The 56020-nt window shown below is 47.5% G+C and carries 59 protein-coding genes and 3 pseudogenes (2 of these 62 running past the window's edge); 33 read left to right on the forward strand and 29 right to left on the reverse strand.

What is annotated here, in order from left to right; translation table 11 throughout:
- Nucleotides 1–243, forward strand: partial view of a YceI family protein gene (locus tag SHEWMR4_RS06205; protein WP_011621966.1) — the 3' portion only. The gene continues 333 nt to the left of window position 1, outside the view; only the last 243 of its 576 coding nucleotides appear in the window; the start codon falls outside the window, past its left edge; its stop codon occupies nt 241–243.
- 83 nt (nt 244–326) lie between these two features.
- Here the strand turns inward: SHEWMR4_RS06205 and SHEWMR4_RS06210 are convergent, their stop codons facing one another.
- Both SHEWMR4_RS06210 and mutY read right to left on the reverse strand, forming a co-directional pair.
- Nucleotides 327–605, reverse strand: a complete 279-nt coding sequence (locus SHEWMR4_RS06210; RefSeq protein ID WP_011621967.1) for an oxidative damage protection protein — start codon at nt 603–605, stop codon at nt 327–329.
- Nucleotides 606–614: 9 nt separating this feature from the next.
- The gene (gene mutY, locus SHEWMR4_RS06215; RefSeq protein WP_011621968.1) at nt 615–1733 is read right to left on the reverse strand and encodes an A/G-specific adenine glycosylase; all 1119 of its coding nucleotides are present in this window, start codon (nt 1731–1733) and stop codon (nt 615–617) included.
- A gap of 179 nt (nt 1734–1912) precedes the next feature.
- Between mutY and trmB the strand changes: the two genes are divergently transcribed.
- From trmB to SHEWMR4_RS06240, 5 genes are all read left to right on the forward strand, one after another.
- A complete protein-coding gene (trmB, locus tag SHEWMR4_RS06220) occupies nt 1913–2629 on the forward strand; it encodes a tRNA (guanosine(46)-N7)-methyltransferase TrmB (protein ID WP_011621969.1) in 717 nt (238 codons plus the stop codon).
- Between the two features lie 45 nt (nt 2630–2674).
- Nucleotides 2675–3001: a YggL family protein gene (locus SHEWMR4_RS06225; RefSeq protein WP_011621970.1), complete on the forward strand. Its 327-nt coding sequence runs from the start codon at nt 2675–2677 to the stop codon at nt 2999–3001.
- Entirely contained in the window at nt 3001–3915 is a 915-nt protein-coding gene (glsB, locus tag SHEWMR4_RS06230) for a glutaminase B (protein WP_011621971.1), read from the forward strand. Before SHEWMR4_RS06225 ends, glsB begins: the two co-directional genes overlap by 1 nt.
- Nucleotides 3916–4093: 178 nt before the next feature.
- On the forward strand, nt 4094–4915 hold the full coding sequence (locus tag SHEWMR4_RS06235; protein ID WP_011621972.1) for a YggN family protein: 822 nt from the start codon (nt 4094–4096) through the stop codon (nt 4913–4915).
- 419 nt (nt 4916–5334) lie between these two features.
- The gene (locus SHEWMR4_RS06240) at nt 5335–6276 is read left to right on the forward strand and encodes a LysR family transcriptional regulator (protein ID WP_011621973.1); all 942 of its coding nucleotides are present in this window, start codon (nt 5335–5337) and stop codon (nt 6274–6276) included.
- A gap of 625 nt (nt 6277–6901) precedes the next feature.
- Here the strand turns inward: SHEWMR4_RS06240 and SHEWMR4_RS06245 are convergent.
- The 7 genes from SHEWMR4_RS06245 to proC all read right to left on the reverse strand — a co-directional run bounded on the left by SHEWMR4_RS06245 (nt 6902) and on the right by proC (nt 13337).
- A complete protein-coding gene (locus tag SHEWMR4_RS06245) occupies nt 6902–8749 on the reverse strand; it encodes a DUF885 domain-containing protein (protein ID WP_011621974.1) in 1848 nt (615 codons plus the stop codon).
- Between the two features lie 417 nt (nt 8750–9166).
- Nucleotides 9167–10324 carry a radical SAM family heme chaperone HemW gene (gene hemW, locus SHEWMR4_RS06250; protein ID WP_011621975.1) on the reverse strand — a complete coding sequence of 386 codons (1158 nt, stop codon included), beginning with the start codon at nt 10322–10324 and terminating at the stop codon, nt 9167–9169.
- Nucleotides 10324–10941, reverse strand: a complete 618-nt coding sequence (gene rdgB, locus SHEWMR4_RS06255) for an RdgB/HAM1 family non-canonical purine NTP pyrophosphatase (RefSeq protein WP_011621976.1) — start codon at nt 10939–10941, stop codon at nt 10324–10326. The genes hemW and rdgB overlap by 1 nt, the downstream gene beginning before the upstream one ends.
- Before the next feature lie 160 nt (nt 10942–11101).
- Nucleotides 11102–11536 carry a DUF4426 domain-containing protein gene (locus SHEWMR4_RS06260; protein ID WP_011621977.1) on the reverse strand — a complete coding sequence of 145 codons (435 nt, stop codon included), beginning with the start codon at nt 11534–11536 and terminating at the stop codon, nt 11102–11104.
- A 68-nt stretch (nt 11537–11604) separates the two neighbouring features.
- On the reverse strand, nt 11605–11895 hold the full coding sequence (gene yggU / locus SHEWMR4_RS06265) for a DUF167 family protein YggU (protein ID WP_011621978.1): 291 nt from the start codon (nt 11893–11895) through the stop codon (nt 11605–11607).
- The gene (locus SHEWMR4_RS06270) at nt 11895–12443 is read right to left on the reverse strand and encodes a YggT family protein (RefSeq protein WP_011621979.1); all 549 of its coding nucleotides are present in this window, start codon (nt 12441–12443) and stop codon (nt 11895–11897) included. Before SHEWMR4_RS06270 ends, yggU begins: the two co-directional genes overlap by 1 nt.
- Nucleotides 12444–12518: 75 nt before the next feature.
- On the reverse strand, nt 12519–13337 hold the full coding sequence (gene proC, locus SHEWMR4_RS06275) for a pyrroline-5-carboxylate reductase (protein ID WP_011621980.1): 819 nt from the start codon (nt 13335–13337) through the stop codon (nt 12519–12521).
- Nucleotides 13338–13433: 96 nt separating this feature from the next.
- Between proC and SHEWMR4_RS21180 the strand changes: the two genes are divergently transcribed.
- A complete protein-coding gene (locus tag SHEWMR4_RS21180) occupies nt 13434–13565 on the forward strand; it encodes a hypothetical protein (RefSeq protein WP_264622860.1) in 132 nt (43 codons plus the stop codon).
- Here the strand turns inward: SHEWMR4_RS21180 and SHEWMR4_RS06280 are convergent.
- The gene (locus SHEWMR4_RS06280) at nt 13562–14278 is read right to left on the reverse strand and encodes a YggS family pyridoxal phosphate-dependent enzyme (protein WP_011621981.1); all 717 of its coding nucleotides are present in this window, start codon (nt 14276–14278) and stop codon (nt 13562–13564) included. The two genes, SHEWMR4_RS21180 and SHEWMR4_RS06280, sit on opposite strands and share 4 nt — an antisense overlap.
- 35 nt (nt 14279–14313) lie before the next feature.
- On the opposite strand from SHEWMR4_RS06280, the gene SHEWMR4_RS06285 reads away from it, so the two are divergent.
- From SHEWMR4_RS06285 to hemH, 4 genes are all read left to right on the forward strand, one after another.
- Nucleotides 14314–15351: a type IV pilus twitching motility protein PilT gene (locus SHEWMR4_RS06285; RefSeq protein ID WP_011621982.1), complete on the forward strand. Its 1038-nt coding sequence runs from the start codon at nt 14314–14316 to the stop codon at nt 15349–15351.
- Between the two features lie 9 nt (nt 15352–15360).
- A complete protein-coding gene (locus tag SHEWMR4_RS06290; protein ID WP_011621983.1) occupies nt 15361–16473 on the forward strand; it encodes a PilT/PilU family type 4a pilus ATPase in 1113 nt (370 codons plus the stop codon).
- Nucleotides 16474–16649: 176 nt separating this feature from the next.
- Nucleotides 16650–17183, forward strand: coding sequence for a glutathione peroxidase (locus tag SHEWMR4_RS06295; RefSeq protein WP_041408729.1), 534 nt, complete (start codon nt 16650–16652; stop codon nt 17181–17183).
- 69 nt (nt 17184–17252) lie between these two features.
- The gene (gene hemH, locus SHEWMR4_RS06300) at nt 17253–18236 is read left to right on the forward strand and encodes a ferrochelatase (protein ID WP_011621985.1); all 984 of its coding nucleotides are present in this window, start codon (nt 17253–17255) and stop codon (nt 18234–18236) included.
- Nucleotides 18237–18297: 61 nt separating this feature from the next.
- On the opposite strand, the gene ruvX is transcribed toward hemH, so the two are convergent.
- The 4 genes from ruvX to SHEWMR4_RS06320 all read right to left on the reverse strand — a co-directional run bounded on the left by ruvX (nt 18298) and on the right by SHEWMR4_RS06320 (nt 20179).
- Nucleotides 18298–18723 (reverse strand): Holliday junction resolvase RuvX, encoded by a 426-nt coding sequence (gene ruvX / locus SHEWMR4_RS06305; RefSeq protein WP_011621986.1) that lies wholly within the window; start codon nt 18721–18723, stop codon nt 18298–18300.
- A 30-nt stretch (nt 18724–18753) separates the two neighbouring features.
- Complete coding sequence (locus tag SHEWMR4_RS06310; protein WP_011621987.1) at nt 18754–19317, reverse strand: YqgE/AlgH family protein; 564 nt, start codon at nt 19315–19317, stop codon at nt 18754–18756.
- A 68-nt stretch (nt 19318–19385) separates the two neighbouring features.
- Nucleotides 19386–19715, reverse strand: a complete 330-nt coding sequence (yciH, locus tag SHEWMR4_RS06315; RefSeq protein WP_011621988.1) for a stress response translation initiation inhibitor YciH — start codon at nt 19713–19715, stop codon at nt 19386–19388.
- Nucleotides 19716–19864: 149 nt separating this feature from the next.
- Nucleotides 19865–20179: a hypothetical protein gene (locus SHEWMR4_RS06320; RefSeq protein ID WP_011621989.1), complete on the reverse strand. Its 315-nt coding sequence runs from the start codon at nt 20177–20179 to the stop codon at nt 19865–19867.
- Nucleotides 20180–20358: 179 nt separating this feature from the next.
- Here SHEWMR4_RS06320 and SHEWMR4_RS06325 point away from each other — a divergent pair, with 179 nt between their 5' ends.
- Both SHEWMR4_RS06325 and SHEWMR4_RS06330 read left to right on the forward strand, forming a co-directional pair.
- Complete coding sequence (locus SHEWMR4_RS06325) at nt 20359–20919, forward strand: DUF4136 domain-containing protein (RefSeq protein WP_011621990.1); 561 nt, start codon at nt 20359–20361, stop codon at nt 20917–20919.
- 353 nt (nt 20920–21272) lie between these two features.
- Nucleotides 21273–21914 carry a trimeric intracellular cation channel family protein gene (locus SHEWMR4_RS06330; protein WP_011621991.1) on the forward strand — a complete coding sequence of 214 codons (642 nt, stop codon included), beginning with the start codon at nt 21273–21275 and terminating at the stop codon, nt 21912–21914.
- Nucleotides 21915–21948: 34 nt separating this feature from the next.
- On the opposite strand, the gene tpx is transcribed toward SHEWMR4_RS06330, so the two are convergent.
- The 3 genes from tpx to SHEWMR4_RS06345 all read right to left on the reverse strand — a co-directional run bounded on the left by tpx (nt 21949) and on the right by SHEWMR4_RS06345 (nt 24088).
- On the reverse strand, nt 21949–22542 hold the full coding sequence (gene tpx, locus SHEWMR4_RS06335; RefSeq protein WP_011621992.1) for a thiol peroxidase: 594 nt from the start codon (nt 22540–22542) through the stop codon (nt 21949–21951).
- Between the two features lie 111 nt (nt 22543–22653).
- Nucleotides 22654–23481, reverse strand: coding sequence for a mechanosensitive ion channel family protein (locus tag SHEWMR4_RS06340; protein WP_011621993.1), 828 nt, complete (start codon nt 23479–23481; stop codon nt 22654–22656).
- 31 nt (nt 23482–23512) lie between these two features.
- The gene (locus tag SHEWMR4_RS06345) at nt 23513–24088 is read right to left on the reverse strand and encodes an OmpA family protein (protein WP_011621994.1); all 576 of its coding nucleotides are present in this window, start codon (nt 24086–24088) and stop codon (nt 23513–23515) included.
- A gap of 299 nt (nt 24089–24387) precedes the next feature.
- Between SHEWMR4_RS06345 and ltaE the strand changes: the two genes are divergently transcribed.
- Entirely contained in the window at nt 24388–25401 is a 1014-nt protein-coding gene (gene ltaE, locus SHEWMR4_RS06350; RefSeq protein ID WP_011621995.1) for a low-specificity L-threonine aldolase, read from the forward strand.
- Between the two features lie 163 nt (nt 25402–25564).
- On the forward strand, nt 25565–27031 hold the full coding sequence (locus SHEWMR4_RS06355; RefSeq protein WP_011621996.1) for an HDOD domain-containing protein: 1467 nt from the start codon (nt 25565–25567) through the stop codon (nt 27029–27031).
- A 4-nt stretch (nt 27032–27035) separates the two neighbouring features.
- Here the strand turns inward: SHEWMR4_RS06355 and SHEWMR4_RS06360 are convergent, their stop codons facing one another.
- The 6 genes from SHEWMR4_RS06360 to SHEWMR4_RS06385 form a co-directional block, all read right to left on the reverse strand.
- Nucleotides 27036–27575: a nuclear transport factor 2 family protein gene (locus SHEWMR4_RS06360; RefSeq protein ID WP_011621997.1), complete on the reverse strand. Its 540-nt coding sequence runs from the start codon at nt 27573–27575 to the stop codon at nt 27036–27038.
- Between the two features lie 51 nt (nt 27576–27626).
- A complete protein-coding gene (locus SHEWMR4_RS06365) occupies nt 27627–28451 on the reverse strand; it encodes a zinc-dependent peptidase (protein WP_011621998.1) in 825 nt (274 codons plus the stop codon).
- Between the two features lie 97 nt (nt 28452–28548).
- Nucleotides 28549–30285, reverse strand: a complete 1737-nt coding sequence (locus tag SHEWMR4_RS06370; RefSeq protein WP_011621999.1) for a GGDEF domain-containing protein — start codon at nt 30283–30285, stop codon at nt 28549–28551.
- Entirely contained in the window at nt 30282–31775 is a 1494-nt protein-coding gene (locus SHEWMR4_RS06375; RefSeq protein ID WP_011622000.1) for an ABC transporter substrate-binding protein, read from the reverse strand. Before SHEWMR4_RS06375 ends, SHEWMR4_RS06370 begins: the two co-directional genes overlap by 4 nt.
- Before the next feature lie 134 nt (nt 31776–31909).
- Entirely contained in the window at nt 31910–32344 is a 435-nt protein-coding gene (locus SHEWMR4_RS06380; protein ID WP_011622001.1) for a hypothetical protein, read from the reverse strand.
- Nucleotides 32304–33086 carry an AAA family ATPase gene (locus SHEWMR4_RS06385; RefSeq protein WP_011622002.1) on the reverse strand — a complete coding sequence of 261 codons (783 nt, stop codon included), beginning with the start codon at nt 33084–33086 and terminating at the stop codon, nt 32304–32306. Before SHEWMR4_RS06385 ends, SHEWMR4_RS06380 begins: the two co-directional genes overlap by 41 nt.
- 531 nt (nt 33087–33617) lie before the next feature.
- Between SHEWMR4_RS06385 and SHEWMR4_RS06390 the strand changes: the two genes are divergently transcribed.
- The 5 genes from SHEWMR4_RS06390 to SHEWMR4_RS06410 all read left to right on the forward strand — a co-directional run bounded on the left by SHEWMR4_RS06390 (nt 33618) and on the right by SHEWMR4_RS06410 (nt 36243).
- Nucleotides 33618–34076 (forward strand): GNAT family N-acetyltransferase, encoded by a 459-nt coding sequence (locus SHEWMR4_RS06390; RefSeq protein WP_011622003.1) that lies wholly within the window; start codon nt 33618–33620, stop codon nt 34074–34076.
- Between the two features lie 235 nt (nt 34077–34311).
- Nucleotides 34312–34521: a DUF3820 family protein gene (locus tag SHEWMR4_RS06395; RefSeq protein ID WP_011622004.1), complete on the forward strand. Its 210-nt coding sequence runs from the start codon at nt 34312–34314 to the stop codon at nt 34519–34521.
- A 136-nt stretch (nt 34522–34657) separates the two neighbouring features.
- Nucleotides 34658–34960, forward strand: a complete 303-nt coding sequence (locus SHEWMR4_RS06400) for a hypothetical protein (RefSeq protein ID WP_011622005.1) — start codon at nt 34658–34660, stop codon at nt 34958–34960.
- A gap of 167 nt (nt 34961–35127) precedes the next feature.
- The gene (locus tag SHEWMR4_RS06405; protein ID WP_011622006.1) at nt 35128–35649 is read left to right on the forward strand and encodes a GNAT family N-acetyltransferase; all 522 of its coding nucleotides are present in this window, start codon (nt 35128–35130) and stop codon (nt 35647–35649) included.
- A gap of 63 nt (nt 35650–35712) precedes the next feature.
- On the forward strand, nt 35713–36243 hold the full coding sequence (locus tag SHEWMR4_RS06410; RefSeq protein ID WP_011622007.1) for a GNAT family N-acetyltransferase: 531 nt from the start codon (nt 35713–35715) through the stop codon (nt 36241–36243).
- A 97-nt stretch (nt 36244–36340) separates the two neighbouring features.
- On the opposite strand, the gene SHEWMR4_RS06415 is transcribed toward SHEWMR4_RS06410, so the two are convergent.
- Together SHEWMR4_RS06415 and SHEWMR4_RS06420 are read right to left on the reverse strand one after the other, a co-directional pair.
- Complete coding sequence (locus SHEWMR4_RS06415) at nt 36341–37036, reverse strand: pirin family protein (protein ID WP_011622008.1); 696 nt, start codon at nt 37034–37036, stop codon at nt 36341–36343.
- A gap of 10 nt (nt 37037–37046) precedes the next feature.
- Nucleotides 37047–37490, reverse strand: a complete 444-nt coding sequence (locus SHEWMR4_RS06420) for a DoxX family protein (RefSeq protein WP_011622009.1) — start codon at nt 37488–37490, stop codon at nt 37047–37049.
- A 164-nt stretch (nt 37491–37654) separates the two neighbouring features.
- Here SHEWMR4_RS06420 and SHEWMR4_RS06425 point away from each other — a divergent pair, with 164 nt between their 5' ends.
- Entirely contained in the window at nt 37655–38548 is an 894-nt protein-coding gene (locus SHEWMR4_RS06425) for a LysR substrate-binding domain-containing protein (RefSeq protein WP_011622010.1), read from the forward strand.
- A 396-nt stretch (nt 38549–38944) separates the two neighbouring features.
- On the opposite strand, the gene SHEWMR4_RS06430 is transcribed toward SHEWMR4_RS06425, so the two are convergent.
- Nucleotides 38945–40696, reverse strand: a complete 1752-nt coding sequence (locus SHEWMR4_RS06430) for a bifunctional metallophosphatase/5'-nucleotidase (protein WP_011622011.1) — start codon at nt 40694–40696, stop codon at nt 38945–38947.
- Nucleotides 40697–40793: 97 nt separating this feature from the next.
- The gene (locus tag SHEWMR4_RS06435; RefSeq protein ID WP_011622012.1) at nt 40794–41885 is read right to left on the reverse strand and encodes a CNNM domain-containing protein; all 1092 of its coding nucleotides are present in this window, start codon (nt 41883–41885) and stop codon (nt 40794–40796) included.
- Between the two features lie 144 nt (nt 41886–42029).
- Here SHEWMR4_RS06435 and SHEWMR4_RS06440 point away from each other — a divergent pair, with 144 nt between their 5' ends.
- The 10 genes and pseudogenes from SHEWMR4_RS06440 (at nt 42030) to der (ending at nt 51084) form a co-directional block, all read left to right on the forward strand.
- On the forward strand, nt 42030–43151 hold the full coding sequence (locus SHEWMR4_RS06440; RefSeq protein WP_011622013.1) for a bifunctional tRNA (adenosine(37)-C2)-methyltransferase TrmG/ribosomal RNA large subunit methyltransferase RlmN: 1122 nt from the start codon (nt 42030–42032) through the stop codon (nt 43149–43151).
- A 32-nt stretch (nt 43152–43183) separates the two neighbouring features.
- A complete protein-coding gene (pilW, locus tag SHEWMR4_RS06445; protein WP_011622014.1) occupies nt 43184–43972 on the forward strand; it encodes a type IV pilus biogenesis/stability protein PilW in 789 nt (262 codons plus the stop codon).
- A 104-nt stretch (nt 43973–44076) separates the two neighbouring features.
- A pseudogene (locus SHEWMR4_RS21225) lies at nt 44077–44172 on the forward strand (helix-turn-helix domain-containing protein); the annotation flags it as partial.
- 605 nt (nt 44173–44777) lie between these two features.
- Nucleotides 44778–44825 (forward strand): annotated as a pseudogene (locus SHEWMR4_RS21230) (hypothetical protein); the annotation flags it as partial.
- A 64-nt stretch (nt 44826–44889) separates the two neighbouring features.
- Nucleotides 44890–45111 (forward strand): annotated as a pseudogene (locus SHEWMR4_RS21235) (RodZ domain-containing protein); the annotation flags it as partial.
- A 42-nt stretch (nt 45112–45153) separates the two neighbouring features.
- Nucleotides 45154–46269, forward strand: coding sequence for a flavodoxin-dependent (E)-4-hydroxy-3-methylbut-2-enyl-diphosphate synthase (ispG, locus tag SHEWMR4_RS06455; RefSeq protein ID WP_011622016.1), 1116 nt, complete (start codon nt 45154–45156; stop codon nt 46267–46269).
- Nucleotides 46270–46428: 159 nt separating this feature from the next.
- The gene (gene hisS, locus SHEWMR4_RS06460; RefSeq protein ID WP_011622017.1) at nt 46429–47706 is read left to right on the forward strand and encodes a histidine--tRNA ligase; all 1278 of its coding nucleotides are present in this window, start codon (nt 46429–46431) and stop codon (nt 47704–47706) included.
- 12 nt (nt 47707–47718) lie between these two features.
- Nucleotides 47719–48339 carry a tetratricopeptide repeat protein gene (locus SHEWMR4_RS06465; RefSeq protein WP_011622018.1) on the forward strand — a complete coding sequence of 207 codons (621 nt, stop codon included), beginning with the start codon at nt 47719–47721 and terminating at the stop codon, nt 48337–48339.
- Between the two features lie 11 nt (nt 48340–48350).
- Nucleotides 48351–49538 carry an outer membrane protein assembly factor BamB gene (gene bamB / locus SHEWMR4_RS06470; protein WP_011622019.1) on the forward strand — a complete coding sequence of 396 codons (1188 nt, stop codon included), beginning with the start codon at nt 48351–48353 and terminating at the stop codon, nt 49536–49538.
- A 79-nt stretch (nt 49539–49617) separates the two neighbouring features.
- The gene (der, locus tag SHEWMR4_RS06475; RefSeq protein WP_011622020.1) at nt 49618–51084 is read left to right on the forward strand and encodes a ribosome biogenesis GTPase Der; all 1467 of its coding nucleotides are present in this window, start codon (nt 49618–49620) and stop codon (nt 51082–51084) included.
- A gap of 147 nt (nt 51085–51231) precedes the next feature.
- On the opposite strand, the gene xseA is transcribed toward der, so the two are convergent.
- A complete protein-coding gene (gene xseA, locus SHEWMR4_RS06480) occupies nt 51232–52578 on the reverse strand; it encodes an exodeoxyribonuclease VII large subunit (protein WP_011622021.1) in 1347 nt (448 codons plus the stop codon).
- A 122-nt stretch (nt 52579–52700) separates the two neighbouring features.
- Between xseA and guaB the strand changes: the two genes are divergently transcribed.
- Both guaB and guaA read left to right on the forward strand, forming a co-directional pair.
- Nucleotides 52701–54167 carry an IMP dehydrogenase gene (gene guaB, locus SHEWMR4_RS06485; RefSeq protein WP_011622022.1) on the forward strand — a complete coding sequence of 489 codons (1467 nt, stop codon included), beginning with the start codon at nt 52701–52703 and terminating at the stop codon, nt 54165–54167.
- A gap of 117 nt (nt 54168–54284) precedes the next feature.
- Nucleotides 54285–55862 (forward strand): glutamine-hydrolyzing GMP synthase, encoded by a 1578-nt coding sequence (gene guaA, locus SHEWMR4_RS06490; protein ID WP_011622023.1) that lies wholly within the window; start codon nt 54285–54287, stop codon nt 55860–55862.
- A 61-nt stretch (nt 55863–55923) separates the two neighbouring features.
- On the opposite strand, the gene SHEWMR4_RS21240 is transcribed toward guaA, so the two are convergent.
- Nucleotides 55924–56020, reverse strand: partial view of a pentapeptide repeat-containing protein gene (locus SHEWMR4_RS21240; RefSeq protein WP_157037037.1) — the 3' end only. 140 nt of this gene lie beyond the right edge of the window; 97 of the gene's 237 nt are visible here — the last part of the coding sequence; its start codon lies beyond the right edge, outside the window; it ends in the stop codon at nt 55924–55926.

A 56020-nucleotide genomic window follows, 5' to 3' on the forward strand; every position in this document is an offset into this window, starting at 1 on the left:
GTTGAAGACAAAGGCAATGGCGATATGGTTATCACAGGTAACTTCACGCTAAATGGTGTGACTAAACCGTTGGCAATCCAAGCGCATGCCGTGGGTGAGGGTCAAGATCCTTGGGGCGGATACCGTGCAGGTTTTATCGGTACTACCACGTTTGCGATGAAAGATTACGGTATCAAGATGGACTTAGGCCCAGCGTCTGCCAATGTTGAGTTAGATTTAGTGGTAGAAGGCGTGCGTAAGTAAGCTTAACGTTACTGAGCTGCATTTATCAACGAATAAAAAAGCGCCCTTGGGCGCTTTTTGCTTTTATGGATAGGCGCTTAGGCTTATTCCTGACCCTTTTCAGGCACAAAGCCTTCAATTTCCACGTCTTTACCTTCGAAGAGGAAAGAGGTCATTTGTTCTTCCAAAAATTTACGATCATCAACATTCATCATGTTGAGTTTCTTTTCGTTGATCAGCATGGTCTGCTTTTTCTGCCATAGGCCCCAAGCTTCTTTACTGACGTTATCGAAAATACGTTTACCTAAATCACCTGGATACAGTTGAAAGTCTAGGCCGTCGGCTTCTTTGTTTAAATATACGCAATTGACTGTACGCGCCATGATTATTCCTTACTGACTGTCGAGGTTGCTAGCAATAGCTACGAGTGATCCCAAGTTGGCCAACACGCGCTCTGTTGCGGCGGCGAGTCCCACTTTGGAAGGTTGATTGATGTTATACCAGAGAGACTGGTTTTGTTCCATGACTGCGCCCACGCTCTGCATAGCCGAGGTTTGCTTGTCGTAGCCATTCGCTTGGCTATCCAAATTCAGTAGCATGGGTTGAATATCTAAATGGAAATGGCTAAAGGTATGCCTAAAACCGATTAATGGTTCGAGTTGTGCGGCGTGATAACCTTGGGTTTCAAGCTCTGCATTGAGTGCGGCTTGAGTACTAAATTCGGGGAAGCACCAGAGTCCGCCCCAAATGCCGGCAGGAGGGCGCTTAGCCAAGAAGACTTGGTTATCTTTGAGTAAAACCAACATCCAAGCGGCTTTCTCTGGGATAGTTTTCTTAGGCTTTTTACCGGGGAACTCAGTTTGTCTTCCCATTAATTGAGCTTTGCAATCAATAGCCACAGGGCAAGCGGCACAATTGGGTTTGCTGCGAGTACAAATACTGGCACCAATATCCATCATGGCTTGGTTATATTTTTGAATATCCTGCCCTGGCGTTAACTGCTCGGTTAATTGCCAGAGTTGTTCTTCCACAGGTTTTTGACCGGGCCAGCCCGCAATCGCGCCATGTCTTGCTAATACGCGCTTAACATTGCCATCGAGGATCGGATGATGTTGCCCAAGTGATAGGGATAACACTGCACCTGCTGTCGAGCGGCCAATACCAGGCAGCGCTAACACTTGCTCAAAGTCTGTTGGAAATTGCCCTTGATACAAATCGCGAACCATCTTAGCGGCTTTATGTAGATTGCGAGCCCTGGCGTAATAACCAAGCCCAGTCCAATGATGCAGTACTTCATCATCCGGCGCGTTAGCGAGGGTTAACACATCGGGGAAACGTGCCATAAAACGCTGGTAATAGGGGATAACAGTCGCTACCTGAGTTTGTTGCAGCATAATCTCTGAAACCCATACGCGATATGGGGTTTTATCTTGCTGCCAAGGGAGGGTTTTACGACCGTGGTTGTCGTACCAATTAACGATACGTGTAGCAAAGGTGGCTGTAGATTTCATCGGCGCAGTGTAGCGGGAGATTGGTTGGCAAACAAGTAACACCCCATCGAAAAATCGGCCTAGATTCGCTCTCTAGGATAATCTTGTTATACTTCGCCTCCATTAGTGCTTGCACTGTAAGTTGAACTTTGGATAATGCCCTTCTTTTTAGATGGTGTTGTCCACGAGACGAGGCAAAAATGAGCGAAGTCACTACCGCTGAATTTAATGAAGAAGGCAAGTATCTGCGTAAGATCAGAAGCTTTGTCCTAAGAGAAGGTCGTTTGACTAAAGGTCAAGCGCAAGCCATTGAGACTCAGTGGCCAACAATGGGCTTAGATTACAGCCCAACACCATTAAACCTGACCGAAGTATTTGGTCGCGAAGCCGATACCGTACTGGAAATCGGTTTCGGCATGGGCGCCTCTTTAGTACAAATGGCACAAGAAGCTCCAGAACAGAACTTTATCGGTATTGAAGTCCATAAGCCTGGCGTGGGTTCATGCTTAAGTGACGCTGCCGCTGCTGGGGTGACTAATCTTCGCGTGTATCACCATGATGCAATGGAAGTGTTAGAACATGCTATCGCCGATGGCAGCCTTGCGCGCGTGCAATTGTTCTTCCCTGATCCGTGGCATAAAAAGCGCCACCACAAGCGCCGTATCGTGCAGGCGGAGTTTGCTGAGCTTATTCGCCGTAAACTGAAGATTGGCGGCGTGTTCCATATGGCGACCGACTGGGAAAACTACAGCGAACATATGCTGGAAGTGATGAATGCGGCCAATGGTTACAAAAACCAATCCGCCGATGGTACCGTGGTGCCGCGTCCAGATCATCGTCCACTGACTAAATTTGAAGCCCGCGGTCATCGCCTCGGCCATGGCGTGTGGGATCTGATGTTTGAGCGTATCGCTTAACATCTTTTATGGTTTTTATTTTTTAACACAACGGGGAAAATCACTATGGCAAAGAATCGTAGCCGTCGTTTACGTAAGAAAATGCGCGTTGATGAATTCCAAGAGTTAGGTTTTGACATTACTTGGACCTTCGATGCATCTGTCTCTGAAGCCGATATTGATGCAACAGTCGATAAGTTTATCGATGAAGTCATTGAAGCCCGTAAGTTAGGTTTCCACGGCGGTGGTCATATCGAGTGGGAAGGTATTATTGCGACCCAAACTATCGGTAAGTGCACCGAAGAAGATGTTGCTGCAGTGAAGGCTTTCTGGGCGGGTCAAAAAGTGACTCAACTTGAAGTTAGCGATCTGTACGATATCTGGTGGAGTTAATGCCAGAACAGGCGTTATTAGAGGAAGTGGTCGACAAAGTTCGGCCCTTGCTCGGCCAAGGAAAGGTTGCTAATTACATCCCTGCGCTCGCCAATGTTGATGCTGGTAAACTGGGCATTGCCGTAACCACGATTGACGGTGAAACCATAGGCGCAGGCGATTACCTTGAGCCATTTTCAATTCAAAGTATTTCTAAAGTTTTCAGCTTAACCTTAGCGCTAACTTTATATGAAGAAACCGAAATTTGGAGCCGCGTCGGCAAAGAACCCTCGGGACACTCCTTCAATTCATTAGTCCAAGTTGAACTCGAGCGGGGTAAACCTCGCAATCCCTTTATTAATGCTGGCGCGTTAGTTATCGCTGACTTATTACAGAGCCGTTTAGGGGCGCCTAAGCATCGGATGTTGGAATTGGTCAGGGCGCTGAGTCAAAACGATAAAGTCTGTTTCGACAAGCAAGTGGCTGATTCTGAATATCAGCATAGTGCTCGCAATGCGGCCATCGCTTATCTGATGAAATCCTTCGGTAATTTTCAAGGCGATGTCGATACAGTGCTGCGCACTTATTTTCATTATTGCGCCTTAAAAATGAATTGCGCCGACCTATCGCGGGCGATGTTGTATTTAGCCAACCGCGGTAAAACCTTAGATGGCACTGAGCTTATTTCGCAGGTACAGACTCGGCAATTAAATGCCCTGTTAGCAACTTCTGGCTTATATGACGGCGCAGGTGAGTTTGCCTATCGTGTTGGTATGCCTGGTAAAAGCGGTGTTGGCGGCGGCATTATTGCGGTGATCCCCGGGGAACTCTCGGTCTGCGTTTGGTCACCCGAATTAGATAATCAAGGTAACTCCCTCGCAGGGACGGCGATGCTTGAGCATCTCAGCCAGCGTCTCGGACGTTCAATCTTCTGATTTAACTCTTTTATTAGCACTGTTAGGCTAAATATTAGTGAAATTTACTAATCTGCTCTCGGTGCTAATTTTTATAACTTCATAATAATCATGTTGTTACAAAGTTGGCACATCTTCTGCTATTCATCTTTTAGCACGTTAGCTTAGTCGAATTCCTCAGATTAAAGGATGAACAACAATGAAGATAAATACACTATTAACCGGAGTGGCATTATCGGGTGTTATTTTAAGCGCTTCTGGCTTGCAATCAGCACAAGCGAAAACCGAGCCGCAAATCGATGAGCGTTGTGAGGTTTCTCTTAACTATGATGTGAGAGTCGAACCGAAAAAATTAGTGATGAGCGAGAAGGGCACCGAGAAGTATCGCATCGAGGTCGACAAGTTATACGTTGAAGGCAAGCAGGTAACCTTAACCGACAAACAGAAAAAGCTGGTTAGCCAGTATGCCGATGAGGTGTCGACTCAGGTTCCTGAGGTCATTGAATTAGTCAACGAAGCGGTTGCACTGGCCTCTCAAGCTGTAAGTATGGCATTAACACCACTGATGGGCGATGCGGCTGGCGCTAAGTTTGATGAGATGATGGCGGGCGTGCAGAAGCGTGTTGATACTGTAGCCTACAAGCAGGGCGATAGTTTTTACCTTGGTGCGACCGAAGAGTCGATGCAAAACACCTTTAACGACGAATTTGATAAGGAAATGGAGCAAATCGTACAAAACTCCATTGGCACCTTGATGATGAATATCGGCAGCCAAATCCTTGCGGGCGACGGTGAGTCCTTCGAAGCTAAGATGGACGCATTCTCACAAAAAATGGATAGATTAGGCGATGATATTGAGCAGCAAATTGAATCCCAATCTAAGGGGATTGAAGCGAAAGCCGACCGTTTATGTGACCGTTTTGAAAACCTGCTGGTGCTTGAGAATCAACTGCGTAAAGAAGTGCCAGAGTTAGCCCCCTATGTGTTGACTCAAAACACTCACCATGAATTACGTGAATAGTGATCTGCAGAGTAGTTTAAAACCTACACTAGTTGGAGTCAGGTAATGTCGACCTAACTGACACCATAAATACAGTGATATAAATGAAAAAGCCCCAGTACGTTAAGTGTCTGGGGCTTTTTCTTGATTCATTTTAGCCAAGCGGAATGATATTAATCTGATTGCTTGCGGCTATTTACTATGGAATATTACATTCTAAAGACTAATGTTTGGTATACTCTTAAAATATAATGAAAAGCTGGCAATTCAGTCAGATATAACACTCTACTTTAGCGGACTTTTTCGGTCTAAATCTCTACAACGAACCCAATTGCTGTGAGATATTAAGGCATTGAGGGATGCTTCAAGGCATTTGTGCTGCATTCCTATGCTATTCCGAAAGTTAATATCACTGTCGAAACTGCTTAAGGCGACTTTCCATGTTAGAACTGTTAGAACCTATTGCGATTTTTACTCATGTGGCCAGAGCTGGTAGTTTTAGTGCCGCCGCAAGAAGGCTTGGGATCTCTAAATCTAAGGTCAGTACGCAGGTAGCCGATCTCGAACATAGACTCGGTGTTCAACTGATCCAGCGTACCACTCGAAGCTTAAGTCTGACTGAAGCTGGACATTTGTTATATCTGCAAGGTGAAGAGTTGCTTCGCGATGCCGAACAGGCCATTGCTAGCGTGCATAACTTAAACGATGCCACCCGCGGCGTGTTAAAGGTGGGTATTTCCCAGTCCTTTGGTGCTATGCATATCATTCCCGCGCTGCCATCATTTATGGAAAAACATCCTGAGCTCGAGCTGCAAGTCAGCTTATTAGATCATAAGGTGGATGTAGTCAGCGAAGGTTTAGACCTATTGTTAACTATGTCTGAGCAGCTTCCCTTGGGTATGGTGGCGCGTCCTTTGATGAAGTGTCAGTTCCTACTCGTTGCCTCACCTGATTATATTGCTAAACATGGCGAACCGTCGCGTCCAGAGCAGTTGGTCGACCATAACTGCTTGGTGTATCAAGGTGAGTGGCATGAGCACAGCATGTGGCAGTTTAAAAAGGGCGATGATTACTGTGAGATAGGTGTCTCTGGTAACTTCAGAGTGGATAACGCTCCCGCTTTAAAATCAGCTGCGATCAGTGGCTTAGGGGTTGTCTATCTTGCTAGTTATTTGATGGAAGATGAAATCGCTAAGGGCACATTAGTGCCGCTGCTGAGGGACTGGCAACTGACTCATCATTTACCGCTACAGGCCGTTTATCCACGCCGTAAACACTTAGCTCCTAAGGTGAGTGCCTTCATTGAGTTTATTAAAGACCATATTGGTAATCCGCCTTATTGGGATATTCCCTATGCGGAACTCTTCAGTGAACGTCAGTAATTTTGGAAACATTGTTCTTAAAATGCGGTTAATGCGAATTAAGAGAGTTTGTTCTTGTTAAAATTTGAATAAAATCAGTATTTTGGCTTTATGCTGGTTTGTATTTTAGTTTGATTTTTTAGAGTTTGCTAAAGCTGATTTCCTGATAGTGTATTGAAGTCTGTTCTTAAATGAATACAATGGGTGCCAGATGATTCGGAATGACCTGAGTCCTACGCTCTTATTGGAAATGACCCCTTTCGATATCAGTGTACAGGTTGGCAGCAATGCAGTTTCGAATCACAGCCAGCAGAAGTTTGCGAACTAAAACAATGTTGGCTTTTAAACCATCATCCTAGTTTTTGGTTTACCTCAGCTCATTAGGCTGAGGTAATTTTTTTCTGATGGTTGAGTGCGCAAAACGAGTTTTGTCTCTCTGTACCCTAAAGTCACACCGAGTGTTAAGTGCTTATGCTTAATACATTAAATATAGTGACCCACAGTGAGATAGGGTTTTATGACCAAGCCGGTGATAAATCCAATAAAAAAGCCACTTGATAGTGGCTTTTTTATTGGCTGCGATTTAACGATGTTATTCGCAACGGCGTTCAAGGGAGGCTAGCGTTAGCCTCCCAAGGTTTTATGCTTAGGCTTTGTTAACGCTGGCAATCCATTGATCGACTTGCTCTTCTAGCACATCCAAGGGCAGTGCCCCGTTAGCCAAGACTAAAGTATGGAAATCCCGGATATCAAACTGATCACCCAGTTGTTTTTCCGCCTTGTGTCTCAGTTCGAGTAACTTAATCATCCCAACTTTATAGGCTGTGGCTTGAGATGGCATAACAATATGACGCTCTACCATTTTCTTCGCATCGGATTTTGCGTTAGGAGTATTATCGACGTAATAAGCTATCCCTTGTTCGCGGGTCCATTTCTTGGCGTGGATCCCTGTATCGACCACTAAACGACAAGCTCGCCATAACTCCATCGCCAGTCGACCAAAATCGGAGTAAGGGTCAGCATATAAGCCCATCTCCTTCGGGAAAGATTCACTGTAGAGTCCCCAACCTTCGATATAGGCGGTATAGCCACCGAACTTACGGAACTTAGGAATATCCTTTAGCTCCTGTGAGATAGCGATTTGCATATGGTGGCCAGGGATCCCTTCGTGGTAAGCCAGTGCTTCCATCTGGTATTTAGGCATGGCTTTCATATCGTAGAGGTTGGCATAGTAGCTGCCAGGGCGAGAGCCATCGGGCGCTGGTTGTTCATAGAAGGCTTTACCCGCGGATTTTTCCCTAAAGGCTTCAACCTGTTTGACTATCATGGCTGCCTTTGGCTTGACCTTAAAGACTTCATCCAAGCGTGAGCGCATATTATCGATAAGCTTGGTTGCATCGGCTAAGTATGCTGCCTTGCCTTCGGCGGTATTTGGATAATAGAACTGTGGATCATCGCGCATAAAGGTGAAGAACTCTTGCAAGGTGCCGTTAAAATTCACCTTTTTCATAATGGCGCGCATTTCATTATGGATGCGTTCCACTTCGGCAAGACCAAGTTGATGAATTTCATCCGCCGTCATGTGGGTAGTGGTCGTGCGTGCAAGAGCATTGTTATAAAACGCCTCGCCGTCGGGGAGTTTCCAAACACCATCGCGGGTATCGGCCTTGGCTTCTAAGGTTTTGATATAGGCGATAAGCGTCTTGTATGCAGGCTCAACTTGTGAGACGAGTGCTTTTTCAGCGTCGGCAATCAGTTGGGCTTTTTCTGCCTCGGAGATACTAAGTGCATTTACTTTTTTGCGAAAATCTGCCAACAGGGCACTGTCTTCGCCTTTATCGAAGGGGGCGCCTTTAATGATGTTTTGACTGTCAGAAATCACGTAACCGAACACAAATTTAGGGGCAATAATACCTTTATCTGCGCGGATCTCGAGCGCCTGTTGCAGTTGGCTTAAGCGTTTGGGCACGCCATTTAAGCGGCTGATATAGGCCTTAGCATCGCTGACATCGGTGATCTGGTGTTGATTAATCAGGAAGGAGGCTATCATCGAGTGGCCACCATGCATCTGATTCACTGGGTAGTTATGGTAACGCCACTGATAGTCTTTGATATCGTTATTCAGGTTTTGGGTGAGTAACGTCAGGCTTAGGCGAGTTTGTGGATCAAGCTTACTCGCATCCAGTTGATTCACTTCGGCTAGCTGTTTCTTGGTTCGCGCCAACTCACGGGCATCCGCTTCATCGCCAATGTCGTCCCACTTATCATAGTCCTGCTTAATGCCCATATAGGTTTGCGCAATGGGGCTTGCCATGATGTTTTCTATGAAGATGGTTTCAAACAAGGCGTTGGCTTTTTCTGACTCGCTTTGTGCGGCAACACTGGTACTGGCCACATTATGTGAGTCACTTAAGGTAGGCACCGCATAGGAGGGCAGTGCAAGCAGGGTAGAGAGAGTAAATGCGACTAAGCTGATGTTCGTTTTTATTGGCATGATCAGGCTTCCTTAACAATGTTCAGGCAATTCTAAAGAAGCAGGGGAAAAATGTATGAATATAAATGTTAGAAAATGTGTTAGCTATAAAAGATGCTTCATCGAGAAACCTAGGCTAACACATTATTTATATGGGAATTTAATTAGGGCGTGTTGACGTTTCAGGGTTATTTTTGCAGCAGTTTGGCTGGCTTTTATGTAAGGCAAAGTCCGTGCTGTGTAGTTATTCTACATAAACGGACGATAACGCAGCAGAAATGCCAGCCAAATGCTGCCCGAAGGGTTCGTCTAGCAAGCTCGTTCTCTTTGTCACTCGTCATTTGAGTAGAATAACTACACATCATTCCTCGTTTCGCGAGCACGTGCTTGCCAGAACGAACAAAATCTAATCTCGAAACGTCAACATGCCCTAGGAAATTAACAAAATTGTGTCAGTAAATCGTTCACAAACATGTGACCTTTACTGGTTAATTGCCAATGTTCAGCCGATTCGGTCAGTAAACCCCGTTGTTTGGCCTTTTCCATTCCCTCTTTCAAGGTATCTCGGTGTAAACCAGTTCTGTTTTCAAACTCTTGCTTAGGAATAGGCGTCATTAAGCGCAGACGATTCATCAAGTATTCGAGGGCGCGATCTTCTTCGGCGACCTCAGTCTGCTCGAAGTTATATTTGTCGGCAGCTAAATAACCCTTAGGGTGTTTGATTTTAACCGTGCGAATAATGCGGTTCTCTTCGGGCAAGGTCACTTTGCCATGGGCACCGCAGCCTATGCCTAAATAATCGCCAAACTGCCAATAGTTAAGGTTATGCCTGCATTGATAGCCGGGTTTGGCATAGGCCGAGATTTCATACTGCTCATAACCGAGTGCCGCTAACTTTTGTTGCCCTTGTTCGTAGATCTGCCAGAGATCTTCATCGTCGGGTAGTTGCGGTGGTTTTGAATGAAACAGGGTGTTAGGCTCAATCGTCAGTTGATACCAAGACAAATGCGGCGGATTGAGCGCCGCTGCGGTATCGATATCCGCCATGGCCTCTGCAAAACTTTGATTCGGAAGTCCGTGCATCAAATCCAAGTTAAAACTTAAATAACCCGCTTGGCTGGCTTTTTGGGCGGCGGTTTGGGCTTCGTTTTGATCGTGGATCCGCCCCAGCAGATTGAGCTTATCCTTAGAGAAACTCTGTACTCCAATGGATAACCGGGTGACCCCTGCGGCGCGGTAGGCACTAAAGTCATCGTGCTCTAGGGTGCCTGGGTTGGCCTCCATGGTGATTTCAATATCGTCACTGAAGGGAATTAGTGCATTGGCACCATCTAATATCCGTTTGATTTGATTGGCATCAAACAGAGACGGCGTTCCACCACCAATAAAAATAGTGTGCAGCTTACGGCCTTGTACTAAGTGCAAGTCTTGGCGTAGGTCCGCTAGCAGCGCATCCACATAGGCCTTTTGGGGTAATTCGCCATTTTGTCCATGGGAGTTAAAGTCGCAGTAAGGGCATTTTTGCACACACCAAGGGATATGGATGTACAAGCTCAACGGCGGCAGGGTTAACTGAGGTGACACATTCACTGACATTATTGGGCGTTCCCGTCGGTAAATACGCCTTTTTCCTGCATGGCAGCAATCAGTTGCACTAAAGCTTTACCACGGTGACTCAAGGCATTTTTCTCGTCACTGCTCAATTGGGCTGCGCTGCAATAATGGTGTTCTGGAATAAAAATCGGATCGTAACCATGGCCGTTGTCACCCCGTTGCACGAAATCGATTTGGCCTTCCCACGAGGCTTGGCAAATGATGGGCGTTGGGTCTTTCGCATGGCGCATATAGACTAAAACGCATTGGAATCTTGCCGTACGCGGCGCAGGATTATCCTTTAATGTGTCTAAGAGTTTTAACACATTGTCTTGATCTTTGGCATTTTCCCCCGCATAGCGTGCAGAGTAGATCCCCGGTGCGCCTTGGAGTAAATCGACTTCTAATCCCGAGTCATCGGCAATGGCGGCAAGTCCAGTAATTTGCGCCGCATGTCTGGCTTTGATAATGGCGTTTTCGACAAAGGTGGTGCCCGTTTCGGCCACTTCGCTAACGTTAAATTGGCTTTGTGGCAGCACTTTTACGCCGTAGGCGGCGAGCATTTGATCGAATTCGGCAAGTTTACCTTTATTGCCACTGGCGAGGACGATTTGTTGCATGGAATACCTATTGGATTGGGTGCTCTTGTCTGTGTGTCACTGAGTGTGAACATTGAGCGATGTCATTGGACTGTATGCGGCAATGATACCCAAGCTGAGCGGTAAAGGACAGAAAAAGGCAGGACGATACTTGGTATCGTCCTGCCTTATGAGGTTGAGATTATTCGACGTAGAACTTTTGCTTAAACTGCAGATTGGTGTTGAGTTGATTACCGTGTTTGATGGCGATGTTGAAATTGATTTCTTGATCGTCGCGGTAAGGGACTTCGGCGATGTAATAAATCGCCTTACCCTCACGGATCTCTCTAAATTTCAAATCGATACGAGCATCGAGTAGGTTATTGGCAACGCCAGTGATTTCAACGGGCACTGCGGGCGAGCCTTCTTCACTCATATCTAATACGGCAATGTTAATGATGCCTCTGTAGCTACTGCGTTCGATGCCATAGGATTTTGCAATGCTCGGGGTTAAAAAGGTGCTGCCCAGCGCCATGTAATGAATGTCGAAATTACCGACGGTTTCTTTTTGCTCGGCATTAGCGACGCCACACAGGCTTGCAGTCAAGGCGAGCATAATAAGGAGATTACGTAACATGATGTTGTACCTTCATATGAGGGATTACTTGAGTATAGGTCGCGGGAAGGAGACTTCCAACGGTGCGTTTATTCGAGCAATGTCGCGATTTCTGCCGGAACGTTTTTGGGCGCGCTAATCCGTACCTGCTTATGACGTCCTAATTCACCCTTAAGGATGTGAACATCGCTTTTAGGGACTTTAAAGGCCTTCGCTAAATACTTGCTTAAATGGGCATTGGCCTTGCCATCGATAGGCGGGGCGGTAATGGCGACTTTTAACTCATCACCGTGTAGCCCGACAATCTGATCGCGACTCGCTTTAGGTTGAATATACAAATTAAGCAGCAAGTCGCCTTGCTGCATAATGACTGCGCTCATTAAATCACGGCCCAGAATGGTACGTATTGCGCCAATAGCATGTTGATAAAGTTCATGCCGATAATCACCAACATCACCGACAAATCTAAACCTCCAATGGGCGGAATGATGCGGCGCACTGGAGCCAAAATGGGCTCTGTCAGTTGACCCATGATCATCACAATGGGGTTATAGCCTTGATTGAACCAACTTAAGATGGCGCGGATGATCAGCATCCAGAAGAGCAAAACGCCCGCCTGTTTGATAACAGTGACAAGCGCAAACACAAAGAACAGCACTATATCAATACCACCACCGGCGATAAGGCTTAACAGCAGCACTTTGACCATCACGACTAATAGGGCGAGTACAAATGAAGAAGTATCGAATCTTCCCATTGAAGGAATTAATCGACGCATAGGCGCGATCAACGGGTGAGTGGCTTTGACCACAAACTGACTGAAGGGATTATAAAAATCGGCACGGGCCAAGGGGAGCCAGATCCGTAATATCACCACCATCAAATACAAATCGAAGAGTGTGCTGATTAAAAAGGTTAATGCATTCATCGAGATTTCTGCCTATATGAGTCCGATTAAAAACGCCCGTGTTAAAAGTGAGTGAGTCATCCAGCTATTGCTGAATTAAAAAGTGTTAGCCATTTCCTCTGCACGTTTGATGCAGTTTTCCATCGCATTTTTGACCACACCACGAAGATCCGCCGCTTCGAATGTGGCGATGGCTTGCGCCGTTGTGCCACCCTTCGAGGTGACATTCTCCCGTAAATTACCTAACGTAAGCTCGGGATTTTGCTTTGCCATCATAGCAGCACCGAGGGCTGCTTGCTGTACTAAGCTTCTGGCTTTGGCTTCATCCATACCCATTTGCTTACCGGCATCAATCATAGATTCCATCAGCAGGAAGAAATAGGCAGGTGAACTACCCGCAAGGGCAATGACTTGATTAATCTCAGATTCCTCATTCACCCACACAATTTCACCACCGCTGGACATCAAGCGCTCGGTAATGGCTTGCTGGGCATCAGAGAGGGGCTGCGGGGCGTAGAGTCCCGTCATACCGACACCGATTTGCATTGGCGTGTTTGGCATAGTGCGAACTAGTGTGATGGGCTGTGCTAAATACTGGCTGTAGCGCTCTGCTTTAATCCCCGCAGCAATGGTTATGACCAGCTTGTTAGACATATCAATGCCTTGCAGTGCTTGGCAGACTTGTTCCATCAACTGTGGCTTAACGGATAATACGATGACATCGGCATCTTGGGCGGCGCTAACATTGTCTTGGGATACTCGCACACCAAAGTCGGCGGCGAGGGCATCGAGTTTACCTTGGCTAGGATTGGTGGCTTGCACTAGCGCAGCAGGATAACCGCTACGAATTAAGCCGCTGATAATACTGCGGGTCATATTGCCCGCACCAATAAAGCAGATTTTTTGTTGACTCATGTGTACCCCATAATGTCTGGCCTAGGCTGAATGGATAACATTCAGCATTAATATCATTGAATTAGCGTTATTAGGCCGGATAAAAATTTCTATTTAATGTTCTCTAACAGTATTTGGGCTTTAGCCTCTAAAAACAAGGCTAAAGCCGATATTGCTGACTCGCCTTTGGCTATCCCTGTGATTTCCCTTAGCATCAATCGTACAGATGCATTAACCCGTAACGACTAATTGCTGGTCGTCTCTTTTGCGCCATAATCCCGTTCACCAAAGATTGCGCTGCCGATACGCACCATGGTTGAGCCGCACTCAATAGCCACGTCTAAATCATTACTCATGCCCATAGAAAGCGTATCGACAGCGGGATAATGCTGCTTTAGCGTATCGAATAACTGCTTAAGCTCGCTGAGTTCGCGGCTTTGCTGCGCAATGTCATTGGTGGCGCTGGGAATCGCCATTAAACCCCGCAGTTGTAAATGGGGTAATTGGCTGATGCTATCGGCCAGTGGCAGCATTTGCTCGGCATCGATGCCGGATTTAGTGTCTTCATCACTGATATTGATTTGAATACACACATTGAGCGGCGCAAGGTGTGCTGGGCGCTGCTCATTGAGCCGTTGGGCAATTTTCTCCCGCGAGAGGGTGTGCATCCAGTCGAAGTGCTGGGCGACTAAGGCGGTTTTATTGGATTGCAGTGGTCCAATAAAATGCCATTCAATATCAGGGTGTGTGCCCTTTAGCGACTCAATTTTTGTCACACCTTCTTGAACATAGTTCTCGCCAAAGCAACGCTGGCCCGCGTCATAGGCTGCTATAATATCTTCGATGGGTTTAGTCTTACTGACGGCAAGTAAGCGAATACTGTGAGGTAGGCGTGCGCATTTTTGCGCCGCTTGCGCGATCCTGCTCTGGGCGACTGCGAGTCTGTCTGCTATTGTTGTCATGATGTAATTATCTGGTTGCAAGGATATCCCAAACTATGGAAATCACTGAGTTATTAGCCTTTAGTGTAAAACACAAAGCCTCGGATCTACACCTCTCTGCAGGGATATCTCCCATGATCCGTGTCGACGGTGAAGTGAGAAAAATAAACCTGCCCGCGCTCGATCATCAGGGTGTACACAGCCTTGTGTACGACATTATGAATGATAAACAGCGTAAGGACTTTGAAGAGCATTTAGAAATCGACTTTTCGTTCGAAGTCCCTAATTTAGCGCGTTTCCGTGTGAACGCCTTTAACCAATCCCGCGGCGCTGCGGCGGTGTTTCGTACCATTCCCAGCGAAATTTTGTCGCTCGAGCAGTTAGGGGCGCCTGAGATTTTTAAGAAAATTTCCAGCTTTCCCCGCGGCTTAGTGCTTGTTACTGGGCCTACAGGTTCGGGTAAGAGTACCACACTTGCGGCCATGGTGGATTACATCAATGAGAACCGCCACGACCATATCTTAACCATTGAAGATCCTATCGAATTCGTACATCAGAATAAGCAATGTTTGATTAACCAACGGGAAGTGCATCGTCATACCCACAGTTTTAACGCGGCGCTGCGTAGCGCACTGCGTGAAGACCCTGACGTAATCCTCGTCGGTGAGATGCGTGACCTTGAAACCATTCGTCTGGCGATGACGGCGGCCGAAACGGGTCACTTAGTCTTTGGTACCTTGCACACCACCTCGGCGGCTAAGACCATCGACCGTGTGGTTGACGTTTTCCCTGCCGGTGAAAAGGACATGGTGCGTACCATGTTATCTGAATCATTACAGGCGGTTATTTCGCAAACCCTGATTAAGAAAATCGGTGGTGGCCGTGTGGCTGCCCACGAAATCATGATGGGTACTCCCGCTATCCGTAACCTTATCCGTGAAGATAAAGTGGCACAGATGTACTCAGCCATTCAAACGGGGATGGCCCATGGCATGCAAACGCTCGAACAGTGTCTGCAAAACTTAGTGAACCGTGGCCTCATCACCCGTGAGGATGCCATGGCGAAGAGCTCAAACAAACAAGCGACGTTTTAAGGATTTATGATGGATGTCCGTCCGTTTTTAAAAGTCATGGTGGAGCGTAAAGCCTCGGACTTGTTTATTACCGCAGGTTTTCCGCCTAGCGCCAAAATCGATGGTGAGTTACGTCCGTTAGCCGAGAGTGCCTTCACGCCCGCGCAATCTTTGGATTTTGTCGAGTCCGTGATGACCGAGGCACAAAAGAAGGAGTTTCACACGACTCGCGAGTGTAACTTTGCTTTTGCGGTTAAGGATTTAGGTCGTTTCCGCGTCAGCGCATTCTGGCAGCGTGAATCTCCTGGATGCGTAATGCGCCGGATTGAGACCAAGATCCCTGAGGTAGAAGACTTAAAACTGCCACCGATTTTAAAAGATCTGGTGATGAGTAAACGGGGTCTTATCATCATGGTTGGGGGAACGGGAACCGGTAAGTCGACCTCCTTGGCGGCGTTAGTGGGTTATCGTAATGCCCATGCCCGTGGTCATATCCTCACCATCGAAGACCCGGTGGAATTTGTGCACGACCATCGCAAAAGCATCATCACTCAACGTGAAGTGGGTATAGATACAGAATCCTTTGATGCGGCGCTGAAGAGTTCGCTGCGTCAGGCGCCCGATGTGATTTTGATTGGTGAGATCCGTACTCAAGAAACCATGGAGTTTGCGCTTTCTTTCGCCGAAACGGGTCACCTCTGTATGGCGACACTGCACGCGAACAACGCTAACCAAGCGTTAGATCGGATCATGCACTTAGTGCCAGAGAGTAAACACCAGCAGTTGTTATTCGACTTGTCACTCAACCTGCGCGGCATTGTGGCGCAGCAACTGGTGCCTAAAGTCGATGGCACAGGACGACGGGCGGCGATTGAAGTCTTGATCAATACGCCACGTGTCGCGAGCTTGATTGCTAAAAACGAGCTGCATTTGCTCAAAGAAACCATGGCCAAATCGAATGAACAGGGCATGCAGACCTTCGACCAAGCCTTGCTGCAACTCTATATCGATGGGGAAATCAGCTATGCCGATGCGCTTCACCATGCTGACTCGCCAAACGACTTACGTTTAATGATCAAACTGCAAAATAAAGAGCCTACCAGTTCAAGCTTTATGGAAGGCGTGACCTTGGATATGGATTAATCCTGTCTGCGGTGATGTTAAAGCAGCTCCCTTGAGCTGCTTTTTTTATCGCTTAAGCCAATCGATAACTCGCTGTAGCTTTTATTTTTTTATTCAATATGATCTCTATATTAGTGAGTGACGTAATAGAGAATAACGAGTTAGCCAATCTTGGCGCGCCCAATGAGAAGGACATTATGATGAAACTCCCCTTAGTTATCTTTGCTAGCCTGTTAAGCACTAGCGCATTTGCGGCAACTTGCCCGAGTTATCTGGGTGTTGAAGTGCGTAAATTGCACTCGGATGAGAAGATTAATCTGTGTGAATTGACTCAGGGCAAGCCAGTGTTACTGGTCAACACTGCGAGTAACTGTGGCTACACTCCGCAATTTAAGGCCCTCGAAGCGCTTCATAAAGAATACAAAGACAAAGGCTTAGTGGTGATTGGTTTCCCTTCCGATGACTTTTTCCAAGAGGAAAATGATGAAAAAGACACGGCTAAGGTGTGCTACATCAACTATGGTGTTACCTTCACTATGCTCGCGACATCGCCCGTGCGAGGCAGCGATGCTAACAGTGTATTCAAATACTTAGGAGATAAAGCTGGCTCGCCTAAGTGGAATTTCTACAAGTATGTCGTCAGTGGCGATGGCAATACTGTGCAGCAGTTTAATTCTAAGGTGAAACCCGATAGTGCCGAGCTTAAGCAGGCAATAGAATCAGTGCTTTAATGCCCAATTTATTCATTTTACTCATGTTAAGAGGCTACTTTGGCTAGGTTTTCAGGATTATCAAAAGAGATGGGTCACGCAAAGCGTGGCAAAGTGGGTGTGTTGTTACTTAACCTTGGCACACCCGATGCGCCAACAGCATCGGCGGTGAGGCGTTACCTTTCCGAGTTTTTATCCGATCCTCGGGTGGTCGAAATTCCAAAACTCCTGTGGATGCTGATTTTACATGGCATAGTGCTGCGCGTTCGCCCTGCCAAGTCTGCGGCGCTCTATCAGAAGGTCTGGACTGAAGCGGGTTCACCACTGATGGATATCAGCTTGCGCCAAACCGCTAAGTTATCAGAAAAATTAACGGCCGATGGGCATCAAGTATCAGTACATTTAGCCATGCGTTATGGCAATCCTTCTGTGGCGAGCACCTTACAAACGATGCATCAACAGGGGATTGATAAGCTGGTGGTGTTACCGCTCTATCCGCAATATGCAGCGCCGACAACCGGCTCGGCCTTCGATGCTATTGCAAGGGAATTAACCCAGTGGCGCTATCTACCATCGCTGCATTTTATTCACACGTATCATGATAACCCCGACTTTATTACCGCATTGGTGAACTCAATTCGTGCCGACTTTGAGCAACAGGGTAAGCCGCAAAAGTTAGTGCTTTCTTACCATGGTATGCCGGAGCGTAATCTGCACTTAGGCGATCCTTATTATTGCTTTTGCATGAAGACCACCCGTCTGGTGGCCGAGCAATTAGGGCTTACAGCGGATGAGTTTGTGATGACTTTCCAATCTCGCTTTGGTAAGGCTAAATGGTTACAACCTTATACGGATGCAACCATGCAGGCGTTACCAAGCGAAGGTGTACGTGACGTGGCGATTGTGTGCCCAGCGTTTAGTGCAGATTGCTTAGAGACCTTAGAAGAGATCGTGGGTGAGAATGGCCATATCTTTGCTAATGCTGGCGGGGAGAAGTTCCGTTACATTCCGGCACTGAACGATAATGATGACCATATCAGCATGATGGCTAACTTGGTTAAACCTTACCTGTAAGGTTTATAAGTGCAGAAATAAAAAAGGATAGCTTAGGCTATCCTTTTGTTTTTATGATTTATTATTCACCGAAATGATTTTCAAAATAGCTTTCGACAATCAATACGGCTGACACTGCATCGACTTGACCTTTGGTGAGGGCTTTAAAGCCGCCGAGTTCAAATAGCCGAGCTTTTGCATCTGTGGTGGTCAGTCTTTCATCTTGAGTGACAATTTTGACCCCAAACTTAGCGTTCAGTCGGTTGGCGAACTTTCTCGCCCTGTGGGTCATTTCCTGCTCTGTGCCATCCATATTGAGCGGTAAACCTACGACGACTAAATCGGGTTGCCACTCTTTAATGAGTTTGCCAATTTCATCCCAATTGGGAATACCGTCGACGGCTTTTAGGGATAGCAGTGGTGTGGCGCTGGCGGTGATTTGTTGCCCTATGGCGACACCAATACTTTTTGTTCCAAAATCAAAACCTAAAACGGTTTTTGCGTTCATCTGTATATTCACTCGTCACAATAAAATCGGCTAGGCGTGGCCCGCCTGTGATGACAATTGCCAAGCATCAAAGCCGAGCGCACGGCTCGCTTGTTGCCATCGATCCTCGTGTTTGACATCGAAGAGCAGGGCCTGATCGGCAGGGATAGTCAGCCATGAGTTATCGGCCAGTTCTTGCTCCAGCTGGTTTTTGCTCCAACCCGCATAACCTAATGCCACGATAAATTTTTCTGGCGAGCGCTCGCTGCCAATCGCCGTTAGTACATCCCTTGAGGTGGTGAGCATGAGGCCAGAGCTTAATTCTGTACTGTTGGCCCAATAGGGCTGAGATGTATGCAGGACAAAGCCTCTATCTTGGGAAACGGGGCCGCCCATTAACACCTGCGCGCCCAGTGCCAGATCGGTAGACACTTGCTCAGCGGGTAAATCCATCTGCTCGAGCAATGAGTTCACTTCAATGCCCAGCGGTTTATTAATCACGAGCCCCATGGCGCCTTTTTCATCGTGCTCACATAGATAGATGACGGTGCGCTCAAAAAAAGTGTCATCGAGCGACGGCATGGCGATTAAAAAATGGTTCTGCAAACTCTCCATTAAATGCTCCGTTCAGCCCACAGGCGTTGACCAATAGATTAAATCCAGCGGCTTAGGCTGGTGGCGTATCAACCGCCGGCTAATTTGACTTTGTAGTTTTGTTTTTCGAGCAGTAGTTTTAGTTGCTCACGATTGTCGGTTTGCACTTCGATAGTGAAATCTTTGACTGTGCCACCACAACCACATTGTTTTTTAAGGGTTTGTGCAAGTGCTTTTAAGCCCACTTCATCAAGTCCTAGGCCTGAAATGACCGAGACACCTTTACCTTTGCGGCCCTTGCTGTCTCTGTGGATACGTACAATCCCATCGGATGCAGGGATAGCTTTGGCTTCTGGCTCGGCAGTAATGCGGCCCTTATCTGTGCTGTACACTAAGGAAACGTTGGGATCTACTCTCATAAGTTATCTTTTATCTGAATATACGCCGTTTAAGTTTACCAAACTCAACGTCTTTCGGGGAGGTAAAAAAAGGCCACTGACAGAGACTGAAAGTGGCCGAAGGTCAATGCTAGCTCTTTGCAGGGAAGTAGCATGTTTAAAAAGCAGACTTAGAGATGCTGCAATACCACAGCGATTAATGCCAATGCGGTGAGTAGGGCGCAGGGCATGATAAAACGATGCAATTTAGGGAGGGCGATTAAGCAAGCGGTGGCAACAAACCCAAAGGCGGCAACCGTCGTATAATTCGCACCGTTTGACACAGTCTCAAAGACGAGCCAACTCAATACGACTAAAGGTAAAAAAAGCAACATCATGGGGAGATGAGGTGTGAGCTTACTGTTATGGGTATCGGCTGAGACTTTTTGCGGTGCGAACCAGAAAATCGCCGATGCCACAATCAATGCGCTAATGAACCAGTACATGTTATTTATCCCTTAATCGTCTTAAGTGATAATCATTATCATTTAAAGCGATTACTGAAGTCAAGCTGAATAACACACTGCTTTTTCATCATATTGAGTTGTAGAACCGTCCATTGCTCTGTAAGCTAAATTTATTTTCGGCTTATTTGTGTTCGATAAGAACGACCAAGGAAATCACCATGAAAAATATAATTGTAGGTTTAGCCGTACTGGCACTGAGTGCCTGTAGTTCGCTGAAGTCGGGTTGGGATTTTGACCCTAGCGCCAATTTTACTCAGTACAAGACCTATGCGTGGGTCGCACAAAAGACCGATGCTTCGGGTTATCACCTCGATGGTTTAATGGATCAGCGCGTGCGAGATGCGGTGAATTCTCAGCTTTCATCTAAGGGCATGACCTTGGTTGATGCGAAAGATGCCGATGTATTAGTGAACTATCTGACCAAAATCGATAAGAAGATTAATGTAGATACCTTCAATACCAATTTTGGCTATAACCCTTACTATGGCCCAGGTTGGGGCTGGGGCGGTAACATGCAAACCCAGACCACAGTCAGAGAATACGAAGTTGGCACCCTGATCATTGATTTAGTTGATAACAAAACAGCTAAGTTAATTTGGCGTGGCTCAGTAGCTGATACTATCCGTGATAAAAATACTCCTTCGGAAAGAGTACAGCTGATCAACGAAGCAGTCGGCAGCGTGATGGCGAATTTCCCGCCAAAGCCTGAAAACAAATAATTTACTTTTAGTCTAAAAAAGCGGCCCTTTGGCCGCTTTTTTGTGGCCAAAATTTAGACTTGAGTGTCTCTAAAATGAATTATTCGTAAATAATCCAATTTTAATTGATTTTGCTTTATTAAAACTTATCAAAAAATAAGCTTAATTGAATGTGGTTATCTGCAGGTTGTTAGTTAATGTATTGTTATTGAAGGAATGTGGTGTAACGCGATATAGAAAAGTAGAAATGACTAATGCACAATCTCTACCGATAGATTAAATATTCTAATGACAAAATTTAAATAATCTCATTATTCTAACTCGGAATTATCAGGCAAAATCCGTTCTTTATGCATGGGTAATAAGTAGTTTAAATGCAAGAAGCGCAATTTATCGGATTATTATGGCTGATTGGAATTTTGGCCGAGGCCATGACTGGGGCATTAGCGGCTGGCCGTAAACAGATGGACTTATTCGGCGTGGTTATCATTGGCTGCGCAACGGCGATTGGTGGTGGCACCCTAAGAGACATGCTGCTTGGAAATTACCCTTTGATTTGGGTCGAAAATGTCCATTATCTGATCGCGATTGCATTTGCCTCTTTGTTAACGGTTGCGATTGCGCCAGTGATGCGTTACCTGTCTAAATTATTTTTGGCCATTGATGCCTTGGGTTTAGCCGTATTCTCGATTGTTGGCGCACAAAAAACGCTAATGTTAGGGTTTAGTCCAACGATTGCTGTGGTGATGGGACTCGTCACTGGGGTATTTGGTGGGGTGATCCGCGATATTCTCTGTAACCAAGTGCCTTTGATTTTTAAGAAAGAACTCTATGCGGTGATTTCACTCTTTACCGCAGGCTTATATATCACGCTCAACGCCTATCAATTGGCGGAGTGGATAAACCTAGTGGTCTGTTTAACGCTGGGCTTTAGCTTGCGAATGTTAGCACTGCGTTACCATTGGTCTATGCCAACCTTCGACTATCAAGCCAACGGCGACCAGCATACTCACTAATAAAAATGGGGCATTAAATGCCCCATTTTTATGCTTATTGCTGTGCTTGAATGCTTTTTAACGCTTCAAGCGCGGCGTCGTAATTGGGGTGTTCGGTAATATTGGGCACCAGTTCTTGGTATTTAAGCTGACCTTCGGCATCGATAATAAAGATGGCCCGAGCGAGCAAGCCGTAATCTTCAATCAATAAGCCATATTTCTCGCCAAAATCACGCCACACTGAGTCGGAGAGGACTTTGATTTTGTCGACATTCTCGACCTTACAGAAACGTTTTTGCGCAAAGGGCAAATCTGTACTGATGGTCAGCATGACGACATCATCGGAAAAATGACTGACTTCGCTATTAAAGCGCTTTGTTTGCAGCGCACAGACGCCGGTATCTAAACTGGGCACGGCACTGATCAGCACGGTTTTCCCTTTAAAGTCACTTAAACTAATAGGGGTAAATTGTTCGTCGACAACTTTAAAGCGTGGCGCCATTTGCTCAAGCTTGGGTAATTTCCCGGCGAGAGTGACAGTCTTGTCGCCCATCATCACTTGGGTTTTCTCGTTGGCGATAGCACTAGGGCTGAGGACCATTAAACTAAAAATACAGCCAGCGGCTAGAAATGAAACATACTTTTGCATTTTCTCTCCCTTACTCAGGTATGTTGTGCACATGGGGTTAAGGTACGACAAAACCTAAGGTATCACCATAAAAAAGGCCGGTATTTACCGGCCTTATAATGTTATTGCTGATTATTTGCTCTCTGGCAGTTGCTTCACATGAATATCCATTTGTGGGAATGGAATTTCAATGTTGGCTGCATCGAGTGCATTTTTGATTTGTTCTAAAATTTCGAAACGTGCTGTCCAGTAATCGGCAGTTTTAACCCAAGGACGAACCACAAAGTTGATTGAAGAATTCGCCAACTCAGAAAGACCTACGGTGTAACCTGGCTCTTTCAGTACGTATTGGTTGTTATCTAAAATCTCTGTTAATACTTTTTTGGTTTGAGCAATATCCGCTGAATAAGACACGCCAACTACTAAATCGATACGACGATTTTCTAACGCAGAGTAGTTTGTGATAGTGCCATTCATGATTGAGGAGTTTGGCGCCACAATCACTTTATTATCTGGTGTGCGTAATTTGGTTGAGAAAATGGTGATTTCATCAACAGTACCAGCAATACCCGCCGCTTCAATATAATCACCTACACGGCATGGACGGAATAGCACCATTAATACGCCTGAGGCAAAGTTAGACAGAGAACCTTGCAGTGCTAAACCTACGGCTAAACCAGCAGCACCGATAACCGCGACTAGAGAGGCGGTTTGTACGCCGATTTGGCCTAAGGTAGCGATAATGGTGAACACAAACACCACGGCCCAGGCTAAGTTAGCCACAAAAGACACCACTGTTGGATCAATCTTGCGGCTGTTAAGTAACTTGCGTACTAACCTTTGTGCGACGCCAGAAAAATATTTACCGACAAAGAAAATAATCAGTGCAAATAAGATCTTTAAGCCATAGGTCATGACTAGATCCGGTGCCTGCTTTAATAAACCTTCGAGGTTTTCCATTAAATTACTCCCTAAAAATACGCTAACAAAACTAGTTATTATTGACGATAAATTGAACTCGTCGATTTAATCTGCGACCTTCGCTGGAATGATTATCCGCAACCGGTTCAGATATACCTTTACCGATAACGGTAAAGCGATTTGGATTGAAGCCGTAGTCCTCAACCAAAATTCGTTTCACATTTTGTGCCCGTCGTAGCGACAACTGATAATTAAACTCTGGCGTACCGACAATATCCGTATGTCCCACTAAAGTTAATCGAGTCTCAGTATTCGCGTCTAAAAAAGCTTTTACTAAGGCTAAAGCTTTCCATTGCGATAAATCTACTTCGGCGATAGCAAACTCAAAATACACAATGGCGGTCTCAATATTATGACAATCAGCGGCTGAATAAGTACTAGGGTCATTGAGATCACATTGAATACTGCTGGCTTTCTCTTCGGCTTGATAAACACAGCCATTGGCCATCACTGTGGTGTTTGCTGGTGTGTTCGGACAGGCATCTTTAATATCAGGGACGCCGTCTTGATCTGTATCTTGCCATGCATAAGCAGGCAAAATCAGGCTTAAACTCAGTGCTAAACACGTTAATTTAATCCATTTCATTACGGATGTTTTCACCACAAATCACCTTGTATTTTATCTTGGATAGTTAAAACCACTAAGAGATTTGCATTGCATTAGCATGAGCATCTTAGTCGGGTATTTTATCTATTTATCGGCCTAACGCCAAGTTTTGCCCGTTATTTGATACAAATCAATTGCATCAGTGTAGAGAACATCGGCTCCTTGTCGATTTTATCGGCAGATATAAAGGCAAACTATACAAATTTTTCCTTTGAGGCTAGAGTCGCACTAGCGCTCTATATCAGCGTTGGGGATAGGCAGAAGAAGTCGAGGACAAGATGATAGATTTACGCAGTGATACCGTGACCCAGCCAACAGAGGCGATGCGCTTAGCCATGTCGAGGGCTGAAGTAGGTGATGATGTTTATGGTGATGATCCGACCGTCAACAGCTTGCAAGATATGGCCGCCGAGATGTTTGGCTTTGAGAGTGCGCTGTTTACCGCATCTGGCACTCAGGCCAATTTGCTCGCGCTGATGGCACATTGTGAACGTGGAGATGAATATCTGTGCGGCCAGCAGGCCCATAACTATAAATTCGAGGGCGGTGGTGCGGCGGTACTCGGGAGCATTCAGCCGCAACCGCTGACCAATCAGCTGGATGGCACCATTGCCCTGACCGATATTGAAGCGGCGATTAAACCCGATGATATTCACTTCGCGCGCACGCGCTTATTGAGCCTAGAAAACACTATCGGTGGCAAGGTATTACCCCAATCCTATCTTGCTAATGCGCAGGCGCTGGCATTTCAGCGTGGTTTAAAAATTCACTTAGATGGCGCTCGGGTTGCTAATGCCGCCGTGGCCCAGGGGATTGGGATTGCCGATATTGCGGGGCATTTTGATTCTGTCTCCATCTGTTTATCCAAGGGGTTGTGTGCGCCTGTTGGCTCACTGCTCCTAGGTGATGAGCGCCTAATTAAAAAGGCCACGCGCTGGCGTAAAATGCTGGGCGGCGGTATGCGCCAGGCGGGGATATTAGCGGCTGCGGGTAAATTAGCCCTCACCGAACAAGTTGAGCGATTAGGGGAAGATCATGAGAATGCTGCGTATTTTGCTCAGCAATTAAGTTTGTTGAGTGAGTTTGAAATCGATTTGGCCGCCGTACAAACCAATATGGTGTTTGCAAACCTCGCGCCCCATGTCGATGAGCAAGCCCTAGCGAAACGTTGCTGTGAGGCGGGGATCCTCATCAGCCCTAGCCGTACTCTGCGCTTTGTGACCCATAAAGATGTCTCGCGTCAGGACATTGATAAAGTGCTGCAAGTGTTTAAATTACATTTGCAGGTATAATCGGCGTGACGCCCAAGTGAAAGCTTGGGCTTTTTTATACCTCTGGCTTGCAATATCGCGGATTTAAAATCAAAAGTCGAATTGTGAGCCAGATGATAGGCGAATCTTTTTAAGCCTATCTATACTAAAAACAACAAGTTCACATCATTGAGGTCATGCTGGGTTGAAACCTAACAATAATACTAATAAAGGGGTCGATTATTGGACAAAACGGATCAGTGAATTGGAAATGCCAGCGCTCTGTTCCACAGTCCAAACGTTAGAAAAGCTTGCCAAGGATGACGTGTCGTCTCTCGCCTTACTCGGGCGAAGCGTGATGCACGATAACGCCCTCACATCCCGCATCTTACGGGTCGCCAATAGCGCGATTTACCATAAGGGCAGCACTCAAATATCGACAGTGAGCCGAGCAGCGATAGTGCTAGGGTTTGATGCCGTGCGTAATATCTGCATTACAGCCCAATTATTATCGAGCCTTTTAGAGAGCAAGAATCTTGCCCCCACCGTTTACCAACGACTTATCAAATTAATGGCGAAGGCATTTCAAGCCGCTATGTTAGCGCGGATGATGCTAAGTGATTATGATGAGGATATTCAGGAAGAAGCCTTTATTGCGTCTTTGCTTTACCACATAGGTGAGAGTGCTTTTTGGAGTATCGGTGGCGAGTTTACCGAAGTTTTGGACAGTCAGCTCTCAGCCTGTGACACTCCCGCCGATGAGCGCAGCATTATTCGTGAAGCCTTAGGCACCTCATTTTCGCAGCTGACGCAGAGTATTGCGCGCCACTGGGGATTAGGGGAGTTATTGATCCAAGCGGTGAATTATCCTGACGACCAACGTCCTGAAATTCGCTCGATTTTTCTTGCCGATAAGCTTTGTGAAATTCTCTCCCAAGAGGTGATAGATAAAACCGAGTTGGATAAGCGTATCAGCCAAGCCGCTCATTTTACCGGATTGGATGAGAAAGAATTAACCCTGAGAATGCAGCGCTGTACCAAGGCAACCCATAAATTAGCCGAAGCCTATGGCGCCAAGGTGTTGATTGACTATCTGCCCGATCCTAAGCGCATCAATAAGCTTGAGCCTAGTGTTCCTGCAGTTGAGCTCCCCGTGTTTGAGGCCAATTTAACTGTGCAATTGGCTAAGCTACGTGAACTCACCGCCTTTGCGATCAACAGAGCCGATTTCAATCAAATCATGCAAACCGTGCTTGAGGGAATTTTAGAAGGGGTCGGCGTGGACCGCTGTGGGGTTTTACTCTTATCGCCCAGCCGTAAACAGCTTCAACCTAGGATCATGCTTGGCAGAGATGCCGAGGATATGAAGCAGCAATTTATTATCGACCTGAGCGATAAGAAAGGGTTATTTCCGCAGGCGATGGAACATAAGGAATGTCTGTGGATTGATAACCCGAATGCGAAAAAGTGGCTAGAGCAATGCAAAGAATTAAAGACTCAGTTGCCGGAGTCTGGGTTTTTGGTGGCGCCACTGTTGGTCGATAGTAAAGTGATCGGTTTTTATTACGCCGATAAGGGGCCTTCACAACGAAGCTTTAGCGAAGTGGATTTTCAAGCCTTTATCCACTTCTCGCAGCTGGCCAATGTGTGTTTTACCGTGTCGCTAAAATAGCGACTTACTGAGCGTTTTTAATTTCAGCGGTAATGTGTTTGGCTATCGCATTGGGGATGGGAAAGCTCAAATGGTATTGGGCAATTTTCCATTCCCCATTGGTCTTGATTAGGGTGCCAGTACCGCGACTCACACCGTAACTTGGGCTGTTGAGTAGTTCATCGAACAGGATCACATCACCATGCTGCACTAAATGGCGCGAAGTTAAATCGTAACGCCAACCTTTGGTCGGACGTGAATAGCGTTCAAACTCGGCCATGCCCCAACGTTCTGTCGCGTCTGTTCCAATAAAAATGCCATCCTGCCGATAGAGGGCGAAATACTTATCCCAGTCGGCACTACTCGAATATTGATTCAATTTATCCAGCACTTGAGCGGCCGTTTGCTCATCGCTCAATGTTGCTGTGGTTTGTTCGTTGGCATTAGCATTTTGTGCACCAAAGAATAAGGCGGCAAGCAGAAGCAAACTGGTGCCAAATATTGCGAGACTATGTCGAGCGTTAGCCGAATGGGATTGGTACTCTGCGTGAGTGGAGGTTGTCATCGAAAATTCCTTATCGTTATGGTTATTAGGCTAATCGCTATGTTAATTAGATCAACGCCAGTTTATCGGATCGAGTTGATAAAAATGGCTCAACTCGCGATAAAGAGCGGGATGTTCAAGATTAAGCGCTTCTGGCTTTTCAAAAAAGACCTCGGTCACCACGGCAAAAAATTCCGCCGGATTGGTCGCCCCATAGTAATTAAATAGGGAAGGACGGCCAAGGGCGGCAGCTTGGACTAATTCATTAAATGCCTGACTGAATACGCTCGACCAGGACAGGTAATCCTGACGGTGTTGTAAAATCGGCGCGCCATTGGCATGGCCATCTTCTTGATCTAATTGATGGGCAAACTCGTGGATCACTACATTGTTGCCATCATGGGGATTCGCTGCGCCTTCGAGAGTATTCTTCCATGACAGTATCACTTGGCCTTGCTCCCAGGATTCTCCCGCCAGCACATTGCGTTGCTCCCAGATTAAGCCTGCGGGATCTTGGCGTTGACTGTCGACAATAAAGGCGTCGGGATAGACCAAAATCTGCCTAAGATTGGGGTAAAAATCAGTGTTGCGATTAAGGAGTAGCAGGCAGGCTTGGGCGGCAATAGTGACGCGAATTTCATCGGTTATCTGTAGTCCATCGCAACCGACGAATCGTTTCTCATCCAAAAAAACTTGGATGTGGCGCTTGAGTTGTAGTTGAAGATCCGCGGGTAAGGCGTGGAAGTAGGGCAATCTCTTTTTCAAAATCGCTCGCCAAGCCTTAGGAAATGCGCTGGTAATCACGCGCTTTCGGTGAAGCGTTTTGCGCCAGCGGCTCGAGGCCAGCCAAGCGATAGCACCGAGACCCAGCGTTAAGATAATGAAGACTGCGAGCATGAATTCCTCAGTGCAATATTTTCCTTAGGTATATTAGCTAATGGGGATTCAGTGAGGTGAACTCAATCCTTGCCTAAAAATAAATCGATACAGGAGCTTATAGGTTACGAAATTCAGGGTGTCTCAAGGCTATTGTGCGATTGCGTCCGGCTTGTTTGGCCTGATACAGGGCTTCGTCCGCATCAGAGATAACTAGATTGGCATCGAGTGACTGTGCTGGTTGCCAGCAGGCGACCCCTAAACTAATGGTCACTACTCCCGAGTGTGACGAGCTCTGGTGAGGGATGGCTAATTCCATGATGGTTTCGCGCAGGCGCTCGGCAATTCTATAGGCGTCTTCACAGTGGCTCGAGGGCAGTAGTAAGGTAAACTCTTCACCGCCATAGCGGGCGAGGATATCGGTTGGGCGTTGCAGAATCGATTTTGCGGCATCGACGACTTGTTTTAAGCACTGATCGCCAGCGACATGACCATATTTATCATTGAATTCTTTAAAGTTATCTATATCGAACATCACAACACTGAGGGGCATATTGTGATCGTTGGCGTAACTCAATTCCTTCTTGATTTGGCTGTCGAGGTAGCGGCGGTTATAGCAGCCGGTTAAGCCATCGGTTTCCGCCATGGCTTTCACTTGGGCGGCGTAGGTTTTTAGGGTTTCGAGCGAGCTCACCATTTGTTGTAGCTCTAAGTTATCGGTAATGGGCATTTCGGTGTCGAGTCTTTCGTTAGCGATGGCATTCATTGCATCCCGAGTAGCGATAACGGGTTTGATAATGCCCTTGGCGATAAAATGCCAACTGATCACCCAGATAAAGAAGCAATACACTATGCCGCCACAAAAGATCAGGATGACAAAGGCGGTGCTGTCGCTGTTAAGGTTCGTTCCTGCAACTTGGATCTCGTCTTCCACATGATTAACTAACACTTGGGTAAAGCTGGCGATCTCCCTCGCTGCATTGGCTTGATAGCCAAAATGCGCATTGGCAATTTGAGTGCTTTTTAAGGCATTACGGGACAGTTCAAACAGATTGTCATTGCCAACCATGTTTTGTTTTATTTGAGATAGCCAGTTGAGATAAATCGTATTATCTGGCGGTATTGAGGTGGCGACGGCTTCCATTTCGATAAAAAGACGCATGGCATCCCGTTGAAGCTGGTTGAGGCCTATGCTCGTTTGGGTATTTTTGACTTCATTGAGCAGTACAAATAGGTGCTCACCTTGATGCAAATAGTCAGAGATTTTCTGATGTTCATTGAGGTTATAGCTTATCCCGCTGAGATTGTGCTGTGCAATAAGTTGAGCATTACGTTTGTGGCTTAGGTCGAGTTGCGCTTGCATCTCGTCGGAAAAGGCCGATGACATACCCGCGAGGTTCGTCTGAATATTTTGCGCCTGTAATTTGGCCTGTAATGCGCTGTCGGTTAGCGTATCGAGCAGAGGCAGTTGCTGCTGAAAGTACAGCTGGGTATCAATCGTTCTATTGAGTGTCTCATGTATATTGGGTGTGTTTTCGAGGCTCAATAGGACTTTTGTGTCTTGTAACAGTTGCTCCCATTGATGGGTTAGCTCCTGGAGTAAGCTGAGTCGCTGCTGCTCAGTGTCATAGTGATTCAGTTCGGTGGTGATGATTTGCAGTCTTTCGCTATTCTTGGCTAATTGCAGTGCAGTGGTGACTTTGACGACATCGCTGTTGACCAATTGCTCTATTTTGGTTCTTAACTGTTGTGACAATAGGATGGCGATAATGCCATTGAGCAGTGCCATGCCTAGGATGATGTATAAGGCCAGCGCGATTTTATGTTTTAGACTGGTGAGTCGCTTAACATTCATTGGTTATTTTTCTTATCAATTGCAGGCACTTCCCCATAGGTATTCTGCAGGTGTTTAATTTTGCTGCTTAACTCAATAAAAATATCGGTACTGTTGGCTTCGTGTCGGCTTGCTGCATAACAAGCATGACTTAATTCGGGATAAATCTGCCCCATAGCGGTAGTGGTAAAGTGTCCTACTTCCAATACTTTAGTAGACCAAAATAAGTTAGCAATTTGGCTCGCCTCAAAGGCGCCAGCAATGGATCTCTTAGAGGCTTGTTTAAATTCTGGCGCTGTGACCACATCCATTCTGCAGGGATTGCCGCCGCCGAGGGCGTAGGCATATTGGGCTTCATAGGTGCCCATGTATTTGAGTAACCAATAGGCGGCTTGCGGATTTTTACTGTCGTAGCTCACGGCAAAAGCGTAGGCACCGTTATAGGGCATGCCGCCAGGCACTTGAGCCACGCCAAGCCGAGCGCCTGGCACATTGGCCTCGACTTTAAAGGAGACCGACCAGAGATTGTTGTAGGCAAAGGGCCAAATCGCCACTTGTCCGCTTGCCAGTGCATTGGCCGCTTCATTGAAGGCAAATTTATCATCCGCCGGAATGGCGTAAGGCATTAGTTTTCGATAGATAGCGCTTGCCTTTATCGCCTCTTGGTTGACTGCGGGCACTTCGAAGTGGGTGATCTGCTTTTGCGGATTATAGACGGGCCACATCCAAGCGCCCCCTAAGCTCCAAATGATGCTCGAAAATTCATCGTTAATATGGGGCTTGTTGCCAGACATTAATGCCAAGCCATAAAAGTCGTGGCTTAAGGGCTTGCCCGCAAGCAGTTCGCCTGCTTTTCGGGTAAAAAATACCGCTTGGTCCTGTAGTTCATCGAAATTAGTCGCGGGTTTGAGTGGGTAACCAAAGCGTTGCTGAAACTGAGCTTGTTCGGTTTTATTCTCAAATAAATCCGCGCGGTAATGACTCCCCATCACATAGTTATTGTAGGGAATAGCGTGTAACTCACCGTGATAGGACAAAATATTCAGCAAGGATGGGTAATATGGTTCGAGATAGCTTTCCATCGCTTTTTCACCGTCGGGATCGTAGAGTTTTGCGAGTTCTAATAGGGGGACGGTATAGCCATTGGCGGCCCACTCTTTTGCCCAGCCGGCTTCCATGGTTAGCAGATCATATTTTCCTTCGCCTTGCAGCAATGCATGGGTCTGTAGTTCGAACATGCCTTCCAGCTCGGTACTGACCACATTGACTTTAACGCCGGTTTTTTCGGTGAACTTGGGTAACATTTCCTGCGTTAGGTAGTCAGTCCAAAAGCCTTTTTCGGCGACTAAGGTGATGGGCGTTTTGTTCGTGAGGGGGGGAATTTGTGCCAAGGAAAATTCCGCTAAGGCAGGTGCTGCTAGCGTGAAACCCAGTCCGACAAGTAAGAGTGACAAAGGTTTTAACAAGAATAACCCCTCGGATACAAGTGTTAACATGCTAATAAGTAGCATTAATCATCTCGACTGTACAATAAGGATAGGCTTGATAAAAAACTATGTCTTAATTTTTGTAGGGTTTTGAGGCGAAAAAAAACGGTGATCGAATTAACTTGGATCACCGAAAAAGGTTGGGAGATGGCGCGATACTAAGATTTTTTTATTTGCTGCTCGCGCATCTGCCGCAAGGCGGTGGGCAAGGCATAATGTTGTTCAATCAAAAAACGGATCAATTTCGATTTGGATATGTCACTTTCTTCAGAGAGCTTGGCTAAATGGCTGATCGCCGCTTCACTGAGGGAGAACGTCGCTTTTCGGTAATGTGGCCGCTCCTCTTCAATACTCGCATCGAGCAGTCTGGTTGCCGTTTGTGGTCGATGTAACGTCACCACATTGGAAGAATCCAGCGTGACTTCGACTTGGGCTTCTTTGACTAAATCGACCGCAACGGCAGAGCCCGTGCTCGGAAGGCGGGTCTCTCCCATAGCATAAAGGGTTGCGGCATCAATAAACTCATCGAGGGAGAGGGGCTGCGCGCCACCCCTAGATGGCATAGCGTTTTTCTTGAGGTCGCTGAGTCCCATATTGTCCTCTCAGGTGATTTGGCTGAGGTTGATTGATAGCACTGCGTGATGCGGCCATTGGCGTGCTTGGCCTGAGTAATGCCGTTAATGAGGCGGCGCAGTCAACCTGGAACATTTCGCAGGCAATGGCGCGGATTTCGTTGGCTGCCTTGCCGTTGGGCTCAATCTCCATCACGGATAATCCCGATTCTTCGCTATCATCATAGATGTTACGGCTGTAGGTGATCGCATCTAAAACATTGATATCGTATGTTTTACAGACTTCTTTTGCCTCTAGAATGCGGTTTGCTTGATTCGGCAGGTTAGGGCATTGAGTGATAACGAAAGAGGCATGTAATTTGGGGTTAATCATCTTACAAGTGGCGACGATATCATCCATATGGCTCACTGTTTTTAAGTCGCGGCGTTTTGGTCGTAGCGGCATCAAGATATGCGAAGCCACCGACATGGTCGCCCTTAATGCGAGGTTATCCTGTCCACCACAATCTACGAGAACGAAGTCATAGTGCTGCTCTAAACTCAGCAAGTCATTACGGATTTTGCCGTAAAGTTGCACACAGTTGATGCTAGCAAGTTTTGGATTGTTGTTTCTGGCTTGGATCCAATCGGATGTGGTGCGTTGTGGATCGCAATCCACCATGATGACAGAGGCACCACATTCAGTGGTGAGAAATACTGCGATATTTTGTGCGAGGCAACTCTTACCGCTGCCGCCTTTTTCGCCGCCGACTAACACTATCATGACGAATTCCTCAATGCTTAGGGTATCACTTGGGCGGCTGTTATAAGTGTCGAGCTTTTACCGCACCTTGTTGTCATAAATGAATGTAAACCCTATGTTAATTGAGGTCAATTAGCTGATTTTTGACGTTTTTTTATAAAATGTCGCGCGATTATTATTTGACGTTACAGTGACGTGTGCCGTTTATTTGACTCTTATATCGAGCAAAGATAAATGAGGCTGATTTGTGATTAATTACATGATTTAAAATGCTTTTGTGATTCTTTTGGGCGTATTTAAGTCAGCGTCACTACTTGAGTCGAGTGCAACGATTGCCTCAGTCTTAATTCTTATATTTCTTTTATGAATATAATTTTTGGTATTTATTCTTAAACATTATTGAAAACTTGTTCTTTGCTTTATGATTTTCAGTCGAAAGTTGTCTTGTTGCTGTTCTGTATGTCATCAAATTGCCACCTAATTCAGTTAGGATTTTCCTATTATGCCGTCTAATCACCTCGATTTTTCTACCATTCGTGAAGGGATGCCAAAATGGATATTAAAATGCTTATGCCTATTGAATTTGAGTTGGTTGAATCTGCACCTTTATTTCATGAGCTGCTGAATCTACGCGATGCTGCGGGGCATCCCTCTATCGGTGTGGAAATAGGGGAGGGTCATCCGTTACAGCCTTTATATTGGGTGTCGATTCGGGTGACTGGGGAACAAGAGAAAAACTCGCCGTCAATCATCGCGACCAGCTGCGTGTATGGCGGTAAGGCTAACCATTTGGCGATTGAGGACTTTATTGTTTTACCTGAATATCGCCATTTAGGCTTGGCCAGCATCATGTTAGAGCGGGTGATGACTTTCGTTGATGAGCATGCAACGCTTGGCACTTGCGTCAGTATTAATGTGCATGGCGAAGAGGAAAGGCTCTGTAGCGATTATGGTTTTGTGTATTCCCCCTGCGCCAATCTTGGGCCGAACATGCGAAAAATGTATCTTTAGCATTGCCATATTCAGGATAAGTTGACGGCTTATCCTGAATTATTGGGTCTGTATGGCGGCATTATCCGCTTAAGTAAGCTTTACTCGACACCTTTATCATAGATTTTAGTCGCTTGTTACCTATCTACTTCACTTAATCTGAGTCTATTGATTCGAATCATTAACTTTAGGCATTTGTCCGTCAATAGCGTAGCATCCACCTATTAGTGTGTTTTTTGTTTGAAGTGGTAATGCAATGGATCAACAACAGCTTATCGATGCCGTCAATCAGGTGATGCCCTTTGGCAAATATGCCGGTCGCCGCTTACTCGAATTGCCCGAACCCTATCTAGTGTGGTTTCATCAACAGGGGTTTCCGAAGGGAAAGTTAGGTGAGCAGTTAGCGCTGATTTATGAGGTAAAACTCAACGGCCTTGAGGGCATGTTAAAACCGCTATTGAAATGAGTTCCCTACTGAGCGATAAAAATCCTACTTTTGCGATAAGTGTTGTATTTCGTGATAGAGATTGGCGATTTATTACCTATGGCATGTTTTAATGCCGCATATTAGTAAAACACAAGGAACACAAGGAACAAAAGGCATGATGGCAAAATTGGTAAAATTAGCGGCTGTAGCAACATTAGCGTTAGGTATGTCAAGTGCTTGGGCACAGGGCGTCGTTCATGAAGGAACTGTGGTTGATACCATGAATGGTGGCGGCTACACCTATGTTCAAATTAAAGAAGCTGACAACACGTTTTGGGCCGCTGGCCCAGAAGCTGAAGTCAAGAAAGGCGATAAAGTGGCCGTGGTTGAGCAAATGTGGATGAATCAATTCACCAGCAAAACCTTAAACCGCACCTTCGACAAGCTGTTGTTTGTTGGTCAAATCGAGAAGAAATAATCGATGTCTTAGCAACATCCATGTTGCGATGAGTTCCTAAACCGCCTCGCCTTGTTCGAGGCGGTTTTGTTTACAGCGACAAACCTTTTCTTATCGCGTTGATGCTATCGCTCGAATCTAAATCGCGGCAGAATATAGCGATTATTTACACTCTTGGTTGATTACTCGTGTCCGCCGCCAATTCAATCGAAAAGCCAGTCGAAGTCGTCCCCTATCAGCGCCGTTATGCCCGTGCGGTGAGTGAACTCTTTCATCAGTGCGTGCATCAAATACAACATGAGCGTTATAACGCCGCGCAGCTTAAGGCTTGGTCGCAGGCACCCCGTTCGAGTCAACATTGGCATTTACGCTTAAGTCGTTCCCAAGCATGGATTATTTTGGTGACAGATGCCGCGGGCTTATCTAAGATTTGTGCAGGTTTTATCAATGTCGAAACGGATTTTCACCATAGAGGATATATAGATAGCCTCTATATTGATCCCGATTGGCAACGGCAGGGGCTGGGGGAGCGAGCTTATCGACAGCTAGAACTGTGGGCGAGGGAGCAGGGGTATAGTCAATTGAGTGCCGATGCGTCTTATCTTTCCCGCGGGCTGTTTATTAAACTCGGATTTGTCCAACAGCAGCGCAGCTATCAACAAAAACTGGGCCAGGTATTGCCGAGTTTTTATATGACTAAAAAACTGTAACTGAATGGGAATACACTGCTTATGTGCCCATTGGTCATGATTAACCCATAGGAGTGGACTCCAATGCAGATACGCTTATTTTCACCTCCGGACGTGGCACAGGTGGCGGCGGTATTTAACGCCAGTGTGATGGAGGGCGCGCAGGAATATTACTCGCTTACCGAACGTTTAGCTTGGGCGCAAAATCAGGGTGAGGCGCGCAGTGACGCCTACTGGCTGGCTAAGTTAGAAGACACCACCACTTGGGTGGCGCAGGAAGGCAGCAAGTTGGTTGGCTTTACCAACTTAAGGCTCTGTCCCGATGAAGAGCTCAATTGTATGGTCGGCGAAGTCGATTGTCTGTTTGTCCACCCAGAATATAGCCGTGCCGGGGTTGCTACGCATTTGTATTTAGCCCTGCTCGAAGAGGCCAAAAGCCGTAACCTTAAAAGGCTTACCGTAGAGGCTTCCTATCAGGCGCGTCCTTTCTTTGAGAAACAGGGTTTTAATTGCATTCGCCGTAATGAACTACGTCGCTATCTCACCGCCGAAGATAAACAAAACGACAGGGCACAGGTGTTAGTGAACTTTAGTTTGATTATGTCTTTGTCATAGGTTCGCGCTCGAAAGACTGCTCTCCTTTGGCTACACGCAGAGTAATAAAAAAACCGCCTCGTTTCCTTGGCGGTTTTTTTATTGGTCACAATATTCATCAGGCTAAGTCAAACACTAGGGCGGTGACATAGCCGCCAGCGGCACTAAATCGAACCGCTTCTTCGGCGGTGATATGTGCGCCATCCCCAGGGGTGAGCACTTGGTCATTGACCTTAAGCGTACCTTCCACCAGTTGCACATAGAGCTGACGCTGTGGCTTAAGCTGCGGCATATGCACTTGCTCTTGCGGTGCCAGCATGAGGCGATACAAGGTTGCATCCTGCTGTACTTTCAAGGTGCCATTTTCACCCGTTGGGGTGACCACGGCGGTCAGCGCCGAGGTTTGCTCGAAGGCCTTTTGCTGATAACCCGCATCAATGCCTAAGGTGTCTGGCTGGATCCAGATCTGCAAAAAGTGCAGAGACTCAGTGTTTGATGCATTAAACTCGCTATGATAAATCCCTTTACCAGCAGACATTAACTGAAACTCACCCGCTGGTAAGGTCTTAACATTACCGAAGCTATCCTTATGGGCAATGGTGCCTGAAATCACATAACTGATGATTTCCATATCTTTATGGCCATGGGTTTCAAACCCTGCGCCCGGCGCGACTCTGTCATCATTAATGACTCGTAGGGAAGACACGCCCATATGCTGTGGATCGTAGTAACTTGCAAACGAGAAGGTATGTTGGCTCTTTAACCAGCCTAAATCAGCCTGCCCACGGTCCTGCGCTTTACGTAAACGGATCATCATTTCCTCCTTATTTTAAGCGTGCGGCTAACAGGTTGTCGGCACTGAGTTTACCCGCACCTGACACGGCCAGAGACACAGTAGCAGCTAACAGGGCTAAACCAAATTCATAACCGTTATTGCTGAGGAACAGACCGTTACCAATGTGGACCGAGAAAATCGCGACCATCATAGTAAAGGACAATACCAGTGCCGTTGGGCGAGTCAGTAAACCGATAATGATCAGCAAGCCACCAAAGAATTCGCTCGAGCCCGCCATCAGCGCCATTAAGTAGCCAGGGGTTAAGCCGATGGAGGCCATCCATTGTCCTGTGCCTTCCAGGCCGTAGCCACCAAACCAGCCGAAGAGCTTTTGCGAGCCGTGGGCCATGAGGATGATCCCGATAGGAATACGCAGGGCCAATGGGGCGAAACTTGGGGCAGAGGTTAGTAATTTTGTGATAAGTGCTTTCATGGGATGTTCCTTAATTCAAATTTTTTAACTATGTCGTTAATGGGTTAGTCGGTGGAGGCTTAGCGTTAATCTCTCCATTGGTTTACAGTCTAGACTTGACCTGATGGAAAGAAAATCGGAACCTTTTCAAGGTTTATTTCAAAAAATTTGAACAAGAGGTGGCTATGTTACCTGTGATGAGTCTAGATGGCTTGATAGTGCTCGATGCTATTGATAAAAAAGGAAGTTTTTCGGCTGCGGCCGATTCCTTATTCCGGGTGCCATCGGCGCTGACCTACACAGTGCAGAAATTAGAGAGCGACTTAGGGGTAAAATTATTTGAACGTAAGGGCCAGCGCGCGGAACTGACCTTAGTTGGCCAGCTAGTATTACGCCAAGGGCGGGAGATTTTAGCCGCCACCGCCAGGCTTGAGGAGGCGGTTCGCCAACTCGAAACGGGCTGGGAGTCGGCATTAACCTTAGCCATAGATACTGTGGTGCCCGATTTACCACTGCTTAAACTGATTGCTGAATTTACCGAGTTAGGTAAACAGGTGACCATCAATATCACCGAGGAGTCATTGGGTGGCGGTTGGGATGCGCTGTATTCGGGCCGCGCCGATATTGCCATTGGGGTCACGGGGGAGTTACCTAAGGGGCAATATCACTTAGTCGAAATCGGCATGCTTGAATTCGTGTTTGCCCTTGCGCCTCACCATCCCTTGGCACAGTTTGACCATCCCATCTCGACCGAAGCCCTGTTGCAATTTCCCTCCGTGGTGGTGGCTGACAGCTCAACGGCGCTCGCGCAGCGCTCCAGTGGGTTGTTTGATAGTCGCCAAGTCATTCGCGTGCCGAACATGCAGACCAAGATTAAAGCCCAGCAACTTGGGCTGGGTGTGGGCTATCTTCCGAAACATTTGATCCGCGAAGAACTCGCTTCAGGCGTATTAGTCGCGTGCAAGGTTGAGATCCCAAGACCGGCGCAGCCGGTGTTTCTCGCATGGCGCAAGGGAAATAAAGGCAAAGCGCAGGCGTGGTTTGCCGAACGTTTACCCCATTGCGACTGGTTGTTTTAGTGAGATGTCGATAGTGCGTTTGGCTACTGGATTGAGTGAATCACAGTACTTAACCATTGCTAGGGCGTGTTGACGTTTCGAGATTAAATTTTGTTCGTTCTGGCAAGCTCGTGCTCGCGAAACGAGGAATGATGTGTAGTTATTCTACTCAAATGACGAGTGACAAAGAGAACGAGCTTGCTAGACGAACCCTTCGGGCAGCGTTTGGCTGGCGTTTCTGCTGCGTTATCGTCCGTTTATGTAGAATAACTACACTGCACGGACTTTACCTTGCATAAACGCCAGCCAAACTGCTGCAAAAATAACCCTGAAACGTCAACACGCCCTAAGTACTGTGATGAATTAAGAGGGCTGGGCTTTGCGGCAGCGCTGATATAAATCCCTGACACTGGGCGCTTACACTGAGCGCTTTACATGGCTGGTGTAATGCACATGTGGGGAGAGCAAATCCGCTAAATTGGGGTTGGGCGCCCGATTGAGGAAGCGAATAAAAGCCTGTGGTAGGGTGAGCGTCTCAATCGACTCCTGCCAGCGCGCCTGTAACAGTGGGTGATAACCTTCTTTCCCCGCAGCGGTATAGGAGGTAGAAACCCCCACATAGAGCGCATCGGGCTGCACTGGATACCAGAGTGATAAGCCATCTTGCTGCATCATTTCAAGCTTGAACAAGCGTTCCCCTAATGGGCGTCTACCATCGTAGTAATAACGTAATCCATAGGTATAGGGGAAGCTGCCCGCACCCGTGCCGCGCACACTGTTGTTTGTCGCGGCGTTAATTGCCGACTCCAGCGCTTGGTATAAATACTGTCCTTGGATTTCGTATTTAACTAATGGCAACTCGAAAGGAAGCAATTGCCCCAACACATCGGCGAGGGTGAGCCTGCCTTGGGCGACCGATTGCCTTACTCCGCCCGCGTTATGCAGGGCAAAGTGAATGCGGGGATCTTCAAGCTTGGCCTCTTGGAACATACTGCGGCTCACCCAAGGGGCGATTTCACTGCCATGGGGCAATGCCTTAGACGGCAGTCTGGTATGCACTAGATTCTTAGGCACAAGGGCTAAGACTTTGTTTTCCATCTCGGCAATCGCGGGGCGATAGATATCGTGGATCACGCCGTGAATGTCTTCATCGGCATCATCCCACAATACATAGGGATGCTCATTAAAGCGTTGCTGCACGGCTTGATAGTCGGTGTCATCCACTTGCTCACTCGAACTCAACATAAACTGTTTATCGAGCATAAAGTAGTTGCCACCTTTTAGGCTTATCGCGCGGCCAGCTGCATCAAATTCAATCTCGGCCAAGCCTAAGGTTTCGGCGTATTTCCCCGCATGCACGATAGGAGTGCCATGGATGGTTTCGCCATAGGGAATATGACTTAACCCCAAGGCACTAAAATCGCCCTGCAAGGTATGGGTATGGCCGCCGACGATAAGACTGATGCCATCGACTTGTTCGGCAAGCCTTTTATCCTGATCTAAGCCTAAGTGACTCAGCACAATAATGTGCTTGATGCCTTTAGCATGCAGATGCTCGACGGTGCGCGCCGTGGTCGCAATAGCATCGACAAAGTGGGTATCGGGATCGGGTCTGGCGATGTCTTTCATCTGATCCAGAGTTATGCCGATGACGGCGAGCTTTTTGTCGTAGAAGGGCTTTTCGAGGTAGCTGGCAAGCTGGTTTTTTTCATCATAGGCCAGAATATTCGCCACAGTACGCAGGTTACCCGGCTTGCGGATATCCTCTTGGCTCAAGTCCATATTCCCCGCCAGCAGCGGAAAATCGATTTGCTTGGCAAATTCGGCGAGCCGCGCATTGCCTTCATCGATATCGTGATTACCAATCACCATGGCATCGGGGGCAAGCAAATTCAACAGATGGGCGTTGGCCTTACCCTTAAAATGGCTGAAATACAGCGTGCCTTGGAAACTGTCGCCACCATGTAAAAATAAAAACGGCATTTGGCTTTGTGCGGCTCGGTCACGTGCCTGACTAATCTGATACCCCAGGCGCGCATAGCCACCGCTGTGACTGGTGATATCTAAGGCTTTAAGCCCTAGATTGAGGGAAAATTGTACGCGGCTGGGCTCAAAATTCGAATGGGTATCGTTGATGTGCGCGAGTGAGAGTGTGTATCCCTGTGTCATAACCTACCTCTTTTACGGCGGGAGATTATAACCTTCTCCCCAAAAACAAGAAAGGGAGCCAAGCTCCCTTTACTTTAACAATGACTAAATAATGTCATTAACCCGAGCGCGCCTCGTCATCTTCGGCGGCGGCTTCGAAGTCACCATCATCGGAGAGACGAATGCCTTTTTGCTTCATGCGCTTGGTCCAGAGTTTACGGGCCAATTGCTGCATGTCGGTCGCAGGATCATTCACATCGACAATTTCTAAGCCAAGTAGTGATTCGATAATGTCTTCTTGGGTCACAATACCTTGGCTACTGCCGTATTCGTCAACCACCATCGCAATTTGTGTATTGCGTTTAATCATCCGTTCGAATAACGGCAAGATTTTAGCCGTTTCGGGCACCACAAATAGGCTGCGCTTGAGTTCACCAATCGGTGCGTTAGGGCTGTAACGTTCAGCCAGCAAAACATCGGTACGGGTGATGTAACCGATAATGTCGTCGTGGTCCTGATCGTATACCGGAATGCGGGTAAAAGGTTTGTCGCGATATTCCTGCACAAACTCATTTTGCGTCAGTGAAACGGGCAAGGAGAACATCACGGTACGCGGCGTCATAATCGCCGTCACAGGCACGTCACGCACCTTGAGCATTTGGGTCAAAATTTTAGACTCTTGCTCGTCTAACTCACCGGATTCATGTCCAATCTTGGCCATGGCGCTCATTTCTTGGCGAATGTACTGACCTTCTTCCCCTTTACCTAGCAGGCGAGTCACCTGTTGCGACATCCAAATGAGCGGTTTAGTGACACGCTTCATCCAAGTGATGGCAATCGACACACTCGGGGCTAAACGGCGCCAGTGATTGGCTCCCACAGATTTCGGAATAATCTCTGAGAAGAATAGGATGATAAAAGTTAACACTCCGGAGAACACGCCGAGCATGTCATCACCAAAAACCTTGGCCGCTTGCGCACCGGCAACGGCGGCACCCACAGTGTGGGCAATGGTGTTTAGGGTCAAAATAGACACGAGAGGCGCTTCGATGTTTTCTTTTAGTTTACGCAACCGGGCGGCTGCGGCACTGTCAGTTTGTTCGAGCGAGGCGATATAACTAGGGGTAACCGAGAGCAACACAGCTTCGAATACACTGCACAGAAAAGAAACTCCGACAGCGACAAGCACTATAATGATGAGGGTTAACATATAGGTGGTATTACAACTCCATAATTTAGGCCAACATTGACCCACGCCGATTCTATCATAGGAGTGTGGAGTTGCTGGCTAAAATTTTTCTGCGTCTGTATAATTCGCCGCCCTGTTGCAGGTTTTGGTGTTGAGGTTAGTCCTATGAGTGAAAAAAAGATCAATTTATTAGACCTTGATCGTAAGGCGATGCGCGCATTATTTGCGGATCTCGGTGAGAAGCCTTTCCGTGCCGATCAGCTGATGAAGTGGATCTATCATTTCGGTGTCAGTGACTTCGAAGAGATGACTAACATCAACAAAGTGTTACGCCAAAAACTGGCGGCGCGCTGTGAGATTGTTGCGCCTGAGATTTCAAGCTATCAAAAATCCGCCGATGGCACCATTAAGTTCGCCATCCACGTCGGCGAAGGTCAAGAAGTCGAAACCGTGTATATTCCTGAAGATGACCGCGCCACTCTGTGTGTATCATCTCAAGTGGGCTGTGCCCTCGAATGTACTTTTTGCTCTACCGCGCAGCAAGGCTTTAACCGCAACTTAACTGTCTCTGAAATCGTCGGCCAAATTTGGCGTGTTTCCCATTTCTTAGGGTTTGCTAAAGATACCGGCGAGCGCCCAATCACCAACGTAGTGATGATGGGCATGGGTGAACCGCTGCTGAACCTAGCTAACGTGATCCCGGCGATGGATATCATGCTGGATGACTTCGGTTTTAGCCTGTCAAAACGCCGTGTGACCCTGTCAACTTCGGGTGTCGTGCCAGCATTAGATAAACTCGGTGATGCCCTCGATGTGGCGCTCGCCGTGAGTATCCACGCGCCAAACGATGAACTGCGCGATATTCTGGTTCCGGTGAATAAAAAGTATCCATTGCAAGAGTTCCTTGCGGGGATCCGCCGTTACATCGCCAAATCTAACGCTAACCGTGGCCGCGTGACTGTGGAGTATGTGATGCTCGATCACATCAACGACAGTACTGAACAAGCCCATGAGTTAGCGCAATTAATGAAGGATACTCCTTGCAAGGTTAACCTGATCCCATTCAATCCATACCCAGGTTCACCCTATGGTCGTTCATCGAACTCGCGCATCGACCGTTTTTCTAAGGTATTGATGGAATATGGCTTAACTGTGATTGTACGCAAAACCCGTGGTGATGATATTGACGCGGCCTGTGGACAGTTAGCGGGTGATATTCGCGATCGAACCAAGCGTTTAGCAAAAAAACGCATGCAAGAAAATCAGATTTCGGTCACAATGAATTAACTCTTTGTTTGCACAGATTTATAGGCTTGCCCATGAAGCATGGATTGTCAGGGTTTTCATTAGCAATTGCCCTGTCATTATTAGTGACAGGATGCGTAACTGAGCGTACCTATACAGGGACAGATATTCCGGTGTCGGAGCGGAAACTCGATAAAGTTGCCGCCGCACGGGAACGTATGCAGCTCGGTTTAACTTACCTTAATCGAGGTAACTCGGAACAAGCCAAGTACAATCTTGATAAAGCAATCGAATATGCGCCAGAGCTCGAAGATGTGCATGTGGCTATGGCCTATTACTATCAGACTGTTGGCGATTTAGTGCGTACCGAACAGGCGTATCAAGACGCTATCAATACCAAGGACGCCTCTGGCGATTCCATGAATAACTTTGGGGTGTTTTTGTGCCAACAAAAGCAATATGACAAAGCTGAAAAGATGTTTTTAGCAGCAATAGAAATGCCCAAATATACGCGTACCGCCTCCAGTTATGAGAACTTAGGCATTTGTAGCCGAGACGCGGGACAAACAGAAAAGGCACGACAGTATTTTCAGATGGCGTTAAAGTATGACCCGAGACGCTCGGTGTCTTTACTGGAGCTGGCTGAGCTTGGGTTGGATAAAGGTGATTATGTCGATGCGCAAAACCAATTAGCGCGCTATCACCAAGTGGCAGCCCAGACTCCAGAAAGTTTAACGCTCGGAATAAAAATTGAGCAGGCGTTGAATGATGATGCTGCTATGAAGCGATTTGGCATTTTATTACTCGCCAAATTCCCAGCATCGCCTCAAGCCAAGCAATACAGAGTTAATTTGCATCAATGAAAGATAACGAAATAAACGCGTCAGTAGAACCAGTAGCAGCGAGTGAAGCTGAATCGACGCCTGATGTAACGCTCGGCACTGTACTCAGAACGGCCCGTGAACAGATGGGCTTAAGCATTGCGGATACCGCGGTGAAGTTGCACTTGCGCCCAGGGATTGTTGAAAATCTCGAAGCCGACGATTTTTCCAATATTTCTTCTTCGACTTATGTTCGCGGATACGTCAAAAACTATGCGCGCATGCTGGGGGTGGATAACGCCCTGATTGAGGCATGCCTCACGCGGCAGGTGCCCTTAGTCACACAGCCTGCGATGCAAAGCTTTTCCCGCAAGACGACCTATCAAGCTCGTGACACTAAATTAAAGTGGCTGAGCTTTTTTATTGTCATCGTGTTACTGGGCTTGTTCGTCCTATGGTGGATGCAAAGAACTACGCTGGTGACCCATGTCGATATCTCTAAACCAACTGCAGAAGAGTTAGCTGCCGCGAATCAAACCCTACCGGGCGATGTGCTGCTGACGGAAACCGACGCGAGCGAGCGCTTAAGCGAGATTGCGGTCAATGGCTCTATGGCGACCGATGGTCCGGTAAAAGATACTGATGCCAGTACTATCGACCCTAATATGAACGATTCGGCAGCGATGGAAGCTGAGCAGACGTCTGCTGCCAATTCGGCTATGAATGCGAGCGAATCTAGCACCGCACTGACGAACAATGCTTCTAACACTGCACCGAACACTGCGTCGACCTCAGGAGCGAGTAATATCGTTGCGGTTCCAAACGCGACACAAAATGGCGCGACCAATACCGCGCCAGTGCAGAACCAAACCGCATCGAATACACCTGCAACTAATACGGCTTCGACAGCGCAAGCTATGCCAGTGGCTGCAGGGCAGTCGAGCATTACTATTGAGCTCACGGGCGATTGCTGGATCAACATAGTCGATGCCAAGGGCAAAGCGATTGTTGACGGCGTCCGGGGTGCTGGTGCGAATATTCAAGCCAGTGGCGTGCCTCCGTTTAAAGTGATCCTAGGTGCTCCCACTGTCGTGTCCACGTTTACGGTTGATGGTAAAGCCATCAGCCTTGCTGAATTTCCTAAGGGTCGTGTTGCGCGTTTGACTATCCCACAGGTTTAAGTCTGGCGCCTGACGCAGAGTACCGAAAAGAGCGTATTGAGTATGTATAACGAAACACCCATAAAGAGACGTCCTTCAACCCGCATTTATGTGGGCAATGTGCCAATTGGTGATGGTGCGCCGATTGCCGTACAGTCGATGACTAACACTAAGACCACAGATGTTGAGGCAACCGTTGCCCAAATCCGTGCCCTAGAAAAAGTGGGTGCCGATATAGTGCGTGTCTCAGTGCCGACGATGGACGCCGCCGAAGCCTTTAAAGTGATTAAGCAATCGGTGTCAGTGCCCTTGGTTGCCGATATCCACTTCGATTACCGTATCGCCCTGAAAGTGGCCGAATATGGTGTGGACTGTTTGCGTATCAACCCTGGCAATATTGGTAACGAAGAGCGTATCCGCAGTGTGGTGGAGTGCGCCCGCGATAAAAACATTCCTATCCGTATTGGAGTGAACGGCGGTTCATTAGAAAAAGATCTGATGGACAAATACAAAGAGCCTACGCCGGAAGCCTTGCTCGAATCGGCTATGCGCCATGTGGACATTCTTGACCGTTTGAACTTCGACCAATTTAAGGTCAGCGTAAAAGCCTCCGATGTGTTCTTGGCGGTAGAATCCTATCGATTATTGGCTAAGCAAATTCGCCAGCCATTGCATTTAGGTATTACCGAAGCGGGTGGCGCCCGTGCCGGTGCGGTCAAATCAGCCGTCGGCTTAGGCATGCTGCTTGCCGAAGGCATTGGTGATACGCTGCGTATTTCGTTAGCGGCCGATCCGGTGGAAGAAATCAAAGTTGGCTTTGATATCCTAAAGTCACTGCGGATCCGTAGCCGTGGCATTAACTTTATTGCGTGTCCTTCTTGCTCGCGCCAAGAGTTCGATGTGATTAGCACGGTAAATGAATTAGAGCGCCGCCTCGAAGATGTGACGACCGCGATGGATGTGTCTATCATCGGCTGTGTGGTCAATGGCCCTGGCGAAGCCTTAGTGTCTCACATCGGCTTAACCGGTGGACATCGTAAGAGTGGTTACTACGATGAAGGTGAGCGTCAAAAAGAGCGTTTCGACAATGATAACTTAGTCGATTCCCTCGAAGCGAAAATTCGCGCTAAGGCGAGCCAAATGGCTAACCGCATCCAAGTGAAAGACACGACTGAGTAACAGACACAGCCGAATCAACCCATAGGTTAAGCGTTATAAAAACACTCAAGCCTTGAGCTAGACCCCGAAACCGACGGGGTCATTTTACGTTTAGTGTTGAACAGCCTATAATGCCTGACATTTTTTATTAATTTAGCGAAAATCGGACGAGTCGATACAGTGGCAAAACAGATCCAAGCGATTCGCGGAATGAACGACATTCTGCCAACTCAAAGTCCTCTATGGCAAAAAGTGGAAGCGGTACTACGTGCGAGCGTGGCTGCTTATGGTTACAGTGAGATCCGCACTCCAATAGTGGAAAATACCGATCTTTTTAAACGCTCTATCGGTGAAGTGACTGATATTGTTGAAAAAGAAATGTATACCTTCGAGGACCGTAACGGTGACAGTTTAACCCTACGTCCTGAAGGCACCGCCTCAACCGTGCGTGCGGGTAATGAGCATGGTCTGCTCTATAACCAAGAACAACGCCTGTGGTACATGGGCCCAATGTTCCGCCACGAACGTCCGCAAAAAGGTCGTTATCGCCAATTCCACCAGTTTGGTGTGGAAGTCTACGGCATTGGTAGCGCCGATATCGACGCCGAAGTGTTGATGTTATCGGCCCGTCTATGGGAAAAACTCGGCATTAGCGAGCATGTGACGCTTGAGCTGAACACCTTAGGTGACCCTGCTGAGCGCGCCGCTTACCGTGAAGCCTTGATTGCCTTCTTAGAGCAACACAAAGACAAATTAGATGAAGATAGCCAGCGCCGTATGTATAGCAATCCGCTGCGGGTATTGGACTCAAAAGATCCCCAAGTGCAAAGCATTTTAGGTGATGCGCCTGCGCTGATGGATTACTTAGGTGAAGAATCTTCACAACATTTTGCACAATTGCGTGAACTCCTCGACGCGGTTGGCATCCAATACCGAGTTAACCCCCGCTTAGTCCGTGGTTTAGATTACTACAATCGCACGGTTTTTGAATGGGTTACCAATAGCTTAGGCTCTCAAGGTACTGTCCTTGCGGGCGGTCGTTACGATGGTTTAGTCGCTCAATTGGGCGGTAAAGATACGCCAGCCGTCGGTTTTGCGATGGGATTAGAGCGCATCGTTCTATTGCTTGAAACCTTAGAACTGACCCAAGATATCCCTGCGGCTGTCGATGTGTATGTCGCAGCGATGGGGGATAGCTGTTTGGTTGAAGCCATAAAAGTGGCACAGGAGTTACGCTCAACCTTACCGACACTGCGTGTCATGAGCCACTGCGGCGGCGGTAACTTCAAGAAGCAAATTAAGCGTGCCGATAAAAGCGGCGCACAAGTGGCCTTACTCATCGGTGAAGAAGAACTCGCCGAAGGTGTGGTTACCGTTAAATATTTACGCAATGACAACGAACAACAACGGGTCGCTCGAAATGCACTAAGCGCATTTTTAGCTGAACTTACCAAATAAGGGGACGTGCGCGTGGAAATTTATAGCACAGAAGAACAACAAGTTGATGCTATCAAGCAGTTCTGGAAAGACTATGGAACCTCGATTGTTATCGGGGCGGTCGTTGGTTTAGGCGGCCTGTACGGTTGGAACTATTACTCCGACATGAAAATCGTGAAGGCCGAAGAAGCATCACAGGCTTTCCAAACTTTAACCACCAAATCAAGTGACGAAGCGGCCATGCTGGCTGGCGTTGCTGAGTTTTCCAAAAATCACGACCAAAAGGGCTATCAAGCCCTGCTGGATCTGATCGTTGCGAAAACCGCGGTTGAAGCGAAAGATTTCCCTAAGGCCGAAGAAGCGCTGAAGAAGGTGATTGCCGCTAAGCCAGGTGCTGGATTAGACACAGTGGCAACACTGCGTTTAGCGCGCATTCAGGCAGAGCAAGGTCAAATCGGTACTGCGCTGGCGACTTTAGATCAAGTGACTGATAAAGCATTCTTAGCACAACGTGAAGAACTCAAAGGCGATTTCTTTGTACGCCAAGGCGAAGCGGATAAAGCGAAAACCGCTTACCAAGCGGCAATGGACAATGGCGGTGTTGTGACCAGCCCTGCACTTAAAATCAAACTTGATAACCTAAATCAAGCATAAGGGATCCCTTGATGAAGTCTTGGTGCAAGAACCTGCTAGCCGCTGGGTTAAGCCTAGCCATGTTATCCGCCTGTTCTTCGAGCGATGTAGAAGAAGAACCGGTAAGTGAGTTAACTGAGATTCAGGCGACAGTGTTTCCTGAAGTAAGTTGGAGCGCCTCTGTAGGTGACGGTGTCGGTGATTATTATTCTCGCCTCACTCCTGCAGTTCGTTACGGTAAAATTTTTGCAGCCGACCGTTACGGCGAAGTTGTGGCCTTCGATGAAGCCACGGGTGAGCGCGTTTGGGAAAAAGATTTTAGTGAAGAGTTTCGTGATAACGCCTTAGCCAAAAACAAAGGTGCACGCTTAGCCTCGGGTGTTACTGCCGCGCGCAATAAAATCTTTGTCGGTGGTGAGAGTGGTCTGTTGGCCGCGTTGAATGCCGAAGATGGTCAAGTGCTGTGGCATGTCGTCGCTGGGGGCGAGTTACTCTCTAAGCCAACCGTTGCTGACGATGTGGTGGTGGTGAGCACGAGCTCTGGCGCGCTCGAAGCCTTTAACGTCGATACAGGTGCTAAGCTGTGGGCCTATGAGATGCAGTTACCTAATCTGACCTTACGCGGTACGGGTTCTGCGGCCTATGAGGCGGGTGGTTTCTTTATCGGTACTGCCGATGGCAAAGTCGCCGTTGTGGTGAAAAACAACGGTCAAGCCGCTTGGGAACAAGCGATTTATAATCCAACTGGCGGCAATGAGTTTACTCGTATGGCCGATGTGGATATGACGCCGCTGATCTTAGGTGACAACCTTTATGCGGTGAGCTACAACGGTAACTTAGTTTCTATGGAGCTGCGTACTGGGCGTGTCGTTTGGACTCGTAAGTACTCCAGCTTCAATGAGCTAGCGTCTGCCGGTTTAAGCTTATTCCTAGTGGATGATCACAGCCGTATCTACTCTGTGGACAGACGTAATGGCCTAGAATTGTGGAGCAACTCTGAGCTGGCGAACCGTACACTCACGTCACCAGCCGTGTATCGCGACTATCTGGTTGTGGGCGATTTTGAAGGTTATCTGCACTTTATCGACCGCAGCACAGGCAGTATTGTCGGTCGTATCCAAGTGGACAGCTCTGGATTATTCAGCCAACCATTAGTGGTGGATGATAAAATCTACGTGCAAGGTCGCAGCGGAAAGTTAGCTGTTGTAACACTTCCTTAGTTAAAAGTGTTATCCTTGTAGAGCCCCTGGAAGTGTGTTCCGGGGGCTTTTTATTGAAAAGTTTTTTAGAGGCAAAATCATGATCCCTGTAGTGGCCCTTGTTGGTCGGCCGAACGTCGGTAAATCCACTTTATTTAACCGCCTTACGCGTACGCGTGATGCGCTGGTTGCTGACTTTCCTGGCCTAACACGTGACCGTAAATATGGTCGAGCATTCCTATCCGGCTATGAGTTTATCGTGGTGGATACCGGCGGTATCGACGGCACTGAAGAGGGGATCGAAACTAAGATGGCCGAGCAGTCCCTTGCCGCTATCGAAGAAGCCGATGTTGTCTTATTTATGACCGATGCGCGCGCGGGCTTAACCGCCGCGGATTTGTCTATCGCTCAGCACTTACGTAGCCGTCAAAAAACCACTTTCGTGGTGGCTAACAAGATTGACGGTATCGATGCCGATTCTGCCTGTGCCGAGTTTTGGTCGTTAGGTTTAGGTGAAGTCTACCAAATGGCTGCCGCCCAAGGTCGTGGCGTGACCAACATGATTGAGTACGCCTTAACGCCTTATGCCGAAGCGATGGGGATTGAACGCCAAGGTGAAGAGGAAGAAGTCGACGAGCGTCAATACACCGAAGAAGAAGCAGAAGCCGAGCAGAAACGTCTGCAGGATTTACCGATCAAGCTTGCGATTATCGGTAAGCCTAACGTAGGTAAATCGACGCTGACTAACCGTATCTTAGGTGAAGAGCGTGTGGTGGTTTACGACGAGCCGGGCACCACCCGCGACAGTATTTACATTCCGATGGAACGCGATGGCCGCGAATACGTGATTATCGATACTGCTGGTGTGCGTCGCCGCAGTAAAGTCCATGAAGTGATTGAAAAGTTCTCGGTGATCAAAACCCTAAAAGCGGTTGAAGATGCCAACGTTGTGCTGCTGATCATCGATGCCCGTGAAGGGATTGCCGAGCAGGATTTAGGTCTATTAGGTTTTGCCTTGAACGCGGGCCGCGCCTTAGTTATCGCCGTCAACAAGTGGGACGGTATCGATCAGGGCATTAAAGACCGGGTTAAGAGTGAACTCGACCGCCGTTTAGGCTTTATCGACTTTGCTCGTATTCACTTTATTTCGGCGCTACATGGTACGGGCGTTGGCCATCTGTTTGAGTCGATTGAAGAAGCTTACGACAGTGCGACTCGCCGCGTGAGCACCTCTATGCTGACCCGAATCATGCAAATGTCGCAGGATGACCATCAGCCGCCATTGGTGAACGGCCGTCGTGTGAAACTGAAATACGCCCACGCCGGTGGTTATAACCCGCCAATCGTGGTTATTCACGGTAACCAAGTCAGCAAGCTACCGGATTCTTACAAGCGCTACATGATGAACTACTTCCGTCGTTCATTAAAAGTGGTCGGTACGCCAATTCAGCTGCGTTTCCAAGAGGGTGATAACCCGTTTGAAAACAAGGTTGAAAAGCTGACCATGAGCCAAGAGCGTCGCCGTAAGCGCGCACTAAGCCATATTAAAGATCGCAAGACAAAGTAAATCTGCGCTATTGGCTTAAGCTGAATATAAAAAGGAACCCTAGGGTTCCTTTTTTTGTTGGCGCATTTTAGGGGCAATCATAAGTCTTGTATCAATAAAATGCTTTATGATTATGGGCTTAGACGTTGAGCTTAAGGCTATTGAGTCTTAGCTCTCATCGGTTATTTGCGTCACGGTCGACTGCACTTGTCCATGGCGTAGGCGAGTGTTTATCTTATCGCCCACACTCAGCTGGGCGGCATTGTCTATGACTTGATGATTTGCATCTGTGGTGATGCTGTAACCCCGGCTCAAGGTGGCTAATGGACTGACCGTTTCCAATTGATGGGCGGCATATTTGACCCGCTGCTCGCTTTGGTTGAGGGTATCCTGCATAGCGTCCTGCAAACGCGTCGCTAAATAGCTCAATCGATTGGTCTCGAGTGCGAGTTTGTGCTTTGGGGACTGCTGCTCGAGGCGGCTTGCCAGTTGCTGCTGACGGCGACTTAAGCCGTGCAATTTGTTAGACAATGCGGCTTCGAGCCGTAATTGCATTTCATCGAAACGCTGCTCAAATTGTTGCAAGGTGCGCTTAGGATCTAAGCGTTGCAGTCTGTGTTCGAGCAAACTTAAGCGTCTTTCTTGCTTGAGTTGATAGTGACTCGCGCTCTGTTTGAGGCGCGACAGTACTGTGGCTAAGCGTTGGCTCTTATTGTCGCTATCCTGAGACAGTAGCTCTGCGCCCGCAGAGGGCGTCGGGGCGCGAACGTCGGCCACATAGTCACTGATAGTGGTGTCGACTTCATGGCCTACGGCGCTGACAACGGGTAGGGCACTGTTGTAAATGGTATGGGCGAGCGCTTCACTATTAAAACACCATAAATCTTCGAGTGAGCCGCCGCCGCGGGTGAGCAGTAATACATCGACCTCGAGCCGTTGGTTGGCGATATTGATGGCTTGGCAGATATTAAGATCCGCGCTCTCGCCTTGTACCTGAGTGGGATAAATAATCACTTCGATGGAAGGGTCACGGCGGGCAAGCACATGCAACACATCACGGATAGCCGCGCCCGAGGGGGAGGTGATGACCCCAATACGTTGAATATTTTTCGGTAACTGACGTTTAGTGTCGGCGGCAAATAATCCCTGCGCCGCGAGCTTCATTTTGAGCGCTTCAAATTGCTGTGCCAGTAAGCCATCCCCTGCGGGGAGCATAGATTCAATCAATAATTGATAGTCGCCCCTAGGCTCGTACACGCTGATGGCGCCTTTTACTAGCACCTGCTGACCATTCACAGGTTTAAAGCTCACGCTTTGGTTGCGCCCCTTGAACATGGCGCAGCGAATTTGGGAATAATGATCCTTAAGGGTTAAATACCAATGTCCCGAACTGGGGGCCGAAAAGTTGGAAATTTCACCGTTTAGCCAGACTTTTCCCAGTTGTCCCTCGAGAATTTGCCTGACTTCACCATTAAGGCGTGAGACGGTATAAATATTATTTTTAGGGACTTGCATGTGTTTTCTCGTGCAAATGGGATTTTTTCACTATTTTCCATTTACCGCTCCCCAGATGCAAGGTATAATCCCGCCGCAATATTTCACCTCTAAAATCCTACTCAACTGGGGAGATGTTGCCTATGCTACGTTTAATTAAAGAAGCGCTAACCTTTGACGATGTGTTACTTGTTCCTGCGCATTCGACTGTACTCCCAAACACCGCCATCCTTAAAACTCGCCTGACTAACACCATTGAACTGAATATTCCGCTTGTGTCTGCCGCTATGGACACTGTGACCGAAGCGCGTCTTGCTATTGCCATGGCACAGGAAGGTGGCTTAGGTTTTATTCATAAAAACATGAGCATAGAAAAGCAGGCCGAAGAAGTTCGTAAAGTAAAAATTTACGAAGCGGGTGTGGTGCAACAACCTGTAACGGTAACGCCTTCAACTACGCTGGCGGATCTTAAAGTACTGACCGCGAAGAATGGTTTTGCGGGTTACCCTGTGGTAAACGAAGCCAATGAATTGGTCGGTATCATCACTGGCCGTGACGTTCGTTTCGTGACTGACTGGAGCAAAACCGTAGAAGAAGTGATGACGCCAAAAGCGCGTTTAGTCACTGTTGCGGAAGGCACTAAGTTAGATGAAGTGCAAAAATTAATGCACTCAAACCGTATCGAAAAAGTGTTAGTTGTCGACGATAACTTCAAGCTGAAAGGCTTAATCACTGTAAAAGACTTCGAAAAAGCTGAGCGTAAACCTAATGCTTGTAAAGACGAATTAGGTCGTTTACGTGTGGGCGCCGCCGTAGGTGCCGGTGCGGGTAACGAAGAGCGTGTCGATGCGCTGGTGAAAGCCGGTGTTGACGTGCTGCTGATCGATTCTTCCCACGGCCACTCTGAAGGCGTGTTGCAACGTATCCGTGAAACCCGCGCTAAATACCCAGATTTACAAATCATCGGTGGTAACGTGGCAACAGCTGAAGGCGCATTAGCCCTAGTTGAAGCCGGCGTTAACGCGGTTAAAGTGGGTATTGGCCCTGGTTCTATTTGTACCACACGTATCGTGACGGGTGTGGGCGTGCCACAAATTACCGCGGTGTCTGACGCTGCCGAAGCTGTAAAAGGTTTAGGGATCCCAGTTATCGCCGACGGCGGTGTACGTTTCTCCGGTGACTTAGCCAAAGCCTTAGCCGCAGGTGCATCATGCATCATGGCGGGTTCAATGTTCGCGGGTACCGACGAAGCGCCGGGCGAAACCGAACTCTACCAAGGCCGTGCCTATAAGTCATACCGCGGTATGGGTTCTTTAGGCGCCATGTCTCAAGGTTCTTCTGACCGTTATTTCCAATCTGACAATGCTGCCGACAAGCTAGTGCCGGAAGGCATCGAAGGTCGTGTACCTTACAAAGGCAAGCTTAAGGAAATCATTCATCAACATATGGGCGGTCTGCGCTCATGCATGGGTTTAACAGGCTGTGCCACGATCCAAGAACTGAACGAAAAAGCGCAGTTTGTGAAAGTGACGTCTGCGGGCATGGGCGAGTCCCACGTTCACGATGTGACCATCACTAAAGAAGCGCCAAACTACCGTTCAGGTGCGTAAACGTTTGTGATAATGGGGCGGCGATAAGCCGCCCCGTTATTAAGATTTGTATGCCCTCAAGATTGAACCTCGTAGTCTTGAGCTAAGTTAAAACAATAGATGAGATAAAGGTTATCCATGAGCGATATTCATGAGCATAAGATACTGATCCTCGACTTTGGATCTCAGTACACCCAGCTAATTGCCCGTCGTATCCGTGAAATTGGTGTTTACTGTGAGTTATGGGCGTGGGATGTGACCGAAGCCCAAATCCGTGAGTTTGCCCCTAACGGGATTATCCTCGCTGGCGGCCCAGAAAGTGTGACTGCCGACAACTCTCCCCGCGCACCAGAATATGTGTTCAATGCTGGCGTACCCGTTCTAGGGATCTGCTACGGCATGCAAACCATGTCTGAGCAGCTGGGCGGCAAAGTAATTCAAGGCGTGGGTGAAGGCGAGTTCGGCTACGCTCAAATCGAAATGTTAGCGCAATCGGCTCTGTTTAAAGATATCGAAGACGCAGTGAGTGCCGATGGCAAATCTCTGCTCGATGTGTGGATGAGCCATGGCGATAAAGTTTCGGCTATCCCAGAAGGTTTCGTGGCCGTTGCTAAAACCGATACTTGCCCATTTGCGGCCATGTCTTGTGAGGAAAAACGTTTCTACGGCGTACAGTTCCACCCTGAAGTAACCCATACCCGTCAAGGTATGCGTATGCTGTCGCACTTTGCCTTAGATATCTGTGGTTGTGCCGCAAACTGGAAGCCGTCATCCATTATCGAAGACGCCATCGAGCGCTTGAAAAAGCAAGTTGGCGACGATGAAGTGATTTTAGGTCTGTCTGGTGGTGTGGATTCATCTGTCGTGGCCATGCTGCTACACCGCGCAATTGGTAAGAAGCTGACCTGCGTATTTGTTGATAACGGCTTACTGCGTTTAAACGAAGCGAAGCAAGTGATGGAAATGTTTGGCGACCACTTCGGTCTCAATATTGTCCATGTGGATGCGGAAAACCGCTTCCTCGATGCGCTGAAAGGCGAAGCCGATCCAGAAGCGAAACGTAAAATCATCGGCCGTGTATTCGTTGAAATCTTCGACGAAGAAGCCAAGAAATGCGTTAACGCGAAATGGTTAGCCCAAGGCACTATCTATCCAGACGTGATTGAATCTGCAGGTAGCGCTACTGGTAAAGCACACGTGATCAAATCGCACCATAACGTTGGCGGTTTGCCAGATGATATGGAGCTAGGTCTGGTTGAGCCACTGCGTGAACTCTTTAAAGATGAAGTGCGTAAGATTGGTCTCGAGTTAGGTCTGCCATACAACATGCTTTACCGCCACCCGTTCCCAGGCCCAGGTTTAGGTGTACGAGTACTTGGCGAAGTGAAGAAAGAATACTGTGATTTGCTGCGCCGCGCTGATGCGATTTTCATCGAAGAGCTGCACAAGGCTGATCTTTATAACAAAGTCAGCCAAGCCTTTACCGTGTTCTTACCGGTTCGCTCTGTCGGTGTAATGGGCGATGGCCGTAAATACGATTGGGTGGTGTCACTGCGTGCCGTTGAAACCATTGATTTTATGACCGCGCACTGGGCACATTTGCCATATGATTTCCTTGGCCGCGTATCAAACCGCATCATCAATGAAATCGACGGTATTTCCCGCGTAGTTTACGATATTTCAGGTAAGCCACCTGCAACTATCGAGTGGGAATAATTCTCTGTTTTGATGACATGATGCATTAACGAAAAGGCGCCAAGTGCGCCTTTTTTGTTGGTTATGGGTATAATTGCCCACATTGTTGATAAAAGAGAATCCTTAAGTGGAGCAGACAAAACTGAACCCAAAAACCTTGCATGCGAAGACGCTCAGCT

This window comes from Shewanella sp. MR-4, assembly GCF_000014685.1.
Taxonomy (GTDB): domain Bacteria; phylum Pseudomonadota; class Gammaproteobacteria; order Enterobacterales; family Shewanellaceae; genus Shewanella.

Excerpts from the sequence above, each read along its gene's own strand:
- SHEWMR4_RS06210 (WP_011621967.1), bottom strand. The coding sequence starts at position 605 with ATGGCGCGTACAGTCAATTGCGTATATTTAAACAAAGAAGCCGACGGC.
- mutY (WP_011621968.1), bottom strand. The coding sequence starts at position 1,733 with ATGAAATCTACAGCCACCTTTGCTACACGTATCGTTAATTGGTACGAC.
- trmB (WP_011621969.1), top strand. The coding sequence starts at position 1,913 with ATGAGCGAAGTCACTACCGCTGAATTTAATGAAGAAGGCAAGTATCTG.
- SHEWMR4_RS06225 (WP_011621970.1), top strand. The coding sequence starts at position 2,675 with ATGGCAAAGAATCGTAGCCGTCGTTTACGTAAGAAAATGCGCGTTGAT.
- glsB (WP_011621971.1), top strand. The coding sequence starts at position 3,001 with ATGCCAGAACAGGCGTTATTAGAGGAAGTGGTCGACAAAGTTCGGCCC.
- SHEWMR4_RS06235 (WP_011621972.1), top strand. The coding sequence starts at position 4,094 with ATGAAGATAAATACACTATTAACCGGAGTGGCATTATCGGGTGTTATT.
- SHEWMR4_RS06240 (WP_011621973.1), top strand. The coding sequence starts at position 5,335 with ATGTTAGAACTGTTAGAACCTATTGCGATTTTTACTCATGTGGCCAGA.
- SHEWMR4_RS06245 (WP_011621974.1), bottom strand. The coding sequence starts at position 8,749 with ATGCCAATAAAAACGAACATCAGCTTAGTCGCATTTACTCTCTCTACC.
- hemW (WP_011621975.1), bottom strand. The coding sequence starts at position 10,324 with ATGTCAGTGAATGTGTCACCTCAGTTAACCCTGCCGCCGTTGAGCTTG.
- rdgB (WP_011621976.1), bottom strand. The coding sequence starts at position 10,941 with ATGCAACAAATCGTCCTCGCCAGTGGCAATAAAGGTAAACTTGCCGAA.
- SHEWMR4_RS06260 (WP_011621977.1), bottom strand. The coding sequence starts at position 11,536 with ATGTTACGTAATCTCCTTATTATGCTCGCCTTGACTGCAAGCCTGTGT.
- yggU (WP_011621978.1), bottom strand. The coding sequence starts at position 11,895 with ATGAGCGCAGTCATTATGCAGCAAGGCGACTTGCTGCTTAATTTGTAT.
- SHEWMR4_RS06270 (WP_011621979.1), bottom strand. The coding sequence starts at position 12,443 with ATGAATGCATTAACCTTTTTAATCAGCACACTCTTCGATTTGTATTTG.
- proC (WP_011621980.1), bottom strand. The coding sequence starts at position 13,337 with ATGAGTCAACAAAAAATCTGCTTTATTGGTGCGGGCAATATGACCCGC.
- SHEWMR4_RS21180 (WP_264622860.1), top strand. The coding sequence starts at position 13,434 with ATGTTCTCTAACAGTATTTGGGCTTTAGCCTCTAAAAACAAGGCTAAA.
- SHEWMR4_RS06280 (WP_011621981.1), bottom strand. The coding sequence starts at position 14,278 with ATGACAACAATAGCAGACAGACTCGCAGTCGCCCAGAGCAGGATCGCG.
- SHEWMR4_RS06285 (WP_011621982.1), top strand. The coding sequence starts at position 14,314 with ATGGAAATCACTGAGTTATTAGCCTTTAGTGTAAAACACAAAGCCTCG.
- SHEWMR4_RS06290 (WP_011621983.1), top strand. The coding sequence starts at position 15,361 with ATGGATGTCCGTCCGTTTTTAAAAGTCATGGTGGAGCGTAAAGCCTCG.
- SHEWMR4_RS06295 (WP_041408729.1), top strand. The coding sequence starts at position 16,650 with ATGATGAAACTCCCCTTAGTTATCTTTGCTAGCCTGTTAAGCACTAGC.
- hemH (WP_011621985.1), top strand. The coding sequence starts at position 17,253 with ATGGGTCACGCAAAGCGTGGCAAAGTGGGTGTGTTGTTACTTAACCTT.
- ruvX (WP_011621986.1), bottom strand. The coding sequence starts at position 18,723 with ATGAACGCAAAAACCGTTTTAGGTTTTGATTTTGGAACAAAAAGTATT.
- SHEWMR4_RS06310 (WP_011621987.1), bottom strand. The coding sequence starts at position 19,317 with ATGGAGAGTTTGCAGAACCATTTTTTAATCGCCATGCCGTCGCTCGAT.
- yciH (WP_011621988.1), bottom strand. The coding sequence starts at position 19,715 with ATGAGAGTAGATCCCAACGTTTCCTTAGTGTACAGCACAGATAAGGGC.
- SHEWMR4_RS06320 (WP_011621989.1), bottom strand. The coding sequence starts at position 20,179 with ATGTACTGGTTCATTAGCGCATTGATTGTGGCATCGGCGATTTTCTGG.
- SHEWMR4_RS06325 (WP_011621990.1), top strand. The coding sequence starts at position 20,359 with ATGAAAAATATAATTGTAGGTTTAGCCGTACTGGCACTGAGTGCCTGT.
- SHEWMR4_RS06330 (WP_011621991.1), top strand. The coding sequence starts at position 21,273 with ATGCAAGAAGCGCAATTTATCGGATTATTATGGCTGATTGGAATTTTG.
- tpx (WP_011621992.1), bottom strand. The coding sequence starts at position 22,542 with ATGCAAAAGTATGTTTCATTTCTAGCCGCTGGCTGTATTTTTAGTTTA.
- SHEWMR4_RS06340 (WP_011621993.1), bottom strand. The coding sequence starts at position 23,481 with ATGGAAAACCTCGAAGGTTTATTAAAGCAGGCACCGGATCTAGTCATG.
- SHEWMR4_RS06345 (WP_011621994.1), bottom strand. The coding sequence starts at position 24,088 with ATGAAATGGATTAAATTAACGTGTTTAGCACTGAGTTTAAGCCTGATT.
- ltaE (WP_011621995.1), top strand. The coding sequence starts at position 24,388 with ATGATAGATTTACGCAGTGATACCGTGACCCAGCCAACAGAGGCGATG.
- SHEWMR4_RS06360 (WP_011621997.1), bottom strand. The coding sequence starts at position 27,575 with ATGACAACCTCCACTCACGCAGAGTACCAATCCCATTCGGCTAACGCT.
- SHEWMR4_RS06365 (WP_011621998.1), bottom strand. The coding sequence starts at position 28,451 with ATGCTCGCAGTCTTCATTATCTTAACGCTGGGTCTCGGTGCTATCGCT.
- SHEWMR4_RS06370 (WP_011621999.1), bottom strand. The coding sequence starts at position 30,285 with ATGAATGTTAAGCGACTCACCAGTCTAAAACATAAAATCGCGCTGGCC.
- SHEWMR4_RS06375 (WP_011622000.1), bottom strand. The coding sequence starts at position 31,775 with ATGCTACTTATTAGCATGTTAACACTTGTATCCGAGGGGTTATTCTTG.
- SHEWMR4_RS06380 (WP_011622001.1), bottom strand. The coding sequence starts at position 32,344 with ATGGGACTCAGCGACCTCAAGAAAAACGCTATGCCATCTAGGGGTGGC.
- SHEWMR4_RS06385 (WP_011622002.1), bottom strand. The coding sequence starts at position 33,086 with ATGATAGTGTTAGTCGGCGGCGAAAAAGGCGGCAGCGGTAAGAGTTGC.
- SHEWMR4_RS06390 (WP_011622003.1), top strand. The coding sequence starts at position 33,618 with ATGGATATTAAAATGCTTATGCCTATTGAATTTGAGTTGGTTGAATCT.
- SHEWMR4_RS06395 (WP_011622004.1), top strand. The coding sequence starts at position 34,312 with ATGGATCAACAACAGCTTATCGATGCCGTCAATCAGGTGATGCCCTTT.
- SHEWMR4_RS06400 (WP_011622005.1), top strand. The coding sequence starts at position 34,658 with ATGATGGCAAAATTGGTAAAATTAGCGGCTGTAGCAACATTAGCGTTA.
- SHEWMR4_RS06410 (WP_011622007.1), top strand. The coding sequence starts at position 35,713 with ATGCAGATACGCTTATTTTCACCTCCGGACGTGGCACAGGTGGCGGCG.
- SHEWMR4_RS06415 (WP_011622008.1), bottom strand. The coding sequence starts at position 37,036 with ATGATCCGTTTACGTAAAGCGCAGGACCGTGGGCAGGCTGATTTAGGC.
- SHEWMR4_RS06420 (WP_011622009.1), bottom strand. The coding sequence starts at position 37,490 with ATGAAAGCACTTATCACAAAATTACTAACCTCTGCCCCAAGTTTCGCC.
- SHEWMR4_RS06425 (WP_011622010.1), top strand. The coding sequence starts at position 37,655 with ATGTTACCTGTGATGAGTCTAGATGGCTTGATAGTGCTCGATGCTATT.
- SHEWMR4_RS06430 (WP_011622011.1), bottom strand. The coding sequence starts at position 40,696 with ATGACACAGGGATACACACTCTCACTCGCGCACATCAACGATACCCAT.
- SHEWMR4_RS06435 (WP_011622012.1), bottom strand. The coding sequence starts at position 41,885 with ATGTTAACCCTCATCATTATAGTGCTTGTCGCTGTCGGAGTTTCTTTT.
- SHEWMR4_RS06440 (WP_011622013.1), top strand. The coding sequence starts at position 42,030 with ATGAGTGAAAAAAAGATCAATTTATTAGACCTTGATCGTAAGGCGATG.
- pilW (WP_011622014.1), top strand. The coding sequence starts at position 43,184 with ATGAAGCATGGATTGTCAGGGTTTTCATTAGCAATTGCCCTGTCATTA.
- ispG (WP_011622016.1), top strand. The coding sequence starts at position 45,154 with ATGTATAACGAAACACCCATAAAGAGACGTCCTTCAACCCGCATTTAT.
- bamB (WP_011622019.1), top strand. The coding sequence starts at position 48,351 with ATGAAGTCTTGGTGCAAGAACCTGCTAGCCGCTGGGTTAAGCCTAGCC.
- der (WP_011622020.1), top strand. The coding sequence starts at position 49,618 with ATGATCCCTGTAGTGGCCCTTGTTGGTCGGCCGAACGTCGGTAAATCC.
- xseA (WP_011622021.1), bottom strand. The coding sequence starts at position 52,578 with ATGCAAGTCCCTAAAAATAATATTTATACCGTCTCACGCCTTAATGGT.
- guaB (WP_011622022.1), top strand. The coding sequence starts at position 52,701 with ATGCTACGTTTAATTAAAGAAGCGCTAACCTTTGACGATGTGTTACTT.
- guaA (WP_011622023.1), top strand. The coding sequence starts at position 54,285 with ATGAGCGATATTCATGAGCATAAGATACTGATCCTCGACTTTGGATCT.